This is a genomic window from Limnothrix redekei LRLZ20PSL1 (assembly GCF_043235035.1).
GTDB lineage: Bacteria > Cyanobacteriota > Cyanobacteriia > CACIAM-69d > CACIAM-69d > CACIAM-69d.
Genome location: NZ_JAZAQF010000012.1, coordinates 115,343 through 173,013, shown reverse-complemented (window position 1 = coordinate 173,013; position 57,671 = coordinate 115,343). Strand labels below are relative to the sequence as shown.

Sequence of the window (57,671 nt, the reverse complement as noted above, 5' to 3'; positions counted from 1 at the left end):
GGTGCGATCGGTCGCCTTTTCCACCTGTTCGCGGGTGGCTGGGTAGGGCGGACATTCATCAAACGCCATGATCACATCGGATCCGAGGGCGTTTTGAATTTGAATGGATTTTTCGGGGGTGAAATCAATAATGCTGCCGTCGTGGGGCGATCGAAACGTCACGCCCCGATCGCTAATTTGCCGCATTTCACTGAGGCTAAACACCTGAAACCCGCCCGAGTCCGTCAGAATCGGCCCCTGCCAGTTCATAAACTTGTGCAGTCCGCCCGCCGCCTGCACGATGCCTTCACCCGGTTGCAAATGCAGGTGATAGGTATTCGACAAAATCATCTGGGCCCCAGTGGCGGCCACTTGATCCGGCGACAGGGTTTTGACATTGGCCAATGTGCCCACGGGCATAAAGCGAGGGGTTTCCACAATGCCGTGGGGCGTGTGAAAAACACCAACGCGGGCCGATGTTTGGGAACATTCAGCCACTAACTCAAACCGAAAATCAGGGGCAATAGCACTCATGAACGGGGGCAAAATTTTTCGGACTGCTGAGCAAATTTCTGAAAACCCAAAACGAATTTTTGCTAACTCCAACGATCAATCCAGACAAGGGGCTTAAGCCCCTTGCTCCCCACGACGATTGGGACTTGATCAGGGCTTCAAGATACTTTTCAAATATCCTCCAAGCTCCTTATCTCGGCAATTTGGGTAAGTTCCCGAATTGCATGTTGAATTTAGCTTTGGATGAACGGTTGGATTGAGTTGAATTGAATTGAGTTGAGTTGAGTTGAGTTGAATTGAATTGAATTGAACTGGGGAATTTAGCGTGCCGCCCGCACCAGCAGCCCCGTCCCCAACGCCCCAACCACCAACAAAGGCAACCAAGCCGCCACCATCGGAGACAGAAACTCTGTTCGGGCCAAGGCATCCATCAGGAAAGCCAACAAATAATAGGCGAAAATGACCACCACGCTCACACCAAAACTGGTGGCACGGCCAAGGCGTTGATGGCGACGATTGGCCAGCGCTGAACCCACCAAACCAAAGCCTACGCAAATGAAGGGAAATGCGTATTTTTGCTGAATTCGTAGCTCTAGCTTGGTAATTTCTGCTCGCTCGCCACTCTGACGCAAAATGGCCAAACGCTCTTGAGCTTCGGCAATATTCAGTTCATTGGAGAAGCGATCGCGCACGGCCAAATCGAGGGGCGTTCGGGGGAGCTGCAACCGTTGTTGCTCAAAACGCAAAATGTCGCGGTAGGAACCATCGGGAGCCACCAAATAAATCGTGCCATCTCGGAAATCCCAGGCCCGCTCTTGGGAATTCCAAACGGCAGATTTGGCGGTCACAATTTGACTGATGCCCGCCTGGGAGCGATCGATAATCGTCAGGGAAAGCATCTGTTTGCCGTCATAGCGCTCGGCATAAAACACACGGCTGAGAATGCTTTTTTTCTCACCATCCGGTTGTTCAACTTCGCTGAATTCCCGATAGAAAATATTTTCTTCCCGAAAGGAGGGCTGGTTATCGTCGGTTCCTAGGGCCCGCTCCAAAATGGTGGTGGCTTGGTAGTTGGCGGCGGGTACTAATGCTTCGTTAAAAACAAAAGTTAGACCCGTGACAAACAGGCTGAGCACCAAGGCCGGTGCAACAATCCGATAAACCCCAATGCCGCAACTGCGGAGGGCCACCAATTCGCTGTCGTTGGACAGCCGCCCAAAGGCCATCATGGAGGCCAACAGGGTGGACATGGGGAAAGACAACACGATGAAGTAGGGCATTTGCAGCAACATCACCTGCATGGCCAGGTGAATGGGCAATCCTTCTTCTACGACTTTGCGCACGAGGTCAAAAACCGTGCCTACGGAGACCCCGATCGAGGAGAATGCACCAACCCCAAACAGAAAGGGCATGGCCAGTTCCTTGGCCAGGTAACGATCCATCACGCTGATTTGTGGCAGCCAGTTTTGCCAAGGGGGGGCGGAGGATGGCTGGGGTACGGTGTTGGAGGTCATAGGGTATCTGGTCGGGAATAGCGGCTGAGGGGCCTGCGAGAAGGCGAGGGTTGGAGTGGGGGCTGAGGCAGGGGCTGAACGTTAGGGCTGAAATTTGTCACCCAAGTAATATTGCCGCACCAAGGGGTTGCCATACAGCTCGGTGGCATTTCCAGAGGCGAGGATCTGGCCTTCCCGCAAAATGTAGGCGCGATCGACAATTTCCAGGGTTTCCCGCACGTTGTGATCGGTAATCAGAATCCCCATGCCTCGATCGCGCAGGCCGGCCACGATGCGTTGAATTTCGGCTACCGCGATCGGGTCAATGCCCGCAAAGGGTTCATCCAGCAACAGGAACTGGGGCCCCTCCAGTCCCACGGCTAAGGCGCGGGCGATTTCTGTGCGGCGGCGCTCACCCCCTGACACCTGAATTCCCGGCGTGTGGGCCACTTTCTCCAGCCCAAAATCTTGCACCAACTGCTGGAGACGGCGCTCCTGCATCTCTCGGGGGAGCTTGGCTTGCTGCAACACCAGGCGCAAGTTATCCACCACACTCAGGTGGCGAAACACGCTCGGTTCTTGGGCCAGGTAACCAATGCCGAGGCGGGCCCGTTGGTGAATGGGTTGCTCGGTAATGTCTTGGTCATCAAGCCACACATGGCCGCTGTCGGGCCGTTCCAATCCCGTGGCCATGTAAAAAACGGTGGTTTTGCCTGCGCCGTTTGGCCCCAGCAGCCCAACCACCTCCCCCCGTTCCACCGTGAGGCTAACGCGGTTGACAATTAGACGCTCACCGTAGGCTTTCTGGACGTTTTCAAGAACAATCTTCAACGGTGTACCCCCACGAAAGGATGCAAGCCGGCCAGCGGCGATCGAACAGCGGTAAATTTTAGGGCGCGGTGGGGGCAAACAGCGAAGGCACGGCCGGCGCGGCAGGCAGTCCCCCCGCCGGCCCCGAAGACGAAGGCAAGACCGTGGGTGTGGTGGTGTCCAACACTAAGTAGACCGATTCCACTTGGCGGTTGGGCAAGGGCAGCGCGATCGATCGCCCTTCATCGACATAGTAGGTGACCGTTTCGGCCCGCAGGCTATTGCCGTCTTGCAGCACAAACACATCACCCGACATCACCAGACGGCGTTCGTTGCTGAAATATTGTGCCTGGGCGGCGGTGGCTTTGAGCATACGAGCGGGATAGTCCACCTGAACGTTGCCCCGCGCTGTCACAATTCCTGCGATCGAGTTGGCCTCTTGCACGTCGGAGATGACCGTCATCGGCTGGCGCACCGGAACCGGCTGTGTGGGGGGCGCTGGCTGGGCGATCGCCTGGGACACCTGCCCAATTCCCATCGCCGCCGCCATCAAACTGGCTCCCATGGCCCGCCGGGCCCGCTTGGCTGCGGCCTTTTGGCTCGATCGAGTTGTGCCCACTGGTTGACCCACCATAGTCATTGGTTCAAAAACGAAGGTTTAAAGGCAAAGAAGAGACGACTAATGCTAAAGATGGCTAACTCAACGATCGCCCAGTAGCCCACTTAGCAACTGATGAGTTCGATCTCTGGATCGACGTTTCAGGGCACTTTAGGGGGCTGCTGCTTCAGTGGTCTATTGAATTTGGCAACACACCAGAGACAACCCACATTAACCCAAGAGGGGAGATCACCCGACAGCGATCGCGCACCATTGGGATTAATTAAGATCATAGGATCGCCCCAGATAGTTTAGCGAACGCTTGCAACGCCAACCGTTCGTCATTGCCCATTTGCCAAGCGGTGGTGGCGGCCCATGCCTCAAATGTCCGTGCTGTCGCTCATTTTGCCCCTACCTCTCTGCCTCAAAATTCTAAAGATTCAGAACCGATCACCCCGGTTCCCACTGGAGGCTGAATGCGTCCGGCGATTGTTGTCCGTAGTTTGTCTGTAGTTTATCTATAGTTGTTGCTGGTTCGTTGCTGGTGGTTTTTGGGAATTGGCTTTTGATGACCCTGGCAGATGGTCGATGAACTACCTAAAAATCATCTGTGCGTGATCTATGAATGGTTGCCTATGAATCGCGATCAATTAATTGCGATTTGTAAGTTGTTTTCTGACGATTATTCTTTAAATGCTCTAATTAATTGCTCTAATTAATTTTCCCAAGTCATAGATGATGCTTATTGATTTCGCTCCCGTCCCCGATCGATCCGAAATAACCAAACCATCAGCGCCACCACACCCGCTTGCAGTGCCAAATTAGGCAACACATCCATCGGGTTTTCGCCCGCTAGCAATTTTAGTAAAAAAATGAACCCACCCAGTGCTCCCGAAGCAGCAAAAGCACCATAGAACAAGCGCCGAAGACCTCGATAGGGAGCGGCGGCCTCTGCTCGCAGTCGAGCCATGGTTTCTGCATCTAGTTGGCGAGGACGATTGGCCATGTTGGGGGATTGCCTGATGAAATTGGTGTTGGTCTGGAACGTTTGGGCGGCTTTGGGCAACCGTTTGGTTATTTTATCACTAGGTCACTCGATCGCCTGATCTGGTAACTTAAAGGATTGCTCGCGCCTAAAATTCTTTGAATTACTGATTGTGCTTATTAAGGATAAATCAATAGCGGTTCATTCATCAAAGCATCTATTAATTAATCTTTTGGTTGATTTCTTTACTTGGTTCTTAAGATTAGTTCTTGAGACTAATTTTGCGGCTACTTTTGTCTTGAATAAATTGAAGCTGATTTTCGATGAATCCTAACAGGTTTTTGCAGTTCAATAAATTGATCTGGAGCATCCAATTCTGCTTCTTTATGCCTAATTAAGGCGATCGAGTTACCCCTGCTCTGATGAATTGTCTAGGGTGTCATGACTTGATGAATATTGATCGGTGGCTATGACTCCATGCAAATCACAGGGAACAGGAATGGGTTGATAGGTTCATCCAGCCAAGGACGAAAACGACTAGCTGCGATCGCGTTGTTGGGGTTTGGCGATCGGCTGGGGTTCAGATGATCCAAAACAGACAGTGCCCAAGATAGCCAGTGTCGTTCAACTCGAGGAATCGGCTATTGGTTGTGAGGGTATCTGAACAGCCTAAATTGCTACCTTTCGGGTCTTACCAACCCGACAAAGATAAGGAGCTTAAGCCCCTTGCTCTAACGACGATTAGCGCTCGATCTGTGTCAAAAAATACTGTTCAGACAGTCCTCTGAGAGAAATTTCAATCCTTTGGCGAAGCTACCTGGAAAAGGCTTTCAGAAAGCACCTCAGTAAGAATATGCTATGCTTACTGAAACTAATTCTCAAAGATTTAAATGCTCCTCAACCTTAAAGCGATTCGCTTGTTGAGAAATCTTTGAGTTAAAACAGTTTTGGAAATACTTTCACGACTTCAGGTTCGGGCATGGGGTTTGGCATCAGAGGGGCGATTGTGGGCGATCGCGCGGCAACGGGCAAGAGGGATCGCGCATTGGCGTGGGGACTTAGGGGCGCGATCGGGCGCGGAATGTTGCTCACGGTCTCGATCGCCCTTGGGTTGACCCTGAGCGGTTGCCCCACCCAGCCCACGGCCCAGCGATCGCCTGGAAACCCCAAAGACTGCCCGGGATGTGAGTTTGCGGGCAAGGATCTGAGCAATCAGGACTTTGCTGGGGCGAACCTGAATGGAGCCAACTTTCAAAAGGCCAATTTGACCGGGGCAAACCTGAGCCAGACCAAGTTGGACGGGGCCAATTTTCAGCAAGCGAATCTAACCGGGGCTGACCTGAGCCAGGCGGGCATGAACCAAGCCAAGCTGACGGGGGCAAACCTCAGCGAAGCCCGGCTCACCAAAACCTATCTTCGGGGGGCTGACTTGACCCAAGCCAAGCTGACGGGGGCCGACTTGAGCGGCGCAGATTTGCTGAACGCCAGCCCCTCCAAGCTTGATCTCAACGGGGTCAAAACCCTGGGCACAACCTTGCCAGATGGGAGCCAAGGAAAATGAGCAGTAACCTTCCGGTTTCCGATCAAGCCTTGGTGACTGTGCGTTCAGAAGAAGTTCCTAGGACTGCTCGATCGGTGACCGTGGAGAACCAGGGGCCTAACGCAGGGGCGATCGCTCCCACGGATGACTTGGCGGAGGCAAAAGGTGCTGCGCCCGCTTCGATCGCACAACCCGTGGGACAACCCGAAAGGACGATCGACCTGATCGACCCAATGGAAGAGTCCCCGTCTAGCCATTCCCCAGCCAGAAACCCATTACCCGGCAGCGCATCGCAACAAAGCGCATCGCAACAAAACGCACCCCTAGGGCGAGGGCCCGAGTTGGTGGACTGGTCTCCCAGTGCCAAAATCAGCCTTTGGGGGGCCATGGGCCTGGGCGTGGTGGTGTCCGTGGTGCTCCATGGGGCGGTGTTGTTGCTGCCGATGCCCAAGGAGTCGGACAAGGTAGCCCTGCCCCTGAGCGCCCAAGAGGCCCCCATTCGGGTCACCAATTTGCCGAAAACCACCCCGGCGCGATCAACCCCTTCTCCCAGCCCCGCGCGATCGACCCCGGCCCAACGCCGGGCCGATCGGGCCGCAACCCCAAAACCGAAGCCGAAAGTCAATCAGCCCAATCGGGTGGTGGTTCCCAAGCCCCAATCCGCCAAACCGGCCCCGGCTCCGTCGGCAGCACCCAGCCCAAGCCCCAATCCCACGCCCAGCCCCACGCCCAGCCCAAGTCCTAGCCCCGAACCTAGCCCAAGCCCCACGCCCCAAGGTTTACCGGCGTTGGCGGGGTTGAATGCTGGCGGGGCCGCTTGTGCTCCCGATCGCCCCGACGGGTGCTATTCCCTGCCGGAAAATCTCAGCATTCACAGCGTCACGCCAGAGGTGATCCAAAATTCCCTAGGCCCCGATGTGACGGTGGCCGAAATTCCCGCAATCTACGAAAACACGGAACAGGCTCGGGAATTTGTGGTGTCGGATCCCCGTCGTGATTCAGCCGATCAAGTGGTGGGTTATTACTATGTAATTTCCACTCAGGTGCGCGGTCAGGTGGGGGCCATCATTGTCGGTAGCCGCGATCGACTGCTATCCCTGGATGCTATCCAAGCGGCGGCGGGTGCGGAAATTAATTAATTAGTTAATTACAGCTCTTACCTCAATTACTAAGCATAGTCGCCCGTAGGGTGGGCACTGCCCACCAAACCGTTGCTTCATGGCATCTGCAATATGGCTTGCCAATAATTCTAGGTAAAGGCTGTAATTAAAAAAAAGAGTCTTGAAAAGAGATTGAGAGATTTTTAAAAAGAAATTCTCGAAAAGAGGTTTTTGGAAAGCAGCTTGCTAGAAAATCTCTGGGCAAAATTGCCATGGAAACGTTTCCACCAAGGCAAGGTTTCGATCAACAATTGCCATGAAAAACTCCCAAGCCGAGACATAGCCTCGCTTGGGATGGATGCTTGCTGAACATAGACAGTGGAACGCCGTGGGCCGATCGCGCAATCAGCCCCCGCTTGCCAATTGGCCCTAGCGCCAACCGGCCCGATCCATCAATCGGAGGGCGCGATCATTGTTGCCCCCAAACTCATTGGCACTGGCGCTAGAAGACTTGAACTGTCCAAAGCTGGACAAAGTGGGATCCAGGGCTACGCCGGACAACACCGGATATTCATAGCCACTGCGGGCAAAGAGTTCTTGGGCCTTTTGGGTTGCCAAAAAGTCAAGGAACTTCACGGCTGCTTCCGGGTTCTTGGCGGTTTTAATCACGCCGCCGCCGCTGATGTTAACGTGAGTGCCGCGTCCCTGTTGATTCGGGAAAAACACACCTACCTTGGCGGCAATCTCCCGCTCAGCGGCATCTTTGGAATTGACTAAACGGGGCAGGTAATAGGTGTTGGCGATCGCGATCGACCCTTGACCCGCTGCACAGGCCTTGATCTGAGCCGTATCGTTGCCTTCCGGGGGCCGAGCGAAGTTCGCCACCAGGCCGCGCACCCAGGTTTCCGTGGCGGGTTCGCCCAATGCGCCCACCAGCTCGCCGACTAGGGATTGGTTATACACATGGCTCGAAGTCCGCACCAAAATCTTGCCGCGCCAACGGCTATCGGCCAAGGCTTCGTAGGTGGAGAGGTCTGCGGGGTTCACCAGGTCTTTGTTGTACATGATCACGCGGGCCCGCTTGGACAGAGCAAACCAGTGACCATTGGGGTGACGCAGGTTGCTGGGAACCGCCCGATAAAGGTTGGGGGCAGCGCTTTGGGACACGGGACGGAACAGGCCGGCCTTGTCAGCTAACCAAAGGCGACCGGCATCCACAGTAATCAGTACATCGGCGGGACTGTTGACCCCTTCCGATTGGATGCGCTCGATTAGGGTATCGGCGCTGCCTTCCACCAGGTTGACTTTGATGCCGGTGGCTTGGGTAAAGGCTTCATACAGTTGGCGATCGCTGTCGTAGTGGCGACCGGAGTACAGGTTCACTTCCCCTGCACCTTGGGCGTTAGCCCGGTTCAGTCCGCTCAGGGCCACGGTGGCTAGGGCTGATCCCCCTGCCAAGAACACCCGCCGAGTCAGTTTACTCGTCATTTTTCGCTCTTAGGAATGCAGTAATTGAATTTTGGGTGGCGAAAGCAGTATATCAATATTGAGAAATCTTCTCAAAATTCTCTGGAATTTTTCCTAAGGACTCTCCCAACGACTCGATCAATTCCGAGGTGAGTTTTGGGGTTGTTCTCGGCAGCGGGCGCGGTGTCTGGGGTGAAGAGTCGGTGGGGAAGTGTCGGACGATCGAGCCGGGGCTGCACAAGGAAACGCCCGGCCATCCAGGGAATGGACCGGGCGTTTTTAAGGTTTCAAAAGGATCGATCGGAGTTTGGGGAATGGGTGGAAATGGGCGACTGTCTCTAGCCTTTGCCGGTTTGGGCCAAGACCCGATCGGCGAGTTTGTCGGGCACTTCCTGCAAGTGGTCATGCTGCCAAGAGAATGTTCCCACGCCCAAGGTGAGCGATCGCAATTCCAAAATCAGGCTCTGCATTTCCGCATGGGGCAGATAGGCCTGCATGGTGTCCCAGCCAGCCCAACCGTCCTTGGGCCCGTAGCCCATCAGTTGGCCGCGCCGCCCGGTCACTAGCTGCATGACCTTGGCGGTGAACTCACTGGGCATGGCAACTTCCACCAGATCGATCGGCTCCAGCAGCACCGGTTGGGCTGCCGGAATGCCCGTTTTCATGGCCACGTGGGCCGCCATCTTGAAGGCTTGCTCAGAGCTGTCAACGGAGTGGTAGGAACCATCGGTGAGGGTCACGGCCACATCGACGATCGGGAAGCCCAGGGGCCCGCGATCGAGCGCTTCTCTCACCCCTGATTCCACACCGGGGATATATTGCTTGGGCACAACACCGCCCACAATCCTTTGCTGGAAGTCGTAGCCTGCGCCGCGTGGTTGGGGCTGAATGTCCAAATACACATCCCCAAACTGACCATGGCCGCCGGTTTGGTGCTTATAGCGCCCATGGATCCGGGAAACGGGTTTGCGAATGGTTTCCTTGTAAGGCACTTGGGGCAGGTGGGGAGCCATGGGCAGGTTGTACTTGCGTCGCAGTCGATCGATGGCGATTTGTAGGTGAATTTCCCCTTGGCCCCAAAGGATGATTTCGTGGGTGTCGCCATGTTGTTCCCAGCGGACGGCGGGGTCTTCGTCCGTGAGCTTGGCCAGGGCGGCGGTGAGCTTCACTTCGTCGCTGCGGTTTTCGGGGACGATCGCCCAAGCAAAAACCGGCGGCGGTAATTCCGCTTTGGGCAACTCATCCCGCCCGATCGCCCGATCGAGCGCCAGCACCTCTCCGGTGGCCACCCCGTCCAGCCGCCCAAGGGCCACAATATCGCCCACTTCGGCCCGGCTCAGGGATTTGTGTTGGCTGCCCATCAGGCGATAGAGGCCACCAATGCGAACGCCATTGAGGCTCATGCCATCTTCGATCGCGCCATTCCAGACCCGGGCGATCGATAGCTTGCCCCCTTGGCTGGCATGCATGGTTTTCAGCACCTGCACGATCGGGCGATCGGCATCAGAGGCGATCGCGTCCACCCCGCGCTCAGTGGCCGTCACCGCCGCGTCGGGCGCTTCCCGCAGCAGGGCATCCAACAGTGGCCGCACGCCCAAGTGCTGTTCTGCCATGCCCACAAACACCGGCACGATCTGATCGGCTCCCAACTCCAGCCTCAGATCCACCAAAATTTCTTCTTCGCTGGGTTGAATATCCTCCAGCAATTTTTCCAGCAGCACATCGTCATGGTCGGCCAAGCTTTCCAGCATTTCGTGGCGAGCCGCCTGTTCTTCCGCCCGCAAATGTTCGGGCAGCGGCACGGGGTCATCGCCTTCCGCGTCGGGGTGATAGTGATAGGCCGTTTCGCTGACTAAATCGATGTAGCCGATCGGGCTGTTGCCTTGGCGGATCGGGTATTGGTGCAGCATGATCGGGCGGCTGGAAACGGGCCGCAACACCGACAAAATGTCGGCAATGGGACTCGATGCCCGATCCATCTTGTTAATGAACAACACATGGGGAATTTTCCAGGTGTCCAAAAACTGAAACAAAGGAGCCAACACAATGGCGCGATCGATCATTGGCTCGCAAACCACCACGGCCGCATCAACCCCGACCAAAGCGTTGTAGGTTTCTGCGGCCAACTCCACGGAACCTGGGCAGTCAATCCAATTAAATTGCACATCCTTATAAACGGCGCTGGCCACATTTAGCTCCAGCCCCATGCCCCGATCGCGCGCTTCCGGGGAACTGTCACCCACCGTATTGTTATCTTTAATGCTGCCCTTGCGCGTGGTTGCGCCCGACAAAAACAAAATACTTTCCAAAAGCGTCGTTTTGCCACTGGAGTAGGGACCCACAATGGCAATATTTCTGATGCGGGGGGTACGGTCACCTTTCATGAAAACCTCCATGGGAATGAAAATTCCCAGTAAAAAATTGATGTCAGCTCAATGCAAGCTGAAATGATTGCAGACGGAAAAAATAGAACTAGATAGAACTAGGGAAAATAGGACTAGGGATGAAGTGCAGAGTTGATCAGTGTGATGTCTGATCAATATCAAATTCAAAATCTTGCAAAATTTGACGAGAAATCAGATCAAGATCAAACTCATGCCTAATTCATGCCTAAAAGATTCCCGATTCCCAATGAGCGAGAACAAGAGAAAAATGCTCAGCTAATATTCGTCAAATACTCAGCCAATGTTCGTCAAATACTCAGCAAATATTCAATGAACGCCGTAATGGAGCGTTGCCAGGGGCGAGCGTCGTAGGCTCAGTGCTCAAAGCCACTGGATGAAATTTGCAAAATTGAGTTGACTAGATTGAATGGATCAGATGATTGGCGAGTAGAAAGAATTATGGTGCGATCGCCCGTTGACAGGGAAAAGGAGGAGCGATCGGGACTGTCTACAAGAAATCTGATTGGGTTCTGACTGGGTTCTGATTTGGCTCTGATTTGATTATGAGTGCTTGCAGAATTCTTTAGGTCAGTTACTCAATGGTTGTTTATAAATTCGCGCAGTTTATCAACTGTTTTTGGTTTTTTGTTAGGGATTGTGAATAAAAATTAACTCATATTTGAATCGCTGCCGATTCAAGCTAAGCCAATTCCTCTGGTTGAAGATTTACCGATCGATCGGGTGGCGCTTGGGGGTGGGATTTGGATCCAGCGATCGATCCGCCATCCGCGATCCTCAATTTTGGTGACCCAGAAGCCAGCGACTTGGCCGCTGGCTCCCGAAACCTAGGACATGGCTGGGGTTTCCGGTTCATGGGACTTGGCTTGCAAAACCGCCAACGCCCATTGCCGGAATTGCAGATAGGTCATCAGTTCGATCGTGCCGGAGAGCAACATTTGCGAGTAGCGATCTTCCAATTCCTGCAACCGCTGAACCGCCACCGATAGCGGCATATTCAGCAGGGCTTCGGAATCGTCCAGTAGGTTCACCGTTTCGCTGAGGGTTTGGCGATCTTCCTGTTCAATCAGCGCCTGGCAACTTTGGAGATAGAGCTGAACGGGGCGATCGATCTCCTCGTAGGTTTCCGGTGACAGATTGCCATCAATGAACATCAACCGATAGCGCTCTGCCAAATCTTGGGCCGCTGCCAGGGCTGCCTTGGTTTTGTTGCCATGAACTTCCTTAATTTCGGTCAAGGCTTGGCGACTGCTTTTCACCAACTGGCGCGATCGGCGCGATCGCAGCCAAGTGACCAACAACCCCGCCGCACTGCTCAAGCCCAAAACCAGCAAATATTCCTGAACAACCTGATTTTCTTCAATGAACCGCAGCCAAGCCGATCGGGGATCCCCTTTTTCATAGGTTTCTGTCGCGTCCGGAGCCATATAAACCCCACCCCGTTGCAACAAGCCAGCCGGATCACCATCGGCCAATTCTGGATAAAAGCTGGCATATTGACGCGCCGTGGCCAAAATCGACCAAGCCATTAGGCCCACTTGGTCGGCGGGGGCATCGCCTCGGGCCATCAAGCCAATTCCCGTGGACAAGACCGGCAAATCCTGGGGCGGCTCGGGGCGCAGAGGGTCATAGGTTCCGGCGGGAATCACCGAAGAGCGATAGGACTCAGGGAAGCGCACCGCCAGGTGATTGGTAATGGAGGGGGGAATTTCCAGCAAACGCAGGGGCGGATCGCTGGTAATGGCATTTTGAATAATGCTGCTGGATCCCAAGGGGCCCACGTAGGCCACCACGTCCAGCTCTCCGGCCTTCAACTTGGCCAGGCCTTCCTTCAGGGGAGGCGCACTGGTGATCACTCGCAAGCCGCTGCGGGTCAAGATTTGGGTGGTGGTGAAGTTGGTACCGCTGCCCTGAATCCCGATCGCCACCCGTTTGCCGTTGATGTCGGTCAGGGTTTTGAAGGGAGAGTCGGCCCGCACCAACAAATGCAGATATTCATGACCCAAAATGGCGACGGTTTCCACCTGGCCACTGCGCAGCAGATCGCGGGAAACGTCGAGTTGGGCGAGGGCAAAATCAACCCGACCTTGCACCAGGCGATCGAGGTTATCGCGGGAACCATTGGAGTTTTTGTCGTCGGTCAGCTTCAGGCTCACGATTCGATCGGTCGATCGCCCCAATTGCTCGCTAATTAGGTCATAGCCCACACCGGCCTTGCCCGCAGAAATCGAAACTGTGTTTTTGGACTGGCCACAACCGCCAACCCCAATTACTCCCACAATCACCAGCGACACCAAGCCCCAGCCCTGTTGTTTGAGTTTCACCATCAAAAATTCTCCGGAAAATTCCCAAAATACTAAACCATACGTCCAAAATTATGTGTCCAAGAAATGCGTCCAAGAAATGCGTCTAAGAAATGTGTTCAAGAAATATGCATTTAAACCATATATCTAAATAGTTCGATCTAAAAATATTCAACCTAAAAATATTGAACCTAAATACAGCCTTTACCTAAAATAATTGGCACACCATATCGCAGATGCCATGAAGCAACGATTCAGTGGGCAGTGTCCACACTGCGGGCCACTAAAAATATTCAATCAAAATATAAACAAAAAGCGGGGCTGCTCTGAGTCATGTCATGAATTAGAATCACGACTCCAGGTTGGCAACCCCATTTTTTGAGTGTTGTTTTTTTGAACATTTTGGAGGCTGGTATTTGAGCAACGTTTAATTAGGTGATTTTTAATCAAGTGATTAGTAAAAAACCAACCAAAATCAATCGTTGCTTGAATTCAGCAAATCCAGTTCAAACGCTAAATTTCAGCATAGGCGCGATCGATCAGGCGCTTGGCAACCGTTTGGACACCCGTGTGATAGTAATAATTGGTGCTCATGTCCAAAAATGCACCAACATAATCCAGCTTGTCATCGGCAATATCCACAAAACCTTGCAGGTGTTGCAGAACCGTTTGGGGGCTGAGACCGCGATCGCTCACAAAGTTCCCCATCCAGCTTGAAACTGAGTTGAACGCCTGGCCAACAAATGCCACCTTGTCAGTGCCCGGAATCATCTTTTGGATATTCCGGAAAGCCTCGTTTTCTTCCATGCTTGATTGGGTGGCGCTGCCGATCCAATCGCCGGCCGCTTTGATGAAGTTCGGGCCCAAGGGCACTAAGCCATCCAGGCAAACCATAGCGGCCATCCGCATTTTGGATTCCCCGCCGTAGTCGGCCAAGGAACCCAAAAAGTCGCCAATGCTGTCGCCCGGAATGCCATTAATTTGGCAATAGGCCAGCAATTCCACCACAATTTTCATTCCTAAATCGATCGCTTGGGCCTTTTCGGGTTTGGGGGTCAAATTTTGCAAAAAGCCCAAAAACGAAATATCTTGCCCCACCTTATTGGCCATGGCAGCCGCGCCCAAGGCACTTGCGGCCGTGTCCACGGTTTGATAGAGCCAAACGGCGCGTTGATAGCCCTCGCCTTCGTCGTTGTAAAGCTCGATCGCCCGATCTTTGATTTGGGAAATTAAGCCCGGATCGTCTTCGCCCGTGACGGTTTTGATCGTGCGATCGAACCCAATCAAGTTGTCCCACTCGCCGGGAACCACAAAATCCAACGCATTCAGAACCGTGATGGTCATGCCGCTGGTGGGCAATTCATCAACCAATTGCACAATGGATTTACCCATGAATTTTGATCCTCACTAAGACACAGGGTTTCCAAACAAAAAACAAACGACAAGCTCAACCGAAATTAGGCAAGGGCTAGACGCAAGCTAATAGCGTGACTGTTTTAGATCGTGGGGGCAAAGTTTCGGAATCAGTCGTCATAACAATGGACTTCAGCCCATTGCTGCCTAACGATTAGGCAACGGTGATAGCTGTTTGACCTGACCGATCAAAATAAGCTTGCTATGCTACTAAGTCCAAATTAAACGCTAATTCGGAAAATAGAAAAGCCAACTACTTCAAACGGGCCAAGCCTGAGAGATTAAATTTCTCAATCCAGTCTTCTCGATCGCTCGTCTTGAGCGTCGTAGACTGCACCTTCACCTGATAGCGATCGCCCACCAAGACAGCCGTTTGGTTTTTGCCCACTTGAACGGCAGGATAGCCGTCAATGTCATCATCGCTGTTTTGGAATTTGCTGAGGCCGCTCGCATTGTTCGCCAAGTCATTAATCGACAACTTGGCCACTTCTTCGCCTGATTTCTTCAGTTTGGCTTCCGCAAATCCTTTCTTTTCCTGTTGGAAAACTAGGCTGTAGCCATCGCTAGTTTTCGGGAAATACTTATTCAGCTTGCCGCCCGCCACTGGCTTTTTATCAATGGGCGAGGGGCTGACGCTGGGGCTGGGTTTGGGCGATTGACGATCGGAACTACGATCGGTGGACTGATCAACGGAGCGATCGACCACCGTGGTCGGCGTGGGACTGGGAGCCGGGCCGCGATCACTGCGATCGTTGAGGGCCACACAACCGCCCACCACCAGCAACAGGGTCAAAACAGTACCCGCCAGCCAACGACCGGCCTTAGACGGCGCATTCATGGGCGAATTTCCTTATCATGAGGGTTTGGTCACTTGTTTTCCAGTCTAGGCGGCGTTTTTCATAACCGGACAGACGTGCCCACCGCCCGAGAAGATGGGTTCACCACACTTGGCAGCGATCGGCGCAAGCAGGGGAACTGAATTCGGATCGGATTGGCCTCGGGATTCATCTAACTAGCCCAATTAGCCCAATTAGCCCAATTAGCCCAATTAGTTCAATCGATTACATTCGATCAATTCAGTAAATAATTTAAGAATTGGTTAATGATCGATGGGGACTTGATGGGCGATCGACCCGATCGCTCCAATGCGAGACGGTTGCTGGGAACAGCAAAACAGCAATCTTGAAGAATGATGGATTTTGCTTCATCGTCCCTGACTTTCTGGAAATTTCGGTGGTTTTTAAGGCTAAATTTAACCCGTTGCCTGGGATGAGTTCTAGAAAACCTGATCAAAGCATTTTCAATGCATTTCAAGGTATTTCAACATATTTCAACGTATTTCAAATCAATTGCTGATTGTCTTGAGGTTGGGCCCGTGATGCGTGCGATCGATCCAAACGATCTGAATGATCCCAATGATTTAAATGATTTATTAGATCCATCGATCGGTCAGTTAATTGATCGGTCGATCGGTCAGTTGGCTCGCCCGGCGGTGATGCCCGAGTCGATCGAGCAGTTAGCCGAGGTGATGGCGGCCTGCGCGGCCCAACGCCAGCCGATCGCCCCCTTCGGCAGTGGCAGCAAGTTGGCTTGGGGCAATGTTCCGAAAGGATCGGTGCTACCCGTGGGATTGGGTCGGCTCGATCGCCTGGTGATGCATGACGAGGCGGACTTGGTGGCCACCGTGGAAGCGGGCATGAAACTGCGGGATCTGCAAGCGGCCTTGGCTCCCTCGGGTCAGTGGTTGCCGATCGACCCGGCCTTTGCGGAAACGGCCACCCTGGGCGGCATTGTGGCCACGGCGGACACGGGTTCCCTGCGCCAACGCTACGGCGGTATTCGGGATTTGCTGTTGGGCCTGTCGATCGTCCGTTGGGATGGGCAAATCGCCAAAGCCGGCGGTCGCGTGGTCAAAAACGTGGCGGGCTATGACCTGATGAAGCTGTTTACCGGTTCCTTTGGCACGCTGGGCCTGTTGGCGACCCTGACCGTGCGGACTTACCCGATTCCCGAACAGTGCCAAACCCTGTTGCTGTGGGGTGATTGCCCGGCCCTGGCCCAGGCAGCCCAAGGCCTACGCAATTCCACCCTCACCCCGATCGCCCTGGATTGGGTTTGGGGCAACCCGGCCCTGCCGGAGCGGGCGGTGGGCTTGGCCCTGCGGTTTGGCAGCGTTGCGCCCAGTGTGGCGGAACAGGTGCGCCGCTCGATCGCCCTGGCCGAGCAGTTGGGCTTGCAATCCCGGGTGTTGAGCGCACTGGAGGAGGCAGATTTTTGGCAAGCCAGCCGCGCCGCCAGCACTACCCCCGCAGGTGATCGCCCGATCACGCTTAAGTTTGGTGCATTGCCCACGGCGGCCCCGGCCCTGCTCGATCGCCTGGCCAACGGCCCGATCAGCCAAGGGCAAATCCACGCCAGCAGCGGCCTCGGTTGGGCCAGCCTCGGGGCGATCGAGGGCGACTGGCTGCGCACTTCCCGTTGGATTCGGCAATTGCGGGCTGCCTGCGAAGCGGCGCAGGGATTTTTGACGCTGCTGCAAGTGCCCCCTGAACTGACCCATCAGTTTAAGCAATCGGATCGCTGGGGCGATCGCGGTTCTGCCCTGGCCCTAATGGGGAAAATAAAACAGCAGTTCGATCCGCACCAGCTCCTGAATCCTGGCCGATTCGTGGTTTAGCCCGCGCGATCGTTCCCACCCCCCAGACAAGGTGCTCAAGCCCCTTGCTCCCACGATTCGCGAACGGTGGAATCAGGGTGCTGGGAGGGGAGATCGAGCAGTACCAGCCGATCGAACGTCGCCAGATCATTGCCATCGCCTAATTGGTTTCACCCCACCGACCCATGCAAACGAGCGATCGCCCGATTCCCGCCAAAGAGAGCAACTTTCTGGCCCAAAACCCCCACTTGGGTGAACTGGCCGCCGGTGAGCGATCGGGCTTTGACCCCGACTCGCCGCCAAACCCCAAGCTGATCGATTCCTGTGTCCATTGCGGGTTTTGCCTTTCGACCTGTCCCAGCTACCGCGTGTTGGGTAAGGAAACCGACTCGCCCCGCGGCCGCATCTATCTGATGGATGCGATCAACGAAGGAACCGCCCAGCTCGATCGCACCACCGCCCAACACTTCGACACCTGCTTAGGTTGCCTGGCCTGCGTCACCACCTGCCCGTCCGGGGTGAAATATGACCAACTGATCAGCGCCACCCGACCGCAGGTGGAACGCAACGTGCCCCGATCGCTACCGGAACAGGCCCTGCGGACGCTGATTTTCCAGATTTTTCCCTATCCCGATCGCCTAAAACTGCTGATGCCGTTCCTGTTGCTCTATCAACAGTCGGGCTTGCAAACCCTGGTGCGATCGACCGGCCTGCTGAAAAAATGGCTGCCCAACCTGGCGGCCATGGAAGAAATTTTGCCGCGCCTGAGCTGGGACACCCTCAGCCGCGACTTTCCCGAAACCATTCCCGCCCAAGGAACCCAGCGCTATCGGGTGGGGATGATTCTTGGTTGCGTGCAGCGCGCCCTCTTTAGCGGGGTGAACGCCGCCACCCTGCGGGCGTTGACGGCCAACGGTTGCGAGGTGGTGATTCCGCCCAGCCAGGGTTGCTGCTCGGCCCTGCCCGCCCACCAGGGCCAAACCAACCAGGCCCAGGCGATCGCCCGCCAGATGATCGATGCCTTCGCGGACACCAACGTAGACTACATCATCATCAACGCCGCCGGTTGTGGGCACACGCTCAAGGAATACGGCCACATCCTGCAAGACGATCCGCAATACCGCGATCGGGCTGCTGCCTTTGTGGAAAAAGTGCGCGACATCCACGAATTTTTTGCGGAAGTGGGTTGGATTGCGCCGCTCCAGCCGATCGCCCCGGAGCCGGTGACGCTGGTTTATCACGACGCTTGCCACCTGTTGCACGGCCAAAAAATCAGCGCCCCACCGCGCGACCTGTTGCGGCAAATTCCCGGCGTGACCCTGCGCGAGCCGATCGATTCGCAACTCTGCTGCGGCAGCGCCGGGATCTATAACCTGCTGCAACCGGAAATCGCTGACGAGCTGGGCGAACTGAAGGTGCAAAACCTGACCAACACGGGAGCCGACGCGATCGCCTCACCGAATCCGGGTTGTTCCTTGCAAATTCAAAAACACCTAGGATTGCAAGATAAAACTGTGCCGGTTTTGCACCCGATCGAACTGCTCGATCGCGCCATGCGGGGTGAAGCATGGCCAAAGGGCGATCGCTAGACTGGGTTTAGGGACTGTCGTCAAATCGCCTGAAACCCTGATTCTGCTGTTAGCGGATCGTGGGGGGCAAGGGGCTTAAGCCCCTTGTTACGACGATTGAGGTACGGGAAATCAACTGTTTCAGCCTCGCATCGAGAGACATTCAGAAATGACGACACCCCCTAACCCCATCAATAATCCAGCCTGTCAGTCCGGCCATGATTGATGCAATGGATTCCCGCTATCTTTCTCCCGCAGAATTTCTCGCTTGGGAAGCACAACAACCATGGCGGCATGAATACCTCAATGGTCGAGTCTATGCCCGGGCTGATAGCACGCTGGATCACAATACGATCACCGGGAATTTTGTCATTGCGCTCAAGCGTCACCTCCGAGGTACATCCTGCTGAGCGTTCATCAGCGAAGTGCAGGTTTACGTTTCGGAAAAAGGGCCCTTTTTCTATCCTGATTTGGTGGTGAGTTGCGATCCTCGGGACTTGCGATCGCGCCAAGCCATTCAATATCCCTGCTTGATTGTGGAAGTGCTGTCGCCCGGAACCGCTGAGTTCGATCGCGACCAAAAGTTTCAACAATACGCGCGGATGGAATCCCTTAAGGAATATGTGTTGATTAGCAGCGATCGCCCGGCTCTCGATCGCTACTATCGGCCCGAGGGTGCTGCGCCGAATTGCTGGGAACTAACCCGTTACGGGGCGATCGACTTTGATCCCAAAACCCTGACCGCCGATGAGCAACAGCGCTCATTGTCGGAAGTATCATTTGCACTACAAAGCTTGGATTTTTCAGACACACTCGCCATGATCTATGAAGAGATTCGGTGGGGCGACGGTTGATTAATCGCCTGTTCTACAGTGTTGGTGGGTACGAAATTGGCAGATGCAAAATTCGCAGATGCAAACGGTGCTGTCTGACGGTTTCTTGGTTTGTGGGTTAGGCAATTTAGGACAACATTGTGTCGCGGCCTTGGCGAATTTTGGGGTGCGAGTCCGGGCGATCGAACGCACGATTCCAAGCGGGTGGGATGTGCCGGATTTGCCCGCCATGCTGGAACAGGTGATTGAGGGGGATTTTTGTCGATCGTGCATTTTGCAGCAGGCGGGGATTGCCGATTGTCGAGCCATTTTGCTGCTGGCTGGGGATGACCGAATTAACCTAAAGGCGGCTTTGGCGGCGCGGTTGCTGAATCCGGCGGTGCGGCTGGTGGTGCGCTCCAACCGTCCCCACTTGAATGACTTGCTGGCTCGGCAATTTGGCAACTTTGTGGCCTTCGAGCCTTCTCGGTTGTCTGCTATGGCCTTTGCCCTGGCCGCGTTGCAGGATCAGACGATCGGGGCCTTTGAAATCAACGGCGTGGCCTATCGGGTGCGCCAGCGCTCCCTCCAGGCGGATGATCCTTGGTTGGGGGACATTCCCGCGAATCTCAACAATCGATCGCGCCTGATTTTGGGTCACTGGACTGGCCCCTTGCCCCTGCCGCCGGATCCGCTGCTCTATGGGTCTGGCACCATGGAACCCTTGCGACCTGGTGATTGGGTGGCCTATGTGGAAATGCGGCGCGGGGGCCGTTGGCACGAGTGGGAAGCCACTGCTACCTTCCACCCGTCGCGGCCGATGCTGACGACGACCCCGCGATCGACACCGCGTTGGCAACTGTTGCAATCACTCCAGCAAGCTACGCGATCGCTCCTGCATCGCAGTCGGCTGTTGCAAATTGCCCTAATCTACGCCGGAGCCGTGCTGGGCTTGCTGCTGCTGGGAACCGTGATTTTGCGGCACTACTCGCCCTATCGCGATTGGTTTGATGCCTTTTGCAACACGGCTTTGTTGTTACTGGGGGGCTATGCCGATTTGTTTGGCGATCCTGCCCAGGCCAGTGCTGTGCCTCGCTGGTTGCGCTTGTTTGGGTTTAGTCTGACGGTGGTGGGCACGGGTCTGGTGGGCGTGCTCTATGCGCTGCTGACGGAGCGGCTGTTGTCGTTGCGGCTGCGGTTTTCCCCCAGTCGCCCCCGCCTGCCGGACAAGGATCATGTGCTGGTGGTGGGCATGGGGCAGGTGGGCCAGCAAATTGCCCGCCTGCTGTTGCAGTCTGGGCAGTCGGTGGCAGGGCTGACGCGCCAGGGCTTGGATGACAATACCTTGGGCGATTTGCCGCTGATGGTGGGTAAGTTGCCGGATACGCTGGATCGGGTGGAACTGGAGCGGGCTAAGTCGATCGTCTTTGCCACCGATGACGAAATTGCCAACTTGGAAATGGCGTTGATGGTGCGCCAAGCGTCGCTCTCGACGGGGTTGGTGATTCGCACGTTCGATCGCGCCTTTAGCGATACCTTGGTGGGGCTGTTGCCCGATGCGCAGGTGCTTTGCGCCTATGCCCTGGCGGCGGAAGCCTTTGCGGGGGCGGCCTTTGGCGAAAATATTCTCAGTCTCTATCGTTGGGGACGTACCACGATGCTGGTGGCGGAATATCGGATTGAGACGGGCGATACCCTAGTGGGTTTGCTGCTGGCGGAGTTTGCCTGTGGCTATGGCGCTGTGCCGCTGTTGCATGAGCGGGTGGGCCGCAAGGTGTTGGCAGATGGGGAATTGGACTTTCCGCGCCTCGATCGCCACTTGCGATCGGGCGATCGCCTGGTGGTGTTGGCTTCCATTGAAGGTTTGCGGCGGATTGAACGGGGCGAGCTGGCTCCTCGATCGTGGTGTGTGCGGTTGCATTCCGCCAGTCCCCAAGCGGATTTTGAAGGGGCCAACGCGATCGCCCGCATCACAGGGTGCAGCTTGGCCCATGCGCGATCGCTGTTTCAGCGGTTGCCCACCTTGGTGGAAGCGGGCGAGCCGCCCATGGTTTGCGCCATGTATGAATATCAGGCGCGATCGCTGGTGGCCAGTTTGCGACAGCGCTTAGTGGATGCAGAAGCCCTTTGCTGGGCGACCGATTTGGGGTAATCCTCGCGATCGCTTGGAGACTCTATGCAGGGTCTGGAGCCAGATGAGCTGCTTGCCAGATTTGCTCGATCGTAATCGCTGGCTGCTGATCGGTCGATGGCTGGCCCATGGTTGAAAGAATAGGCGACTGAATTAGCCCAGACTGATCTTGGGGAATTTCGTCATATAACCCTTCTCGTAATTGCAGAATCGTCAAGCGATTTTCGAGGGGATCCACAATCCAATATTCAGGAATTCCCGCAGCGGCATATTCCGATCGCTTGTAGCGATAATCTCGCCCGATCGAATCGAGGCTGACAATTTCCACAGCGAGCAAGGGCGGCGTTTCAAAAACTGCCGATCGCCCTGCTAATTCCTGCACCTGCTCCCGTTGCACAACGCATAAGTCCACCACACGCGATCGCCGAAATCCCGTTCTGACACCAATTTCGGCAAATACCATCCAAGGTAGGTTGTTTTGACCAATTACCTGGCGAAGATAGTCACTTAAAAACTGAGCAATCAAAAAGTGCTCGATTCTGGGTGGATTCATGGGAATTAGTTCACCATCCACTAATTCATAACGAACATCACTGGCTGAGTCATCGGCTTGATGATTCAGATAGTCCTCAAAGGTCAAGAGGCGATCGCGAGTTGTAATCATCGAGTTCTGTCCTGATGTTGGCTATTTTGGTTCTTGTTTGAAATCTTGATTCCATTAAAGTTCGAGATAGCTTGGGATTTTGTCTGATCGTGATTTGGGCTAGTGATTATTCTGATTTTAAGTAACTTGAATTGACAATTATTCAATTGCTAAATGCTGGAAAGTTAACGCGATCGGGCGGTTGCCAGCCGCAGGAATTTGATCGCGCAGAATGATGGATTGTTCATAAACCAAGCATAGCTGACTCTTGCCGGCCGGTAGGGCGATCGGTAAGTTCAAATCCAGGGCTTGGTTACGGGATAAAAGCTCACTGCGCCACAGGAGTTCATCATCTAAAAAGATGCTAAGTCGCTGATTGGCCACAGGAACCGTCGCTTGAATTTTGAGCTGTCGGGTTTGAAACCGATCGCTCTGCAAATCCAGGACGGTCATGGGGGCCAAACCCCAGCGTTGCCCTTGGCGATTGCGATCCAAGCCGCCGCGAATTTCCACACCACGCACGGTTCCGAACTGCACGAGGTCTAGCTCCGGTACGGCGGCTTTAAGGGGGACAGCTTCCGGATCCAGGCGATCGCGATTGGCAGGATCCGGGCTGACGGGGGCTGGGTCAAGGAAAGGTGAAAAACGCAACAGTCGCGCCTGATCCAAATCGACTAGGCTTTGCCAGGGGGCTGGCTTGGGAATAAACACCACACGCCCCATGCCCGGCACGGTGGTTTTGGCGATCGGGTGGCCCAATTGGTCATAAAACTCCCTCTCACATCCCCGCGCCAGGCGATCGACATAGAGATTAATGCCTGCAAAATCGCCTAATTGAAAGAATCGTCGAAAAAACTCCCACTCATCTCTGCGAAAACAGCGGCGCTGGCGTTGGGTTTGGTTTAAATCCGGATGATCGGGCAGGGCCAAATATTGCCAACCGGCTTCGAGGTAGGGGGTGAGCTGGCTGGGGTGCAATCGCCCCAAGTATTGCCCCACGGTGGCTTTGTGGTGAAACCGGCTGAGGGCGTGGGTACTGGGATTGTGAGCAAAAAAAGGGCAGGTGCCATCGCCACTGCCCACGCCGTTTCCCCCTGTTACGCAAAAGGGCCAGTCCAAAACAGCGGTGCCCGACTGCTGGGCCACCAGGGTCATGTAGGGCTGAAAGCTGGGGGCTAGGGGTTGTTCGCGAGGTTTGAGGCCATAACCGCCGATCAAATCCAGCAAACAGATGCCCGCCACGGCCAGGGCGGCCCAGCGGTTCCATTGCCGCGTTCGGGCCGATCGCCCCGCATCCGGCTGCCAACCCAGGCTGCATAGGGCCAGGGCGATCGGGAAGACCACCGTACCCCGTCCGGCCACGCGATTAAACGAAAACCAGGGAAACCACTGCAAAATCGGTAAATCCCAGGGGCGATAGGCGATTAAACAGCCCATCAGCAAGCCCAGGGGCACGAAAGCCGCCCACCAGCGCCGCCGTTGCCAGCAGCCGATCGCCCCCGCTAGCAACAACCCCCAGCCAACCACCCCATCAAAATCTGTTTCTAGGGGACTGGGCAGCACGGCTCGCCACCAGCCGGCCGCCGCGATCGGGTTGATTTGGGGCCAATAGGGGGCTAAAAGGCGCAGGGGATGGGCAAACCAAGCCCGATCAAAAGTGTTGCTCCAGTCCAACTCCTTGGCTAACTGCACAATGGGAATCACCGGCAGCAGATATAACCAAGCGGCCCAAACAATGAGGGCGATCAATCCCCACTCGATCGGGCGGAAGGGCGGCCAGCCATAAATCCAATAGCCAAGCCGGAGTTGCCAATCTGGGTTCTTTTCGTCCTGGTGGGCATCAGCCGCGACTAGCTCAATCGCTTGGGTTCGCCACCGCCACCACCTCACCGCCAACATCCATCCCCCAGACAGCACCAGCGACAGCAGCCCAAACCCCGCCACATAGCCCAAGTCCTGGCCCAAGCTAAGGAGCACCAACGCCCCGCGCCCCAGCCACCAAGCCCGCCCGATCGCCCGGCCCCGCACAAATCGCCACACCAACACAAAATCCGTGGCCAGGCTCAGACCCAGCCAATGGACGATCGCCATGTTGCTGTGGAACGGAAACTTACAAATCAGGGCGTAGATGTTCAAAAACACCGCCCCGATCGCCGTTAAAATTGCCCGCCGTTCCCCAAAGTCCGGCTGCAAAATCCGCGCGATGCCAAAGAGGGCGATCGCCACCGACATCAGAAAATATAGCTTGAGCCAAGGGCCCGCCCCGCCCAGGCTGAAGAGCAATGCATAGAACAAATCCCGCTCCAGACCCCAGGCCTGGAGAGCCACTTGACCCCCGTAGGGATAAAACGCCTGATCGCTGACTAAATCGATATGCGGCAGGGGCCACCAGTGCCAATGCTCCCGCACATAAAATCCCATCGCTTCCCAGAGATCCGTGTCCCCCGCTCCCACCACCGGGAGCCAGGGCTGGGGCCCCAAAATCAAAACCCCCAGCAGACCATACAACAGCGCCGCCAACCACCACTCCTGAGAGTGTCGTGTTCGGGCGCTGCGCCAGGCCGCTTCCAGGGCCTTGGTCTTAGTCTTGAATGTATTCCGCACCGGTGGCCAAAGCCTGTTCTGCACGCATGAACTCTCGGCCTAAATAAGCCGCATGATCCAGCATCGAAACCGGTATCGGCTGGGTTTGTTCGAGCAATTTCACACAGAGTTCCTTGGCGGTGCGTCCGGTATAGAGGGCCTCGGCCGTGCGCGGAACAGAACCCTTCGCCGGAATCACCTTGCCGGTGACCGGATCCGTGGCTAGGCCCTGATCGTTAATCACGGTGCTGTAGTGTTTGGCGCAAATTAAGGCCCGCTCCCGATCGAGGTAGATCACGAAATAGCCAGCCGGGTCAAGGTCTAAAGACCGTTTGGATAATTCATCGTCGATCGCCTGGCGTGTTTCCACAGAATTGAGGGTCATATCAACTGACATATTGACGGGTAGATGAATGGATCAATTATCAGATGAATTTGATGCCTAATCACGATTCACATTGCCAAGCTGCGACGAAATAAACCGATCCATCCAACCATTCAAGTAGGAACTATTAGCCGCTTGATGGGCCGGGTCAGCCGACTCCAGGGGATGGGGAGCCAAGCCCCGCAGAGCCGCCGTGGTGACACAATACATGGACTTTTGAAATGATTGGCAAATTTTCACCAATAAATCGTCTTCATGGCGCAGGCTATTTTCATAGAATTGATGCAAATAATCGGGCACAAAATGCCGCATGTCTTGCATCAGGAGAGTCGGCGGAATGCCTGCACCGCCCACGGGCAACGGGTCGGCATAGAGCGCACCATAGGCAAAATCTCCCTGTTCGGTGGGAATGCGGGCCGCTTGGGCATTGTAGGAAATCGTGCCGCTGAAGGGGGTTCCTCGGAAAAAGACCGCCTCCACGTAGGGCACAGCCGCATCCATCAGGAAGGTCATCTTGGCCGATCGGGGCACAATGTCATAGGTCACCCCACCCAATTCCACAGCATATTCAATGGGGAAATTGGCCCCCGCCACCAGACCATCTTGGATATGTTGAACCACTTGGGGAATGGTGGTGATTTTGCGGCGATCGTACTGATCTGAAAGGCTCATGAACATGTCGCTCATGATTCGCCAGAATTGCCCCAAAGCTCGGTAATAGGCTAATTGCCGCACTTGCTCTAGCAAAAACTCAGGAAATAGCTGATCCATTCCCAGGACGATCGGGTTTTTGGCAAAACGGGCCCGAATCGCTTTTTGGGCAAGGGCAATAAATTCTGGTGAATCTAGATAGTTATCGTATCGGCCACCCCCATGCCAGAACATGGCTTTCATGCAATATTCGGCATATTCAAAATTGATTCGATCGTGCTGCCAATGTTTCAGTAACTTTGGTAGCGAAGTTTCACCATTAAAGTATTTAAAAAATGGGAAAAATCGCAGAAACTGATGCAGGGCAATATAGTTTAGGTTATTAGAATAGGCATCTAAAACAATGCCATAGCTATGCAAAATGCCCACCACTTCCAGCACGTTGCTGGGGCTATCTTTCAGCAGTGCTTCCCCTTGCAAGAGCCGCTCGATCGTGCTGTTTAGGGGATGGATGGCAGTCATAGAGAGCATGGGTTGAAAACCTTAAGCTGGGACAATGGTGTTGACGTTCGCAGCTTGAATTCACAGTTTGAACTTGTGGTTTGAATTCACAGCTTGAATTTGCGGCTTGAATTCGTAATTTGAATCCGTAATTTGAATCTGTGGTTTGGGAGCTGGCAATTCTGATGATCTGATTATATGGGGATGCCAAAGGAGTAATCAGAACCGGCCTGATGTTGTGATGGGTCTTTTGCTGCTGGTGAGGTTGATGCCCGATCGCGGGGTGATGATGGGGCGATCGGGCAGTGCCAAGCCCTGAAGCGGGGCCTGAAGCGGTGATTATTTAGGGGCTGTGATGGGCCGCTAGGGCGATCGCGGTGGTGACCGGCTCGCTCCAGTAGGCCAGCCAACTGGGTTGCAGACCAAACAGGGCGATCGGGACAGCCAAGGCAATGGCCGGGGCCCGATCGAGCCAACTCACCGAGGGCAAATTGGCCACCCGCTCCGTCAGCCGCCCAAAAAATGACTGATTCAGCAAAATCAGGAAATAGACCGCCGTTAGCCCCGTGCCAACCATGCAGAGCAAGGTATAGATCGGATAGGTGGGGAAGCTACCTCGGAAGATCAAAAACTCCGCAATGAAGCCCGCCATTCCGGGAATGCCACTACTGGCCATCACCCCCAACACCATCAGCGACCCCACCACCGGCAACCCCCGTTGGGGATTAAACAGCCCGCTGAGAGCGCTCAGTTGGCGAGTGCCCACCTTTTTGTAAACAATCCCCACCAGCAGAAACAACAGGCCAGAAATCAAGCCATGGGCCACCATCTGAAATTCCGCACCCATGAGGCTGACGGGGGTGGCCGCTGCCGTCGCCAGCAAAATAAAGCCCATGTGCCCCACGGAACTGTAGGCGACCAGGCGTTTCATATCCCCATTGGCGATGCCTTCGGAAATGGCGGCAAAGGAACCATAGAGCACGCTCACCACGGCCCAGGCGGCCATCCAAGGTGCAATTTGGGTCCAGGCTTCGGGGAACATGCCCAACCCAAACCGGATTAAGCCATAGGTTCCCAACTTCAGCAGCACACCGGCTAGCAGGACGGAGATGGGCGTGGAGGCTTCCACGTGGGCATCGGGCAACCAGGTGTGCAGAGGAACCAGGGGAATTTTGATGCCAAAGCCCACCACGAGCATCGCCAACAGCAAGAGTTGGGACGCGGCCGGTAAGAGGGAGTCGGGGGCGGTGGCTTGGGCGATCGCAAATTCTCGCAGGGGTTCATAGCCAAAGGTGCTGAAACCGGCGGCGCTGGCTAATCCTAGGAAGGCGGCCAAGATCAAAATTCCAGAAACGGCCGTGTAGATCAAAAATTTGGTGGCTGCATAGCCGCGCCGGGCCCCGCCCCAAATGGCAATTAGGAAATAGAGCGGGATGAGTTCTAGTTCATAGAACAGGAAGAACAGCAGCAGGTCTTGGGCTAGGAAGGCTCCATAGACACCGCTGGTGAGCAACAACAGTAGGCTGTAGTAAAACCGGGGGCGGTTGATGGCTTCGTTGGTGCTGAAGATGGCGATGCCGACCAGCATGGTGTTGAGCACCACCAGCGGGAAGGACAGGCCATCAATGGCGAGGCTGTAGCTGAGGCCGAGTCGATCGATCCAGGGGAAGGACTCAACCAGGGACAGGCGATCGGTGCTGGGGTCAAACTGGGTCACGATCACCCCGGTAATGATCGTGAGGCCAATCCAGTTCAAGATGGCCGCCTGGCGGGCCTGGGTGGCGTTGACTTTGCCGGGCCAAAGGGCGATCGCGATCGCCCCGACAATGGGAATCCAAACCAACAAACTCAGCAACACAGTTTTTGCCTCTCTGTCTCAGCAATCAATCATCAGCAACCAATCATCTGTTTCAGCCATCAATCAGCCGTTTATTTGCCCGTGGCTCGCCCGTTACTCGTCTGCTATTCGCTCCTGATCTCCCGTTTCTTGCGCATTGGGTTCCTAGAACCACAGTTGCGCCAAAGACCACCCAGCCAAGACCACCATCATGCTGACGCTAATCAGCACCACCAAAACGTAGCCTTGGGATTGGCCAGAGGTGCTGTATTTCAAGCCCTCGCCACCAAATAGGGCTGCTACCCCGACCAAATTCACCAGGCCGTCAATGACGTAGCGATCGATCCAGGCCGTGAACCGGGCCGCCGCCCCCACCACGAGAGCAATGGTGACCCGATAGATTCGATCGATATAAAAGTCATAGGCCAATAGGTCTTGCAAGGCCGGAATCGGCAACTTCACCGGCCGCGCCACGGCCCCAAAGCTATAGATGGCAATCCCGATCGCCGCGCCCAGGGCCGCCGAAGCCACCAGGGCGATCGTTTCTGTGATCGGAAATTGCAGCATGCCCACCCGGGTTAACAGCAGTTGCCACCGCTCCAACATCAAGGGAACCAACAGGGTCAGGACGATCGAGGACACGATCGGTACGGCCATAGTCCAACCCACCTCCGGGGCCCGGCGGGTTTTGGGTTGTGTGGAGCCACCAAATACCAGCCCAAACACCCGGGCCAAATTCAGTGCTGTCAAGCCATTCACCAGCAAGACCACCGCGATCGACCAACTGGGCATGGCCGGCTCACTGAGCCACCGCTCCATGGCCCAAAAGGATCCCAAGGGCAACAGGGCCACCATCCCCATGGAGCCAGCCACAAAAGCCATAGTAGAAACAGGCATTTTTGACCACAAACCGCCCATTTGGGTCATATCTTGGGTGCTGGTGTTCAGAATGACACCGCCAATGCTGGTGAACAGGGCTGCCTTCGCGATCGCATGGGTCAGCAGCAACAGCAACGCCACATCCGTTTGTTGCAACCCCACCGCAATGAATACCAACCCCAGATAGGCGCTGGTGGTGTGGGACAGGGCCCGCTTCAGGTCAATTTGGGCAATTCCCACCAGCGAAGCCCCGATCGCCGTCATGGTTCCCAAGGCAATGGGAATCGCCGACCCCAAGGGCGACAGGGCCAACACCGGAGCCAGCTTAATCAGCACATAGGCCCCACAGGCCACCACGATCGAATTCCGCATCAGGGAAGCTGGATTGGGCCCTTCCATGGCTTCGTCCAGCCACAGGTGCAGCGGAAATTGGGCGCATTTGCCCGTGGGCCCCGCAATGAGGGCGATCGCCAGCAAACCCGCTTGCCAGTCCGTTAACTGGGCCGTTTGGGCCCAATCCGCCAAATCCGAAAAATTCAAACTGCCGCTGAGGGTCGAAAGGGCCAATGTCCCCATCAGCAGCAAAATATCCCCCACCCGCTTGGTCAGAAAAGCATCGCGGGCCCCCGTAACGGCCAAAGGCTGTGCGTACCAATAGCCCACGATCAGATAGGTGGAAAGGGTCAGCATCTCCAGTAGGCAATAGCTCAACAGCAAAGAATCGCTGATCGCTAAGCCGCTCATGGCCCCTTCAAAAAAGCCCATCATGGCGAAGAATCGCGCTAAGCCCCAGTCCTTTTCCAGGTAACCCAGAGAGTAGACCTGCGCCACCAAACTCAGCCCCGTGACCAGTTCCATGGCCCCCAAACTGACCGGAGAAACCTCCAAGACAAAGGAGAGCTTGAAATCCGCCACCTCCAGCCAATTGAAACTGAGGTATTGCGCCTCCTGACCCCAAAATTCCCGAAACAGCCAACCGCCATGGATGGCGGCCAAAATTGTCATCAATAGGTTGATGTAGGCGGCGGGCCGGGGCCCCGTGCGTCGGATGGTTCCCGTGGCCCAAGGCAGGGTCATCAACGCCCCAATCAAGCCATAGGCCGGCACAAGCCAGACGGTTTGCACCAGCCATTGAGTCAGAGGGGGTAAGGCGGTCATGGGCGATCGCGCTCAAGGTAAGGGTGAACAGGAAAATTTAAAAGGGCGCAAAAAGGCGCAATTAGGCGAAATAGCCAGCAATAGCCAGAAATAGAGCTAAAAACAATCAGACGCGAAACAGACGGCGAGTTGGCCGGCCATCGTTAAGCCTAGCAAGTGATTGGATCGGTTTTGATCCTCTGTGATCCTCAGTTTGGCATCCCCTGTAGCTGGGTTCGTGCCGCTGCCAAGGGAATTGCGCCCGGGGCGATCGGGTATTTTGACCGTTAAATGACGATGATCCAATGTTTTTGATCATTTCATGCAAAGGTCATGCAAAGGCGTTGATGGGATGCCTTGGGCAATCGAGATCAACTTTGCAATTCCTTTGCGGGGGGATTAACTTTTCTGATTTTCTGATAAGCGAACGGGGGCTTAACCGCAAGTTATCAAAACGATTGAGATTAAAAAAGCTGATTGGGGACGCTTTTCACTACACTAGGGAATAGGCAAACTAGTTAGTAAAGCGTTCATTCCTGCCCAGGTAGCAATCCGTAACGAATCGTTGCGGGGCGAATTGCCATAGATGCTTCTCCCTGTAGCCTAATGCGTAGGGAGCCGTAGCTAGGCTTGGGAAGTTCGTCAACGCTATTCTGCGGGGGAATCGCGGATTAAGTGGGTTTTTTTATGAAAACCCGCATTCTATCGTGCGTATTATTTCCAATACTTGAGAAATAATGGCTAGCGCCAGATCCCCAAGGGGGGTACGATAAATGCCGCGATCGCACTAGCGCAGGGACGATCGTCCTTGGAAACAACCAAGGCGTTCTACAACATTCGCGTTTACGACACAACATAAGGAGTTCGGCAATGCCTATTGCAGTCGGAATGATTGAAACCCGTGGTTTTCCCGCCGTTGTGGAAGCCGCTGATGCGATGGTGAAGGCCGCTCGGGTGACCTTGGTGGGCTACGAGAAAATTGGTAGCGCCCGCGTGACCGTGATCGTCCGTGGCGACGTGTCGGAAGTGCAAGCTTCCGTAGCCGCTGGCGTGGAATCTGTGCGCCGCGTGAACGGTGGTGAAGTGGTTTCGACCCACATCATTGCCCGCCCCCACGAAAACCTGGAGTATGTGCTGCCGATCCGCTACACCGAGGCAGTGCAACAGTTCTCGGAATAGTCATCCAAGCGCGAAGTTGGCTGCGTTAGGCTTTGACGTAATTTCAGCGGGCAGCAGTTTTTAAGCGATCGAGCATGAGAATCGGTCGTCTCCATCACAGTTCAAAGCCAGTTGGTTCAAGCCCGATCACGCGGTCTCTTGGGCGTTGCGAATTGGAAATTGACCCCTAGCCTTTGCGCTATTGATGTTGAGATCAGGATTCCGAGTGCGCTGGCATAACGCGATCGCCCTATCGAAATTGGTTAAGACCTAACTTCATCCAACAGGCTAAAATTTTTTGTTTAGGTCTGATAACGACTCGATCGCACTGTCGGTTAGTCAGTGCTTGTCCCGATATTCCGAAACAATGCAATTTATTGAATTGCAAAGCGTTTTTAGAACTTTCTGATCGAGGCGATCGCTTCGCTCAGGTCAGTGGCTAAAACGGATAGGAGTGTTGAGGGTGAGTCCTCGTAAAAAAGCTTCAAAGTGCCTGTTGTTTTCGCGATCGTTCACAGTGCTGATTTGAGTCAGTTGCTATGCAAATTGCACGGGTCTGCGGCACGGTGGTTAGCACCCAAAAGGAACCCAGCCTACGGGGTGTGAAGTTTCTGTTGGTGCAGTTGGTCGATGCGGCCGGTCAGCTCACGCCGAAATATGAGGTGGTGGCTGACGGGGTGGGGGCTGGCATGGATGAATGGGTGCTGGTGGCCCGAGGCAGCGCTGCTCGTCAAGTGGATGGGGGCGAAGGTCGTCCAATTGACGCGGCGGCCATTGCGATCATCGACACCGTGAGCGCTGAAAATATGCGCTTGTACAGCAAGAGTGATGAAGACCGGCTGTTGTTGCCCAATAATGCCCGGTTGCCGAATTAGGGTCACCAGCGCGAGGTTGTCAGGAATAGTCTAGGGATCTTCCGGGTTTGTTCCAGGCAGCTTCAACCAAGGGTGACTAATGGCAATGGCGACTAACGACGATTTGGGTGAATTGCAACTTGAGTGCGGCGATCTAGCGATCAGGTCAACTCAATGGAGTCACTTGATCATCTAAATCAACGATACGGAAGGCAGCCAGTTCGGCCCTGCCAGCCTGGGTTGCAAACGCAGCCACCTGCACCGCGATTGAGTAGAAAGCTTCCTGGTTGCAGCATTCGCTAGCGAATCGCGGCAATTGTTAGTGAAGTCGTGACGGAGGTTTTAAGCATGGGATCGCGAGGGGCAAATGGAACGGTTATTGATCGGAAGTCTGTGGCTTCCGACCAATCCGTGCGGCCCGCCATCCATCCCACGGCTCAAGTTCATCCGTTCGCCAATGTGGTTGGTCAAGTAACGATCGCCGCTGGGGCAAGGGTGGGGCCAGGCACATCGGTGCGAGCCGATCGGGGCGCAGCGTTCCACATCGGTGCGGGGGCATCGGTGGAAGACGGAGCGCTGATCCATGGGTTGGCCGACGGCTGTGTGTTGGGGGATGACGGTCAAGATTATGCGGTTTGGATTGGTGAATCGGCGACAGTATCACACCTGGCGCTGATTCATGGCCCCGCCTACATCGGCAGTGATTGCTTCATTGGCTTTCGATCGACCGTGTTTAATGCGCGGGTCGGCGATGGCTGTATTGTGATGATGCATGTGCTGATTCAAGACGTGGAAATTCCGTCGGGGCGTTATGTGCCGTCGGGTTCGACGATTCTGACGCAGGAACAGGCCGATGCGTTGCCGGTGGCTCGGGAGCGCGATCGGGAGTTTGTGCGCCAGTTGGCCGGGTTGGATCATTGGCCTGAGGGGGCGATCGCCAACCCGACGGGCAATTGGCCCGCCAACGGTTCTGCTGTTCAAGATTATCGTTCTGAAGGTTCTGGGGGTTCCGTGGTTACGACGACGTTGAGCGCCGAGTTGGTGCAACAGGTTCGCCAATTGCTGGCTCAGGGATACCAAGTCAGCGCTGAATATGCCGACGCACGCCGTTTCCGGGCCAATGCCTGGACAAGCTGCGCCCTGCCGCGATCGGCCTATGAAAGCGACGTGCTGACGGCCCTAGAAGGCTGCCTGCGTGATCACGCGGGTGAATATGTGCGGGTGATTGGGGTTGACCCTGCGGTTAAGAAGCGGGTTTATGAATCGGTCGTTCACCGCCCGGGCGACAAAGCGGGTCAAGGTACGGTCACCAGTGCCAAAGCCAGCCAACCTAGCAGCAACGGCAACGGTTTCAAAGCTCCGACCAGCAATGGTGCGGTTGGTGGCGATTTGGCAACCCAAGTGCGCCAACTGCTAGCCCAGGGCTACCAAATCGGTACAGAACATGCGGATCCGCGCCGCTTCCGGGCGAATGCTTGGACGAGCTGCAAGCCGATCGACTCCACCAGCGAGTCCCAGGTATTGAGCCTGCTCCAAGGCTGCTTGACCGACCATGCGGGTGAATATGTGCGCCTGATTGGGATTGATAAACGGGCTAAGAAGCGCGTTTTTGAATCGGTGATTCAACGGCCCGACGGTTCCGGAGCCAAGGCGGTGACCGGTGCTTCGGCGGCCGCTGCCAGCAACGGTGCAGCGGTGGCTCCGGGTGGTATTTCGGCGGAAGTGGCAGCTCAAATTCGGCAACTGGTGGCCCGGGGTTGCAAAATCACGGCGGAATTTGCCGATGTGCGTCGCTTCCGAGCCAATGCTTGGACGACTTGCGGTTCGGTGCAAGCCACTTCGGAACGGGAGGCGATTGCATCCTTGAGCGCCTGCATGGCCGATCATGCCGCCGCCTATGTGCGTTTGGTGGCTGTGGAACCCAGTAGCAAGCGCCGCGCCGCTGAAATCATCGTTCAGCGTCCTGGCGTACAAACGGCCAATAATGCAGTGAGCTTCAGCGCTCCTGCGGCGGCCAGCACCAATGGTTCTGCCCCGGTGAGTGCCGGAAACGTGCCTGCTGCCGTTGCCCAGCAAATCCAAAAGCTCCTGAGCCAAGGCTACCGAATTGGCGCTGAATATGCCGATGCGCGTCGGTTCCGGGCCAATGCTTGGACGAGCTGTGGCGGCCTGGAAGGTTCCTCGGCTAACCAAGTGCTGGCAGCCCTGACGGCTTGCTTGGCAAATAACCCCACGAGCTACGTGCGTGTGATTGGCATCGACCCGACGGCCAAGAAGCGCGTTTACGAAGAAGTGGTTCAGCGTCCCGGTCGCTAAGACCCGGAGGCCCCCATCCCCCTATTCGGCTGCCGCATGATGACCCTGCAACCGCTACATCCGGTGGACGATCGCCAGTCCTGGATTTCCGGCGAAGTGACGCTTGATCCAACGGCGACGATCGCCCCCGGGGTGCTGTTACAGGCGGATCCGGGCAGCCGAATTACGATTGGCCCCCACGTAACGATCGGGATGGGCGCAGTGGTTCACGCCTGTCAAGGGGGGCAAATTGTCCTGGAAGCCTCGGCCCATCTGGGGGCTGCTGTGCTGCTGGTTGGTGCGGTGCGGGTGGGACGATCGGCCTGCGTTGGCCCCAGCACAACTGTTTTGAACCAGTCGATCGCCCCTGGCCAGCGAATTGCGCCGGGTCAATACCTAGGAGATTCAGACCTAGGAGATTCAGGAACTCAAAATTCAAATACAGGAAATTCAGGGGCTGAAAATCCAAGGGCTAAAAATTTAAGCACGGGAGATTTGGGGGCTGAAGATTTACCGGCCGCCGCTCAGTTCAACAAAACCCCGATCGCCCCCAGCCCGCAACCAACCGCCCCGGTGACTGACGACCCGCCCGATCCGTTGCCCTCTCCTTGGGATGAGGATGACGAAGAACGCCAGGATCGGAGTGGCCGCTTCTATCGTCCGGGATTTTCCGGGAGTCCTTTTCCACCTGCACCGCCCGCCGCGCCGCCCTTGCCGGAACCCGTGCCCTACCAAGCACCGCCGGGCTTGGCTCCCGGTGTCAGCCCCATCCAGCCGCGCCCGATCGCCACGCCAGCCATTCTTCCCGGCACTCCAGCAACCTCAACCACTTCAGAGCCGCTGACCTCGACACCAACCGTGGCCGAGTCGCCGCCCACCCCGAGCGCGATCGTTACTCAAACCACTGAGCATCAAATTGTGGAGCAAAAGGTGGAAGTCTATGGACGCAGCCACGTGAATCGGTTGCTGTCCATGATGTTTCCCTATCAGCAATCCTTGAACGGAACCCATGGAGCCGGTCAACTGCCCTCCGCCAACTCGCCAGGCACGGATGATCGGGATGAACCCTGAGTCTTTGTTCACCCGATCGCGCCAATCTCTGTGGCGGGCCGAAGCTGTGGCAGGCCTAAGATAGAGGCAGCAATGTTCTGAATTGCCCCGATCGTTCCCCTTGCGTCCCTACCTTCTCCCCGATGACCGCTGCCACTCCCGCAAATCAATCTGCCCTCGGCATGGTCTCAACCCGCAGTTTTCCGGCAATTGTCGGCACTGCGGACATGATGCTGAAATCTTCGGGGGTGACCCTGGTGGGTTTCGAGAAAACCGGTAGTGGCCATTGCACCGCGATCGTGCGGGGCAACATTGCCGATGTGCGAATTGCCGTGGAAGCTGGCGCAGAAACTGCCGGACAATTTGGGCAACTGGTGGGCAAAACCGTGATTCCAAGACCACTGCCCAACTTGGATGCGGTGTTGCCGATTCGGCCACCCAGTTGGGAAGCTTTGGCGGAAATGCCCCGCAGTCCGTTTGCCAATCAAGCGGTGGGCTTATTAGAAACCGTCGGATTTCCGGCCATGGTGGGAGCCGCCGATGCCATGCTCAAGGGAGCCGATGTGCGGTTGGCTGCCTATGAAACGATCGGGGATGGCCTTTGCACCGCCATCATTCGCGGCTCCGTGGCTGATGTGGGCATGGCAATTCAAATTGGCATGGCTGAAGCAGAACGGATTGGTCAACTCCATGCGGTGATGGTGATTCCCCGAGCCTTGGAAGACTTGGAACGGGCCTTGCCCCTGGCGGAACATTGGCAAGCGACAGTGGAAACTCGCCGGGCGATCCCGATCGAGCTGCATCAAGTGGAGCGGCGGGTGATGCAACCGGTGGCGCTGCCGGAGCTGCAACGTTTAGAGCCGGTGGAGCTACCGATGCGCGAACCTCAGCAGTTGGAACGATTTGAGGAGCGCCTTTAGGATGCGCTTGGTTTGAGTGACGGTCGCCTGAAGCCAGTCAATCTGCATCCAGCCAAAACGTGCAAATTGAAAACGTGCAAACTGAATAGGCAGTCAATAACCCCTGAGCACGATGATTGCACCAGGGGTTGATGTTATCGACGGGCCGTTACCGTGCCCGTCAAACTGGCCATTAGGGTCTCCACCGCCGCATCGTATTGGGGATCGACCCGATCGGGAGCAGATCGATCCCCAATCGGTAGCGGGGGCGGGCCATCAATGGGACGATTCGGCTCAATGCCGGCTTGGTTGATATCCCGGTGGGATGGGGTTTCATATTTAGCGATGGTCACCGCTAATCCGGAGCCGTCGGCCAAATCAAACAGGGATTGAATTAACCCCTTGCCAAAGGTGCGTTCGCCCACCAATTGGGCCCGACCGCTATCTTGCAGCGCACCGGCCAAAATTTCGCTGGCGCTGGCGGTTCCCCGATTCACCAGTACCACCAACGGCGCATCGGTGAGGGCATTGCCGCTGGCTTCGAAAGAGTCGAACACCCCTTGGCGATTCACCGTATAAACGATCGGCCCGCTATCAATCCATTGTCGGGCGATCGCAATGCCCGCCTGCAGCAGCCCGCCGGGATTATTGCGCAGATCGAGCACAAACCCCTCAGCCCCTTGTCGCGACAGTTGCTTGATGGCGGTGGCCATTTCCGCCGCTGCGTTGCCATTGAACTGGCTGAGGCGCAGGTAGCCAATATTGCGCCCTTGATCGCGCCGCAACTCTGCCACCACTGGATTAATCGCAATGCGATCGCGCACCAAGTCGTAATCCTTAGGTTCCGGTTCCCCCGATCGCTGAACTTGCAACCGCACCTGACTGCCCGAGGGGCCGCGCATCCGCTCCGCCGCCTCATCCAAGCTCATGGCCTTGGTAGGGACTCCGTTAATGCTCAGAATTTGATCCTGGGGCAAAATTCCCGCTCGATCGGCCGGTGAACCCGCCAAAGGAGCCACCACCGTCAAAGCGCCCGTGTCTGCATCGAGCGCAATTTGTAATCCCACCCCGGTCAGTTCCCCGGAGGTGTTGGTTTGCAAACTGCGATATTGCTCCGGCGATAGGAATCGGGTGAAGGGATCCCCCAACACGGCCAACATTTCTTGAATCGCCCCATAGGTTTCCGTTCGATCGCGCAAGGGCTTCTTCAGCGCCTTTTCACGAATCCACCACCAGTTTTGATGATTAAACGTGTCGTCTATATAAGCGCGGTTAACAATTCGCCATGCTTCACTCAGCAGCTTTTGCTCCTGGGTCATAGCCCAAGCGCGATCGGTGGGCCCACCCAGCCACAGCAGCAGCACCCACAACCCTAGGAGGAGTCCAACCCTAAATGGTTTTTGAATCAGATTCTTAAGCATGAAACCGATCCTAACTGCTGAAAGGGGCTTCCTCAAACCCTACCCAAAATTGTTTAACTTGCGAGGTCGAGTGACAACCCGGCCCGGCTCGATCGCCCCCTTTGCCCTCCCCTTCCTGAGAATGGCTCAGCGGGCCCCAGGATTGGTCAGCGCCATGGCCGGGCACCCCTGAAGGCAAAGCAGATCCCCTCCTCCGCCCGATCGCACCACTGATCGAGTCTCCGCATCAGGTTGGGAGGATTTCCAGTGTGTTAAATTTTTTAAAAAGCGCCATGCATTTTTAAGTTTCAGCCTCATCCGTTTCCAGCAAGGGACTCCGCAGCTATGTCGAAACTGTACGAATGGTTCGACGAGCGTTTGGAAATCCAAGCACTCGCCGACGACGTGACGGACAAGTACGTTCCGCCCCACGTCAACATCTTCTACTGCCTGGGCGGTGTCACGCTGGTCTGTTTCCTGATCCAGTTTGCCACCGGCTTCGCCATGACCTTCTACTACAAGCCCACCGTGGCAGAAGCATTCTCGTCGGTTCAATACATCATGACCGACGTGAGCTTTGGCTGGCTGATCCGCTCCATCCACCGCTGGTCTGCCAGCATGATGGTGCTGATGATGATCCTGCACGTCTTCCGTGTGTACCTGACTGGTGGTTTCAAAAAGCCCCGCGAACTGACCTGGGTAACGGGTGTGGTGTTGGCCGTGTTGACCGTTTCCTTCGGTGTGACCGGCTACTCGCTGCCCTGGGACCAAGTGGGCTACTGGGCTGTGAAGATCGTGTCCGGCGTGCCTGAGGCGATCCCGGTCGTCGGTTCGACCATTGTTGAACTGCTGCGCGGTGGCGAAAGCGTTGGCCAAGGCACCCTCACTCGCTACTACAGCCTGCACACCTTCGTCCTGCCCTGGATGATCGCCGTGTTCATGCTGATGCACTTCCTGATGATCCGCAAGCAAGGGATCTCGGGCCCCCTCTAAAGATGCGCTACCGGGTGTGGCTGACTTGGTGCTCATGACCGGTTGTTGAATTGTGTGTCGCCGTCTTGAACTCCCTCGGGAGCTTTTTTAGGATTGGTCTTAAGGATCGTTCAGGATCGGAGTAAAGAACACAGGGAGCAACCGGCTCCACCCTTGTCCCACCTGCCGTTTTAAATTCCCTTCACGGAGAAGCGTTTAGCGATGTCCATCCTCAAAAAGCCGGATCTGAGCGATCCGAACTTGCGTCTGAAGCTGGCCAAGGGCATGGGTCACAACTACTACGGTGAACCCGCTTGGCCGAACGATTTGCTCTATGTGTTCCCGGTAGTGATCCTGGGAACCTTCGCCCTGACGGTGGGTCTGGCTGTGCTGGATCCGGCGATCGTGGGTGAACCGGCGGATCCGTTCGCCACGCCGCTGGAAATTCTGCCGGAGTGGTACCTGTACCCGGTGTTCCAAATCCTGCGAATTCTGCCGAACAAGCTGCTGGGAATCGCCTGCATGGGTGCTATTCCCCTGGGTCTGATGCTGGTTCCGTTCATTGAGAGCGTGAACAAGTTCCAAAACCCCTTCCGTCGTCCGTTGGCCATGGCTTCGTTCCTGTTTGGAACTGCCTTTGCCATCTGGTTGGGTATTGGCGCAATCATGCCGATCGACAAGTCCCTGACCTTGGGCCTGTTCTAGGTCTTAGATGGAGTGACCCGAAAAACGGGTACAAGCCCCGCCTGGTAGTGCCGTAATTCAGTAATGATGAGCCGGTGAAAGTCTTGCGGCGTAAGCGACCAGTTACCGGAGATCGTCACCTCACAGGCACTATCAAGAATCTTTCCAACAAATCAGGAGCGAGACTGGCAAATGAGCTGGTCTCGCTCTTCTGTGCTTAATGGCCAACCCAAATGACTTCGGGGCCGTCTTCGTCGTCTTCCCAGTCTTCGTCGTCTTCCCAGTCTTCATCATCACCAAATTCAATCCCATCACCGCGCAAGGGGCGATCGAGCAGGGTAGGCAACTCCAAAACGACGGGGCCCAACTGATCCAGCCAATCCCAAACCCGCTGCAATAGCCCATCCAAGTTATGGCGGGTGGCAGCGGACACCTTCAGGATCGGTTCCGGATGGTGGGGTTGCAGTTCTTCGATCAGGGTATCTACCCAATCGGGATCCACCGCATCTACCTTGTTAATGGCTAGGATTTGCGGGCGATCGGTCAGGCCGCGTCCATAGGCCTGTAGCTCGTTTTGAATCGTGTGATAGGCCGCGATCGGGTCTTCTCCTGTCGCATCCACCAAGTGCAACAGCAGCCGCGTTCGCTCAATGTGCCGCAGGAACTCGTGACCTAGGCCCAACCCCTCGTGGGCCCCTTCAATCAAACCGGGAATATCTGCAAATACCGTGCCATCGCCCGTGGGTCGGCGCACCACGCCCAAATTGGGTACGAGGGTTGTAAAGGGGTAGTCGGCAATTTTCGGCTTGGCCGCCGAGAGCGCGGAGATCATCGTGGACTTGCCCGCATTCGGCAGCCCCACGATCCCCACCTCCGCCAGCAGCTTTAGTTCCAAATACAGCCGAAATTCTTCGCCGGGTAACCCAGGCAGGGCCAGTTCCGGTGCGCGGTTCCGGTTGCTCAAAAAATGGGCATTCCCGAGGCCGCCCTTGCCCCCTTTGGCGATGCAAATCCGCTGGCCGGGTTGCACCAAATCGGCCACCAAAACCCGGGTGTTGGCATCATAAACCGCTGTTCCGCAGGGCACTTCCACCACCAAATCTTCGCCGCTGCGGCCGGTGCAATTGTTGGGGCCGCCGCGCATTCCGTCTTGGGCCTTGAAGCGGGCGTTGTAGCGAAAGTCCAATAGGGTTTGCAGGCGATCGGTGGCGACGAAGTAGACGGAGCCGCCCCGGCCCCCGTTACCGCCGGCGGGGCCCCCGGCGGGCACATATTTTTCCCGACGAAAGGCAACGATGCCGTCGCCCCCGTTGCCAGCTTGGACGACGATTTCTGAATGATCAATAAATTGCATGAAATAGTGGCGCGAAATGACGGGAAAGCAGTGTTGGGGAAGTCCAGCAACCCTGGCCGGGGATCGCAGATGATCCGGGAGATGAAGGCTCGCGATCGCGCTAGAGGTGGCTTTGGGTTGGGCGGAGATCCCCGATCGCCCCCAAAACCCACCTAGCAGTAGGGGGTGATGTCTTCACCACAGTCGTCTGCCAAGTAGGAGAGAGCACGGAATCGCAACCCCATGAGCTGGTCGTAGAGTGGGTTGAGCTTGCACATGGGGGGAATGTGGGCCAGCTTGCGCCCAAAAACGATCACATCCCGCTCGAAGGGGCATTGGGCGGGGATCATTTTACAGAGAAAGTGCGCAACTTTGGGATTGTGAATTTCCAAACCATCGAGCCAATGGCGCACGGGGTTGAGCACGTCGCCCCGGTGTGGGTCGGGGTGGGGCTGAATCGGCTCGGCGCAGTTGAGGGTTTGTTGCAGGGCTTCGAAGGCGGGGATGTTGCGGCCGAGGGCGGCGCTGAACTGCCGAATGAGCTGATCTTCGGAGTCGGAGTAAATGCCGTCAGCGATCGCCACCATTACGGCGGTGCGCAGGAAGTTGTCTGCGTGGTGAGGGTCGCCTCCGAGTTCGGCGGCCAGCTCTTCGGGGGTGAGGGGTTCGAGGATGGCTTCGGGGTCGAGGGTTTCGTGGGTGAGGGAAGTGATGATTTCCCGTTCTTCATCATCAAGGTGACCATCGGCCCAAGCAACGGTGGTCAGGCCTCGCAACCACAGCAGGGTACGAACGCGATCGGATGGTTCTGCCACAAGAGTCATAAAAACTGACACCTAATCGCAACTTTGTGTCTCAATCCCTTTGCGTCTTGATCAATATCCTAAGAGGGGCGATCGCGCCGTGGCCCGCAGTACCCACTTCTCTTAACAACTGATCTTTGAACAACGGATCACAACTGTTTTAACAATTGAATCTTGCCGATGAATCCTGCTCATGAATCTTGTTGATGAACCCGGCTGATCGATTGAAACTATTGGGGAACTGGCGAGGGTGGCTCCGGCTCGGTGCGCAAGCCTGAGTGAATTTCTGAAACTTTACTGACCAGGAATACGAGTCGGAACGGTTGACCCATGGCTTTTTCAAGAAATTCTTCAAGCAATTGGGCTTGAAAGGGCGAAATGCTCTCGGCCGATTGAACGGTGAGGCGAACTTCTGGCGGGTTGGCCAGCCAGTTAACGCTGCTGTCAATGAGCTTCACGCGCCGGAAAGTCAGGGTGCGATCGAGCAGGGCTTGGCGCAAGCTGGCTTCTAGTCGGGCCTGGCGCACCAGTTCGGAAAAGCTGTAGGTCAACGGCACAGCCAATAGTAGGGTCATGCCGACGATCGCGGTCATGCCGTGGCGACCGGTCTTCAAGGGTAGTTCCCCCAGAATCCAGAAGGTCAGCGCCGCCGCCAAGGCAATGCCACAGAGGTTTGTCAGCAGCAGCAGGGCGGCTCCTTGGGCCAACAAACCATAGCCCTGGGAAACGGCGAGACCAACGGTACAGGCGGGCGGCATCAGGGCCACGGCGATCGCGGTTCCTGCTACGGTTCCCGAAACCTTGGGCTGCACCATGGCATAGGCGCTGACCGCTCCGGCCACTAGGGCCACGCCTAAATCCAACAGGTTGGGATTTCCCCGGGCCAGCACTTCACTGCCAAAGGCGGGAATGCCTGCCAACCAGCCAACCAAGGCAGACAGCCCGATCGCCGGCAACACGCCACAACTGAGCGACCCAACACCCCGCCGAAACAGAGACCAATCGCCTGCCACAACGCTCCAGGCGATCGCCCGAATGGGCAACATCAGGGGAGCGATGATCATGGCCCCAATGATGACGGCAACGCTGTTGGCCAACAGTCCAAAAGAGGCAATGAGACAGGCCGCGAGGACCTGGGTGAGGTAAGGGCGATCGATTCGAGCATCTTCCCAGAGCATGTGATTGAGCTGGGCCGATCGCTCCGGTGACAGGCGCTGCCACTGAATCAGCCGCTGACTGGCGGCCCTGCCCCTTTGCCAAAGGTCAGATTGGCTAGCCCGCCACCCCCCTTGCCTGATCCACCCTGACTTGCGCTGTTTTTGCGCCATGAACTGGCTCCTGATTGCTGGATTGCTGTGGGATTGGGCAGGCTCCATTATCGATCGCGCCCGCAGGAGGTTGATGGCGTGATCGGCGCAGCGCGATCGGGAAGGACTTTAATGCCCAGTCCTCGCCGGCTGTCGATTGGCAGCGATTGGGGGCATGGAGGGGCGATCGGAACTGCCAATCGATCCCAAGCTCAGGGCATGGTTGGGGTAATCTTTAAAGAGGATGCAAAAAAATTTCATGTTTCTTTAGCTTCCAGGGATCACGATTCAGGTCTGAATTCCTTACCCTGTGGAATTGACCCGATGGAATTGACCCTGTGACGTTGGGCGAACAGACCGACCGCCCAGCGCCATCACCGCCAGTTGCCTCTCACTTGCCACCCGCCTGGGGTTAAACCATGGCCCTCGACTTGCCCGATCGCACCACAACGGACGCTTCACCCGCACCCATGCCACCGACCCCGATCGATGACGAGATCCTTGATCTGGATGACGAAGCCCTTGACCCTGGAGATGACCTGTGGCTCCCGGGAACTGCTTGGCTGAGCGGCCCCCGAGGGTTGTTGGTGGGCTTGGGGGTGGGGGTGTTGGTCAGTTTGGGGGTGAGCTTTGCCCTGGGGGGCCGCAATCCCCAGGCACAACCCGCCGTGGCCCAACAACCCGCGACGGCCACCGCGCCCACCGCGACCGGCAGCGAACAGCCGGTTACCATTGCCACCGTGGAATCGGCCCAAGTGAGCCGGACGATCGAAGCCAGCGGCACGATCGAGGCCCGTGAGCTAGTGCCCGTGCAACCGCCGGGTACTGGGCTAAAGGTGCTGCAAATTTTGGCCGATGAGGGGCAAGTGGTGCAACAGGGGCAAACCCTGGCCATCGTGGATGATTCCTTGTTGCGCACCCAGTTGGGTCAAGCCCGCGCCCAGGCCTTGGAAGAGGAAGCGGCCCTGGCAAAGTTGCGCAGTGGGTTCCGGCCTGAGGAAATTGCCCAGGCCCGCGAGGCGGCCCGCCAGGCTGCGGCGGGGGTCGATCGCGCCAGAGCTGACCTGGCCCTTTCAAAGTTGCGAGTCGATCGCAACCAGTCCTTGGCCAATGAGGGGGCAATCTCGCGCGATCGCCTGGATGAAGTGATTACCCGGGCCCGGGGCGACGAGGCGGCCCTTGAACAGGCCCAAGCCCGCTTTGCGGAAACCCAGCAGCGTTACCGCCAGTTAGCCACCGGTAACCGCCGAGAAGACATTACCCAAGCAGAAGCCCGCTTTTTGCAGGCGCGTGGCCGGGTGCGCCAAATCATGGAGCAGCTCAAAAATTCGCGAGTGTTGGCTCCCGCGCCGGGGGTGATTGTGAAGCGGGAAACCACCGTGGGCAATGTGACGGCCAATACGCCGCTCTTCCAAATTGCAGCGGTGGGCAAGCTGGAACTGTATTTGAAAGTTCCGGAAACCCAACTACGGGGTATTCAGCCGGGGCAACCGGTGCAGGCGATCGTGGATGCCACCCGGCAGGTGATTAATGGTCGGGTGCGCGAAATTGACCCCACGATCGACCCCCAATCCCGCCTGGCCACGGTCAAGGTGGAACTGCAACCCTCGCCGGGACTGCGCACGGGGATGTTTTTGCGGGCCGCCGTGGGGGTTTCTATGGGTCGCGGCTTGGCAATTCCGGCCAAAGCGGTGTTGCCACAGCCGGATGGCACGGCGATCGCCTATCGCTTGAACCCCGATAACACGGTTAGTGCCCAGCGCGTTGAAGTGGGCAAGGTGCTCCCCGATGGGCGGGTGGAAGTGCGCAGCGGCTTGCAAGCGGGCCAAGGAGTAGTGGTCAAGGGTGGGCCCTACCTGAAAGATGGCGATCGGGTGCGTGTGATGCCCAATTAAATGCCCCGATTAATGCCCGCCGATTAATGGCTCAAACGCCTGTTGATCAAGTACCTGTTGATCAAGTACCTGTTGACCAAAGTGCCCATTGATCAAAGTACCTGTCGATCAAATGCCCGTTGTATCGATATTTCCAGATGCCTAATGCCGTCACTTCGGACGAACGGATTTTTGACCGATGAGTAACTTCAACCTGTCCGCTGGTTCGATTCGGAAACCGATCCCCACGATTTTGGCCTGCTTGGTGGCGGCCATCTTGGGGGTTGCCTCCTTTTTGAATTTGGGCATCGACCAAAGCCCAAATATCGATGTACCGGCGGTATCCGTCACGGTGATTCAACCCGGCGCGGGGCCCGTGGAGCTGGAAACCGAGGTGACCAAAAAGGTGGAGGACGCGATCGCCGCCTTGGGCAACATTGACCAGATGATCTCCACGGTGACCGATGGGCGATCGTTCACGCTGGTCAACTTTGTGCTGGGAACCGATGCCAACCAGGCCACCAATGATGTGCGCAATGCCATCTCCCAGATTCGATCGAGCCTGCCCGCTTCGGTGGATGAGCCGTTGGTCGATCGGGTGGAATTCAGCGGCGGGGCGATCATGACCTACGCCTTGTCGGGTGAGGGAAAATCCGTTGAAGAATTGAGCGATTTGGTCGATCGCACCATTGCCCGGGAATTGCTGTCCGTGTCCGGTGTGGCCCAGGTGGAGCGATTAGGGGGCGTGAGTCGGGCAATTCGGATTGATTTGGATCCGGGGCGACTGTCGGCCTATGGGATTACGGCCACCCAGGTGAATGACCAGGTGCGATCGCTCAATGCCAACTTCCCCGGCGGCCAGGTGGATGTGGGCGGCAGCCAGCAAACGATTCGTACCTTGGGCAGCGCCCGCACCCTCAGCCAACTGCAAAACTACCGAGTTACCCTGCCCAATGGCGGCACGATTCCCCTCGCGAGCCTGGGCCGTGTCAGCGACAGTTTCACGGAACCCAAGGAAGCGGCCTTTTTGAACGGGGAACCGGCCGTGGCCTTTTCCGTGCTCCGCAGCACCGGCAGCACCCTGGTGACCGTGGAAGAAAGCGTCACCAAAGCGGTGGCGGAACTGCAAAAGCGCTTGCCTAATCTCAAATTTGATTTGATTTTTAGCGACGCGGATCCGATTCGGATGACCTATCGATCGACCGTTGAGGAGCTAATTTCTTCCTGCATCCTCACCACGATCGTGGTGGGAATCTTTCTACGCAATGTTCGCTACACGCTGATTGCGGGGGCGGCCCTGCCGTTGTCGATCATCCCAACCTTTGCGGTGATGCAAATGCTGGGCTACACGCTCAACAGCATGACCCTGCTGGCCTTGGCCCTGGCGATCGGGAACTTGATCGATGACGCGGTGTGCGTGGTGGAGGATGTCGATCGGCACTTGAACATGGGCAAATCGCCCCGACAGGCGGCCTTGGATGCATCGTCGGAATTGGGCTTTTCCCTGCTGGCCACCGCCGGAACCCTGATCGGTGTGTTCTTGCCGGTGGCCTTCATGGGCGGCATTCCGGGGCAATTTTTCCAGCCCTTTGGGGTCACGGTGGCCGTGTCCACGGTCTTTTCCACCACCGTTGCCTGCACCGTCACCCCCATGATGAGCGCCTACCTGCTGAAACCCAAGGCCAATCTGGAACTGGTGGCAGAGGCGCAATCGACCGAAAGCCAACCGGGCCCCTATCGCCGGGTGCTGGTTTGGGCCCTGCGGCATCGGGTCGCCACCTTGATGATCGCGGTCGCCTTTTTCATTGCCAGTTTGCAGTTAGTGCCCTTCATTCCCAAAGGCCTGTTTAGCAGTGGTGATACGGGCCTCAGCACCGTGGAAATTGAACTGCCACCGGGCACGCCCCTCGAAGAAACCGTGGAAGTCATGAGCCGTACCTACGGCCTGCTGAAGGCAAATCCAGCGGTCGATCGGGTGTTGTTTGCCGCTCGCCAAAACAACCTGGCCACGGGGTATGTGAACCTGAAACCCGAAGACCAACGCAGCGTTACCCAGCGGCAGTTTGAGCAACAGATGCGGGAACAGTTCAAGTCGATCGCCGGGGCCCGGGTCACCTTCCAAAGCTTGCAAAGCCGAGGGGGCACCAGCAAAGATCTGCGGATTGTGCTCAAGAGCGAAAACCCGGAACTGCTGACCAAAACCGCCGCTGACTTGGAGCGACAAATGCGCGGCCTGTCCGGTTTGGTGGAAGTCACCTCCAGCGCCAGCCTGGTGAAGCCAGAAGTGGCCATCATTCCCGATGTGCAACGGGCAACGGACTTGGGCGTTTCGGTTCAGGCCATTTCCCGCACCGCCACCCTGGCCACGATCGGGGATAACGAATCGAGCTTGGCTAAGTTCAACCTGAGCGATCGGCAAATCCCAATTTGGGTAAAAATTGCCCCTCAATTCCGCAGTAACATCGAAACCCTCGAAAATCTGCGGGTTCCCGGTCGCAACGGAGCCATGATTCCCCTCACCAGCGTGGCGGATATTCAGCTCATCAGCGGGCCCGCTCAAATTAATCGCTACAACCGATCGCGCCAAGTCACCCTAGATGCCAACCTGCAAGGCATCTCCCTGGGCACGGCCCTGGAACAAATTCGCGCCCTGCCGGCCATGAACCCCTTGCCTCCCGGCATTGAAGAAGAACCGGCCGGCGATGCCAAAATCATGCGCGATATTTTCAGCCGGTTTTTGTCTGCGTTGGGGTTGGGGGTGCTCTCGATCTACGGGGTGTTGGTGCTGCTCTATAACAGTTTCCTTTACCCGATCGGAATTCTGGCGGCCCTGCCGTTGGCCACGGGAGGCACTTTCCTGGGCCTGTTGGTGATGCAAAAGGAACTGGGCCTCTTCGCCCTGATCGGGATTGTGCTACTGATGGGGCTGGTCACCAAGAACGCGATTCTGCTGGTGGACTTTGCCCTCGAAGCAGAACGCCACGGACTCCCCCAATCGAAAGCCGTCATTGAATCCGGCGTGGCCCGCCTGCGCCCCATTTTGATGACCTCCGTGTCAACGGTGGTGGGGCTGCTTCCCCTGGCCTTGGGTTTGGGAGCCGGAGCCGAAGAGCGCAGCCCCATGGCCGTGGCCGTGATTGGCGGATTCACCACTTCAACCCTGCTGACACTGCTGGTGGTGCCTGTGCTGTTTACCTATGTGGACAACATCCAGCATTGGTTCAAGCAATTGGTGGGGATTGAGCCGCGTCGCCGCCGTCGATCGACCGTTCGCAAAGTTCTGGAGTCGTAATCTTCGCCACAGGAACGCCCCCTAAGAACGGCATACAATCAGAGCAGAACCGGCGAATCTAAGTCTGGGGGTGTCCTGATGTTGGTCATGCTCCTGAACAGTGGCTTGTTGACCCCTAAAGATGTTTGCCAAGGTTGCCTGTGGGCCGATCGCACGGGTAACCCGCGTTGGCAGAATGGTCATCTCTCCTGTGCCCATGCGGTGCGGCCTGCCGCCGACAACCAACCCGCTTGCTATGAGTGTGAGATGGGTTTTCTCCTAGCGGATGTTTGCAGCCACTCGGGTTAAGTCTTTAGCTGCGCGATTTTCAGTGACCTGTGGATGGCAGGTGTGTCAACTAGGTTGCCCATGCCTGCCTCTTGTTATTAAATTTCCTATCAAACTTCCTATCAAACTTCCTATCAAACTTCCTATCAAACTTCCAAAGCAATTTCACCAATAGCCCAATCCTGTAGCTAAATCGATCGACCAAATTGGGTAACTGCATGAGGTGGCTGAACTGAGATCAAAAGCTCCATTAAACTAGAATATTTTGGTTGAGTGAGGTTTCCATTCGCCTTGATGGGAATGATGTGACTTGCTGGCGAATTCTCTGGCGAATTCCGTTCAGATATTTCGTCAAGATAGGTTAAGAAACCATGATTTAAACTTGGGTTAAACTTCAGATCTCGATCGAGTCCAATCGGCTGGTTGCTCAGTTTCATGGATGATTTCTCAATTAGCCGGTAATTAGCCGGAGGGTGTGCTGGTTGCCCCACGAAGCCACAATCAAAATGGGAAGAAACCGATTAAGAATCGATCGATGCAAGAAATTAAGTAATTTTTGATCGCTTTTTGTTGTTTTAATGGCTTCTTCAAAAATGCAGCAATCGACACTTTTCATCGGAAATTTTTGCTGATTTGGGAAAAATCGGCCGCTAAACAACCCAAGAAAATTTGTTTAGACTTTCACCACCCAAGCAAGTATTTACAAACTTTACAAAAATCGCACTATTTTGCTCTGCATTCCTTAAGAAAACCGATCGCTCCCTCAATTCATCTAGGAACTGACGCTAGGCTAGATTTGTGATTCGATCTTGCCCCTGCTGTGGCCACCCATGCTCGACCCCCACGGGCGATCGCGGATGGAGATCACGGAATGGTGATCGTGTCATTATTTTCCCTTCTCTTTTGGCATGAATTTCCCGAAGGATTGGTGCTTTTGGCTAACCCTTTCGTGGGTTCTGCGACGAATCTAGCGCTACCAGCTCACGACCTGATTGCTTTCCTTTGCCTTGACCAACCCATTAGCCGCATCAAGCTAGCCTAATCAAATTCAACCGCGCCCAATGAAGTTGGCTGTTTTGAATTGGCTGCCCTGAATTTATTCCTTTGAATTGGCTGTCCTGAATCGATCCGAATCAGCTCAACGCTTCTGAGGTTCAGTCTTTGCCAAAGGAAGCTCGCCTGATCCAGTTTTTTGAACATTTGAGATAACCAATCACCCGCTTGATCGCTGCAAGGTTGTTGCCATGGCAGCGTTGTAAGGGGTTGCTTTGTGCTGCCTTGGCACAACGGCACAACATTGGTTGAGAGTCATGAAAGTGAGTGGAACTATGGCTATTGCAACTAAGCCTGATCAAGATCAGCCGGTCAGTCAACCCTCTGGTGCTGTCTCTGCGAATGCCCCAATGAGTCAATCTGGATCGGCTGGGTCGGCTGGATCAAAGGCTTCTGGATCGAAGGGTTCTAAAACTGCAAAGGCAACTGATTCCTCGGCGGTTGATAAACGGTTCAAGGCGTTGGATTTGGTGATAAAACGCCAACAATATCGCCAAGATGCCTTGATTGAAGTTCTGCATCGGGCCCAAGAAATTTTTGGTTATTTAGAGGAAAAAACGCTGTTGCATGTGGCTCGATCGCTCCAATTACCTGCGAGCCATGTGTTGGGTGTCGCCACGTTTTATCACCTCTTTTCCCTCAAGCCCAGCGGTGAACATACCTGCGTGGTTTGTTTGGGAACCGCTTGCTATGTCAAGGGGAGCGGCGATGTGCTGAATGCTTTGGAAAAACACACCGGTATTCAGTCGGGAGCCACCACCAGCGACGGCAAAGTTTCGCTGGTGACGGCCCGTTGCATTGGAGCCTGCGGCATTGCGCCAGCGGTGGTGTTTGACGGGCAAGTGGCGGCGCAGGTGACCACAGAACAGGCGATCGCCCGCATTGATCAGTGGCGTGGTGATGCATGAACCGTGGGGTTGCGATTCGTGATTGCTTGCGGCCTGCCCATGACTCGACATGAATTACCCGCCCAAAGTGACGTGCATTACCCGTTAATTTGCCGCCCCGTTTGCCGCCCCATTTGCCCCCAATCTGCTGACCAAGCTGCCTGAGGAGTCCGAATCCATGGATGGTCATGAACTGCTCGATCTCGCGGAACAATGTGCCCAGGCGAAAAAGCCCATTCGTGTACATTGCTGCACTTCCACGGGCTGCCAAGCGGCTCGATCGCTCGAAGTTAAAAAAGCCCTTGAAAAACGGGTTCAGGATTGCCAACTAGCCGATCGCGTGGAAGTAGTTGGCGTGGGTTGCATGGGGTTTTGTGGTCAGGGGCCGATGGTGGAATTGGACTCCACCGATCCCCAGGTAACAACCACCCATTACGAAAAGGTGACCCCAGAACAGGCCCCCTCAATTATTGACACCATTCAAGGGGGCCAAACCGATGCCCTACAGGGCAATTCGCAACACCCATTTTTTGCGAAGCAGTTGCTAATTGTGCGGAACCACAGCGGCAAAGTTGACCCGGAGCGCATTGAAGAATCGATCGCCCTTGGTGCTTATCAAGCCCTCCACCATGCCCTGTTTGAACTCACCCCAGAAGCGGTCGTTCAAGAAATTTCGAAATCGGGCCTGCGGGGCCGAGGTGGTGCGGGCTATCCCACAGGGTTGAAGTGGGCCACGGTGGCCAAAATGCCCCCCGGTCAAAAGTATGTGATCTGTAATGGAGATGAAGGGGATCCGGGCGCATTCATGGATCGCAGCGTTCTGGAGAGCGATCCCCACCGGATCCTAGAAGGCATGGCGATCGCGGGCTATGCCGTGGGAGCTGACCAAGGATTTATCTATGTGCGAGCGGAATATCCCCTCGCGATTCATCGCCTGCAAAAGGCCATTCAACAGGCCAAGCAAAAGGGATTTTTAGGGAGCCAAATTTTTGGCTCGGGTTTTGATTTCAAGGTGGATATTCGGGTGGGGGCTGGGGCCTTTGTTTGTGGCGAAGAAACGGCCCTGATTGCTTCCGTGGAAGGCAAGCGCGGCACTCCCCGCCCCCGGCCGCCCTACCCGGCCATTTCGGGCCTCTGGCAAGCGCCCACCCTGATCAACAACGTGGAAACCTTCGCCAACATTGCCCCGATCATTCGCAAGGGCGCGGATTGGTTTGCGGGCATTGGCACGGAAACCAGCAAGGGCACCAAAATCTTTTCCTTGACCGGCAAGGTTTGCAACACCGGCCTAATTGAAGTGCCGATGGGCATTAGCCTGCGAACGATCGTGGAAGAAATGGGCGGCGGTGTTTCCGAAGGGCAGGTGAAAGCAGTCCAGACGGGCGGCCCCTCAGGCGGCTGCATCCCTAGCAGCTATCTGGACACGCCTGTGGATTACGAGTCCTTGGCGGCATTGGGGTCAATGATGGGATCCGGCGGCATGGTGGTGATGGATGACAAAACCAGCATGGTGGAGGTGGCGCGGTTCTATATGGAATTTTGCCGCAGTGAGTCTTGTGGGCGCTGTGTGCCTTGCCGGACGGGCACGGTACAACTCCATGATTTGCTGACCAAGCTGGTGGAAGGTCGGGGCACGGCCTTTGATCTGGCGCAAATGGAAAGCCTTTGTCAGGTGGTGCGCCACACCAGCCTTTGCGGGTTGGGCATGTCGGCTCCGAATCCGATCGTGAGCACGTTGCGCTATTTCCCGGAGGAATATCAAGCTCTGTTGCAGCCCGATCGCTGGCGAATTCCGGCGACGGTTTCTTGAGGGAAATGCATCAGGTTGAACCTAATCATTAAACCCAATGGTTGAACCTAATGATTGAACCCAATGGTTGAACCTAATTACTGATCTTTTGCTGATCTTCTTTTGCTGATTGAAGCAAGCAATTTCACGGGACTGAAGGGATTTAACGTATGGCTGTCGTAACGCTGACAATTGATGGGGTGGCGATCGCCGCTGAAGCAAAAGCCAGTATTTTGCAGGCGGCGCGATCGGCCGGCATTGCCATTCCCACCCTGTGCCATTTGGAAGGGGTTTCGGATGTGGGAGGCTGTCGTCTTTGTGTGGTGGAAGTGGCGGGAATTAACAAACTATTGCCCGCCTGTGTGACCCAAGTGGCCGAGGGCATGGCGGTGCAAACTAACACGCCCACGTTGCAGTCCTACCGCCGAACCTTGGTGGAATTGCTCTTTGCAGAAGGCAACCACGTTTGTTCCGTTTGTGTGGCCAATAATCACTGTGAATTGCAGGATATGGCCACCACGGTGGGAATGGATCATAGCCATTTTGCCTACCAATTTCCCAAGCGGGATGTGGATGTTTCCCATGAAAAATTCGGACTCGATCGCAACCGTTGCATCTACTGCACCCGCTGCATTCGAGTTTGCGACGAAATTGAAGGAGCCAGGGTTTGGGATATTGCGTTCCGGGGCGAACGGGTCAAATTAATTGCCGGTTTGGATCAGCCCTGGGGTGATGTGGAGGCTTGCACATCCTGTGGCAAATGCGTGGATGCTTGCCCCACGGGTGCTTTGTTTAAGAAAGGATCAACGGTTGCGGAAATGACGCGCGATCGCGATCGCCTGCAATTTTTGCAATCCGCCAGGGAGGAACACCAATGGACACGCTAACCAATCCCGCTCAAGGGGCTGCGGTGGCCACGGAAGGAGCCGATCGCCCCAAATTGCGCTTTGCAACCGTTTGGTTAGGGGGCTGTTCCGGTTGCCACATGTCCTTTTTGGACTTAGATGAATGGCTGTTTGAGCTGGCGAAATATGCGGAGGTAGTGTTTAGCCCCGTGGGGAGTGATGCCAAGATTTTTCCCGATCAGGTGGATATTTGCCTGGCAGAAGGAGCCGTTGCCAATGAAGAAAACTTGGAATTTATCCAAAAGGTGCGATCGCGCAGCAAGTTGTTAATTTCCTTTGGCGATTGTGCGGTGAATGGCAATGTAACAGCCATGCGTAATCCGAGCGCCACCGTTGAAGAAATTCTCGATCGTTGCTATCTGGAATTGGCGGATTTATCGCCGCAATATCCTCGAGAGCCGGGCATTGTGCCGCCCTTGATTAAACAGGCCTTGCCCGTTCACCAAGTGGTTCCTGTGGATGTGTTTTTGCCCGGTTGTCCGCCCTCGGCTGCTCAAATTCAAAGCGCCCTGGAGTCACTTTTTACCGGCGAAGCCCAAGCAGCCCAGCTGAAATTCGGTTAGGAACAGGGGGCAGCAATGGCAGGTGATCGACGGCGGCAACCATGGCGACTTTGGCTGTCGAGGGGACTCTTGATCGGGGCGATCGGGCTGATCTTATCCCTCTGGAGCTTAGGGGCTAGGGCAAATTCCCCCAGCACCTGTCAATACAAAGAGCGCCCCCTATTTGGCAAGGTGCAAATTGTTGAATCCTTTCCTGATTTTACGGTGCAGGTTGTTGAAGCATTCCCCGATTTGAAAGTGCAAATTGTCAACGCATTTCCCGATCGGTGTGGTGAATGGCAATTTGTCAATGCTTTCCCCGACTTCAAAATCAAATTTGTGACGGCATTTCCTGACCTCAAAATTCAGTTTGTCACCAGCTTTCCTGGCTTAACTTAAGCGCAACCCCAGTGAACCCCAGTGAAGTAGGGCTAGCGTTGACAGAAATTAGCCATGGAAAATGGGCAAATTGGACTGCGGTAATCCTCTGAAATCATGCGAGCATTATGAGTTCTAAACTGGTTATTGATCCGGTCACCCGCATTGAAGGTCATGCCAAAATCTCCCTGTTTTTGGATGATGCGGGAAAAGTTGAAGATGCCCACTTTCATGTGGTTGAATTTCGCGGATTTGAAAAATTCTGTGAAGGACGACCCATGTGGGAAATGGCGGGAATTACCTCCCGCATCTGTGGCATTTGCCCCGTGAGCCACTTGTTGGCCTCTGCAAAGACCGGCGACAAAATTTTGGCCGTACGTGTCCCGATCGCGGGTGAAAAGTTGCGGCGGATGATGAACCTGGGGCAAATTTTGCAATCCCATGCCCTCAGCTTTTTCCATCTCAGCAGTCCAGATTTTCTGTTGGGTTGGGACAGTGACCCAGGCCAACGCAATGTTTTTGGATTAATGGCAGCGAATCCGGACTTAGCGCGGGCGGGGATTCGGTTGCGGCAGTTTGGCCAAACGGTGATTGAGCTGTTGGGAGCGCGCAAAATCCATGCGGCTTGGCCGGTTCCTGGCGGGGTTCGCTATCCCTTGTCCGATGAAGGAAAGGCTTGGATTCAAGACCGATTGCCGGAATCACGAGCCACGATTTTAAGTGCGATCGAACTATTTGAATCGTGGCTTGATGCCCATCCGGTGGAAGTCGATGTGTTTGGTAAATTTCCATCGCTCTTCATGAGCTTGGTGGGTGATGATGGACGTTGGGAGCATTACGGCGGTCATCTGCGCATCATTGACAGTGAAGGGCAAATTGTCGCCGATCGCCTTTCGGAAGATGACTATCAATCCTTCATTGGCGAAGCCGTTGAACCCTGGTCTTATCTGAAGTTTCCCTACTACAAACCCTTGGGCTATCCCGATGGTGTGTATCGCGTGGGGCCCCTGGCTCGGTTGAATATTTGTGACTTCATTGGCACGCCAGAAGCCGATCGGGCCCTGGAGCGATTTAGACAGCGGGCCGGTGGGCGAGTGGCCACTTCTTCGTTTTTCTATCACTACGCTCGATTGATTGAAATTTTGGCCTGTGTTGAGGCGATCGAACAGTTAGTGAATGATCCTGATGTGCAGTCGCCTCGAGTGCGGGCGGAAGCCGGCATTAATGAACTGAATGGTGTTGGTGTGAGCGAAGCACCTCGGGGCACGTTGTTTCACCATTACCAAGTGGATGAAAACGGCTTAATTCAATCGGTGAATCTGATCATTGCCACGGGTCAAAATAACTTGGCGATGAATCGCACCATCAAACAAATTGCTCAACATTATGTTGAAGGCAGTAGCGATGGATCGATTCCAGAGGGAATTTTGAATCGGGTTGAAGCGGGGATTCGAGCCTTTGATCCTTGCTTGAGTTGTTCAACCCATGCGGTGGGGCAAATGCCGCTGAAACTAGATGTGTTCAATGCTGATCGGGTACTGATTCAGACCCTGGAGCGGTCTTCCTAGGAATTGCAAATAAAAAATTGAGTTCTGACTGACGGCATCAACTCCCGGACAGGATCAACTCTCGATCGCTGGGTGATCAATCTCTTGAACTCAATGACCAAAGGATTCAGTTGAAACAGCTCAGTGGCATTGACCAGAATTTTGCTAGTTTTTGAGGTGCGATCGCCCTATGGTTACCCATCTTCCATCCCCGATCTTGGTGATTGGTTATGGCAATACCCTCCGCAGTGACGACGGTGTGGGGCCAGCGGTCGTCCAAGCCATTTCCCAATGGCAAAATTCACAACTTCAAACCCTCATTTGCCATCAATTAACTCCAGAGCTAGCTGACACGATCGCGGGAGTTGGCTTGGTAATTTTTGTTGATGCCTTAGACTGCAATGCCCTGAAAATGTCTGCTCCCAAAACCCAACTGCGATCGCTGGATTTGGAAATTCGCCCCCCCACCTCGGTTTCCGCAGCGGTCACCGCTGAAAATCTAGAAACTCCAAGTCTTTTGGGCCATTTCTATCAACCTGAAAGTCTGTTGCACATGACGAAATGGCTCTACGGCCACGTGCCCCCAGCTTGGTTAATTGCAGTGCCTGCGGTGTCCTTTGAGTTGGGCTGCGAATTTTCTGAAATTGCCATCCAAGGAATGCAGCGGGCGCTGGTTGTCATTCAAACCCTGATTGACGAGGTACAAGGCATGACGACTAATTTTCCCTCGCTTCATATGCCCAGTGAGTCGCTGAAATTACCCGTCCGAATCTAAATCAATTACCCGCTGTTTTTCTCTGTGCTTTTTGCTGGAGTGATGACCATGAAACGCCACCAAACAATGACCCTCGATGGTAACGAAGCCGTTGCCAAAATTGCCTACAGTCTCAGTGAACTAATTGTTATTTACCCCATTACGCCCGCTTCGCCCATGGGGGAATGGTCTGATGCTTGGGCAGCCCAAAACAAGCCTAATCTTTGGGGATCTGTGCCGAGCGTGGTGGAAATGCAGAGCGAAGCCGGAGCGGCGGGCACGCTGCATGGGGCGCTCCAGGCGGGATCCTTGGCCACAACATTCACGGCTTCCCAAGGGTTGCTGTTGATGATTCCCAACATGTACAAAATCGCTGGAGAATTGACCGGTGCGACCTTGCATGTGGCTGCCCGATCGCTCGCGGCCCAAGGGTTGTCAATTTTTGGGGATCACAGCGATGTGATGGCCACGCGGGGCACGGGTTGGGCGCTGTTGTGTTCTGCTTCGGTGCAAGAAGCCCATGATTTTGCTGCGATTTCCCACATTGCGGCCTTGAAATCTCGAGTGCCATTTCTGCACTTTTTTGATGGCTTTCGGACTTCCCACGAAATTCAAAAAATTGTTCCCGTGGATGAAGATCATTTGCGAGCCATGATCCCCGAAGCGGCGATTTTGGAGCACCGCGATCGCGCCCTCACTCCCGATCGCCCGGTGATGCGTGGCACGGCTCAAAATCCCGATGTTTATTTCCAAGGTCGGGAAAGCGTCAACCCGTTTTATCTTGCCTGTTCGGAAATTGTGAAATCCGTGATGGCGGAATTTGGCAACCTGACGGGACGGGTTTATCAGCCCTTTGAATACGTGGGTGATCCGGAAGCGGAATCCGTGGTGATTCTGATGGGTTCCGGTTGCGAAACCGTTGAAGAAACGGTGCAAGCCCTGAATCAACAGGGACAGAAATGGGGAGTTTTAAAAGTTCGTTTATATCGTCCTTGGAGCGCGGCGGATTTCTTCACCGTATTACCCACCAGCACCAAACGAATTGCTGTGCTTGATCGCACCAAAGAACCCGGCGCATTGGGTGAACCGCTTTATTTGGATGTGGTGGCAACGGTTCAACAATCGGCGCAACACCAGGCGGTCAAAACCATGATCGGCGGGCGCTATGGATTGTCTTCCAAAGAATTCACACCGGCTATGGTGAAGGCGGTGTTTGAAAATCTGCAATCGCCGGAACCTAAG

The 57,671-nt window shown here is 55.5% G+C and carries 45 protein-coding genes (2 of these 45 running past the window's edge); 24 read left to right on the top strand and 21 right to left on the bottom strand.

What is annotated here, in order from left to right; genetic code table 11:
• The 5 genes from tgt to VPK24_RS02640 all read right to left on the bottom strand — a co-directional run.
• Positions 1 to 513, bottom strand: the beginning of a protein-coding gene (gene tgt, locus VPK24_RS02660) for a tRNA guanosine(34) transglycosylase Tgt (RefSeq protein ID WP_199291584.1). 639 nt of this gene lie to the left of the window's left edge; 513 of the gene's 1,152 nt are visible here — the first part of the coding sequence; its start codon is at positions 511 to 513; its stop codon lies beyond the left edge, outside the window.
• Between the two features lie 299 nt (positions 514 to 812).
• A complete protein-coding gene (locus tag VPK24_RS02655) occupies positions 813 to 1,934 on the bottom strand; it encodes an LptF/LptG family permease (protein ID WP_393010504.1) in 1,122 nt (373 codons plus the stop codon).
• 153 nt (positions 1,935 to 2,087) lie between these two features.
• Complete coding sequence (lptB, locus tag VPK24_RS02650) at positions 2,088 to 2,816, bottom strand: LPS export ABC transporter ATP-binding protein (RefSeq protein ID WP_393010464.1); 729 nt, start codon at positions 2,814 to 2,816, stop codon at positions 2,088 to 2,090.
• Between the two features lie 58 nt (positions 2,817 to 2,874).
• Positions 2,875 to 3,429, bottom strand: a complete 555-nt coding sequence (locus tag VPK24_RS02645) for an LptA/OstA family protein (protein ID WP_393010462.1) — start codon at positions 3,427 to 3,429, stop codon at positions 2,875 to 2,877.
• 706 nt (positions 3,430 to 4,135) lie between these two features.
• Positions 4,136 to 4,399, bottom strand: coding sequence for a DUF3493 domain-containing protein (locus tag VPK24_RS02640; protein WP_393010460.1), 264 nt, complete (start codon positions 4,397 to 4,399; stop codon positions 4,136 to 4,138).
• 1,024 nt (positions 4,400 to 5,423) lie between these two features.
• On the opposite strand from VPK24_RS02640, the gene VPK24_RS02635 reads away from it, so the two are divergent.
• On the top strand, positions 5,424 to 5,939 hold the full coding sequence (locus VPK24_RS02635) for a pentapeptide repeat-containing protein (RefSeq protein WP_393010458.1): 516 nt from the start codon (positions 5,424 to 5,426) through the stop codon (positions 5,937 to 5,939).
• Positions 5,936 to 7,057: a hypothetical protein gene (locus VPK24_RS02630; protein ID WP_393010456.1), complete on the top strand. Its 1,122-nt coding sequence runs from the start codon at positions 5,936 to 5,938 to the stop codon at positions 7,055 to 7,057. Before VPK24_RS02635 ends, VPK24_RS02630 begins: the two co-directional genes overlap by 4 nt.
• A gap of 390 nt (positions 7,058 to 7,447) precedes the next feature.
• Here VPK24_RS02630 and VPK24_RS02625 read toward each other — a convergent pair whose 3' ends face one another.
• The 5 genes from VPK24_RS02625 to VPK24_RS02605 all read right to left on the bottom strand — a co-directional run bounded on the left by VPK24_RS02625 (position 7,448) and on the right by VPK24_RS02605 (position 15,441).
• Positions 7,448 to 8,506, bottom strand: a complete 1,059-nt coding sequence (locus VPK24_RS02625) for a Fe(3+) ABC transporter substrate-binding protein (protein WP_393010454.1) — start codon at positions 8,504 to 8,506, stop codon at positions 7,448 to 7,450.
• 317 nt (positions 8,507 to 8,823) lie between these two features.
• On the bottom strand, positions 8,824 to 10,869 hold the full coding sequence (locus VPK24_RS02620) for an elongation factor G (protein WP_393010452.1): 2,046 nt from the start codon (positions 10,867 to 10,869) through the stop codon (positions 8,824 to 8,826).
• Between the two features lie 845 nt (positions 10,870 to 11,714).
• The gene (locus VPK24_RS02615) at positions 11,715 to 13,214 is read right to left on the bottom strand and encodes a TAXI family TRAP transporter solute-binding subunit (protein ID WP_393010450.1); all 1,500 of its coding nucleotides are present in this window, start codon (positions 13,212 to 13,214) and stop codon (positions 11,715 to 11,717) included.
• Positions 13,215 to 13,703: 489 nt separating this feature from the next.
• Positions 13,704 to 14,582 carry a hypothetical protein gene (locus VPK24_RS02610; protein ID WP_393010448.1) on the bottom strand — a complete coding sequence of 293 codons (879 nt, stop codon included), beginning with the start codon at positions 14,580 to 14,582 and terminating at the stop codon, positions 13,704 to 13,706.
• 274 nt (positions 14,583 to 14,856) lie between these two features.
• Positions 14,857 to 15,441 (bottom strand): hypothetical protein, encoded by a 585-nt coding sequence (locus tag VPK24_RS02605; RefSeq protein WP_393010446.1) that lies wholly within the window; start codon positions 15,439 to 15,441, stop codon positions 14,857 to 14,859.
• Positions 15,442 to 15,981: 540 nt separating this feature from the next.
• Here VPK24_RS02605 and VPK24_RS02600 point away from each other — a divergent pair.
• The 4 genes from VPK24_RS02600 to VPK24_RS02585 all read left to right on the top strand — a co-directional run bounded on the left by VPK24_RS02600 (position 15,982) and on the right by VPK24_RS02585 (position 21,791).
• Positions 15,982 to 17,280 carry an FAD-binding oxidoreductase gene (locus tag VPK24_RS02600; protein ID WP_393010502.1) on the top strand — a complete coding sequence of 433 codons (1,299 nt, stop codon included), beginning with the start codon at positions 15,982 to 15,984 and terminating at the stop codon, positions 17,278 to 17,280.
• A gap of 164 nt (positions 17,281 to 17,444) precedes the next feature.
• Complete coding sequence (locus VPK24_RS02595) at positions 17,445 to 18,848, top strand: (Fe-S)-binding protein (RefSeq protein WP_393010444.1); 1,404 nt, start codon at positions 17,445 to 17,447, stop codon at positions 18,846 to 18,848.
• Between the two features lie 395 nt (positions 18,849 to 19,243).
• Positions 19,244 to 19,681 (top strand): Uma2 family endonuclease, encoded by a 438-nt coding sequence (locus tag VPK24_RS02590; RefSeq protein ID WP_393010500.1) that lies wholly within the window; start codon positions 19,244 to 19,246, stop codon positions 19,679 to 19,681.
• Between the two features lie 43 nt (positions 19,682 to 19,724).
• Entirely contained in the window at positions 19,725 to 21,791 is a 2,067-nt protein-coding gene (locus VPK24_RS02585; RefSeq protein ID WP_393010442.1) for an NAD-binding protein, read from the top strand.
• A gap of 22 nt (positions 21,792 to 21,813) precedes the next feature.
• Here the strand turns inward: VPK24_RS02585 and VPK24_RS02580 are convergent, their stop codons facing one another.
• The 6 genes from VPK24_RS02580 to VPK24_RS02555 all read right to left on the bottom strand — a co-directional run bounded on the left by VPK24_RS02580 (position 21,814) and on the right by VPK24_RS02555 (position 30,389).
• The gene (locus VPK24_RS02580; protein ID WP_393010440.1) at positions 21,814 to 22,434 is read right to left on the bottom strand and encodes a Uma2 family endonuclease; all 621 of its coding nucleotides are present in this window, start codon (positions 22,432 to 22,434) and stop codon (positions 21,814 to 21,816) included.
• A 138-nt stretch (positions 22,435 to 22,572) separates the two neighbouring features.
• A complete protein-coding gene (locus VPK24_RS02575) occupies positions 22,573 to 25,041 on the bottom strand; it encodes a hypothetical protein (RefSeq protein ID WP_393010438.1) in 2,469 nt (822 codons plus the stop codon).
• On the bottom strand, positions 24,995 to 25,381 hold the full coding sequence (locus tag VPK24_RS02570) for a DUF4346 domain-containing protein (RefSeq protein WP_393010436.1): 387 nt from the start codon (positions 25,379 to 25,381) through the stop codon (positions 24,995 to 24,997). The genes VPK24_RS02575 and VPK24_RS02570 overlap by 47 nt, the downstream gene beginning before the upstream one ends.
• Positions 25,382 to 25,438: 57 nt before the next feature.
• Positions 25,439 to 26,563, bottom strand: a complete 1,125-nt coding sequence (locus VPK24_RS02565; RefSeq protein WP_393010434.1) for a CO2 hydration protein — start codon at positions 26,561 to 26,563, stop codon at positions 25,439 to 25,441.
• 313 nt (positions 26,564 to 26,876) lie between these two features.
• Positions 26,877 to 28,388 (bottom strand): NADH-quinone oxidoreductase subunit M, encoded by a 1,512-nt coding sequence (locus VPK24_RS02560; protein ID WP_393010498.1) that lies wholly within the window; start codon positions 28,386 to 28,388, stop codon positions 26,877 to 26,879.
• Positions 28,389 to 28,535: 147 nt separating this feature from the next.
• A complete protein-coding gene (locus VPK24_RS02555; protein ID WP_393010496.1) occupies positions 28,536 to 30,389 on the bottom strand; it encodes an NAD(P)H-quinone oxidoreductase subunit F in 1,854 nt (617 codons plus the stop codon).
• Between the two features lie 867 nt (positions 30,390 to 31,256).
• Here VPK24_RS02555 and VPK24_RS02550 point away from each other — a divergent pair.
• The 5 genes from VPK24_RS02550 to VPK24_RS02530 all read left to right on the top strand — a co-directional run bounded on the left by VPK24_RS02550 (position 31,257) and on the right by VPK24_RS02530 (position 36,663).
• The gene (locus tag VPK24_RS02550) at positions 31,257 to 31,565 is read left to right on the top strand and encodes a carbon dioxide-concentrating mechanism protein CcmK (RefSeq protein ID WP_099533298.1); all 309 of its coding nucleotides are present in this window, start codon (positions 31,257 to 31,259) and stop codon (positions 31,563 to 31,565) included.
• 518 nt (positions 31,566 to 32,083) lie between these two features.
• Positions 32,084 to 32,419 (top strand): EutN/CcmL family microcompartment protein, encoded by a 336-nt coding sequence (locus VPK24_RS02545; protein ID WP_393010432.1) that lies wholly within the window; start codon positions 32,084 to 32,086, stop codon positions 32,417 to 32,419.
• A gap of 372 nt (positions 32,420 to 32,791) precedes the next feature.
• A complete protein-coding gene (locus VPK24_RS02540) occupies positions 32,792 to 34,714 on the top strand; it encodes a ribulose bisphosphate carboxylase small subunit (RefSeq protein WP_393010430.1) in 1,923 nt (640 codons plus the stop codon).
• Positions 34,715 to 34,750: 36 nt separating this feature from the next.
• Positions 34,751 to 35,764: a hypothetical protein gene (locus tag VPK24_RS02535; protein WP_393010428.1), complete on the top strand. Its 1,014-nt coding sequence runs from the start codon at positions 34,751 to 34,753 to the stop codon at positions 35,762 to 35,764.
• A gap of 122 nt (positions 35,765 to 35,886) precedes the next feature.
• The gene (locus tag VPK24_RS02530; protein WP_393010426.1) at positions 35,887 to 36,663 is read left to right on the top strand and encodes a BMC domain-containing protein; all 777 of its coding nucleotides are present in this window, start codon (positions 35,887 to 35,889) and stop codon (positions 36,661 to 36,663) included.
• A gap of 134 nt (positions 36,664 to 36,797) precedes the next feature.
• Here the strand turns inward: VPK24_RS02530 and ctpA are convergent, their stop codons facing one another.
• The gene (ctpA, locus tag VPK24_RS02525; RefSeq protein ID WP_393010424.1) at positions 36,798 to 38,063 is read right to left on the bottom strand and encodes a carboxyl-terminal processing protease CtpA; all 1,266 of its coding nucleotides are present in this window, start codon (positions 38,061 to 38,063) and stop codon (positions 36,798 to 36,800) included.
• A gap of 324 nt (positions 38,064 to 38,387) precedes the next feature.
• Between ctpA and petB the strand changes: the two genes are divergently transcribed.
• Together petB and petD are read left to right on the top strand one after the other, a co-directional pair.
• A complete protein-coding gene (gene petB / locus VPK24_RS02520; protein ID WP_393010422.1) occupies positions 38,388 to 39,035 on the top strand; it encodes a cytochrome b6 in 648 nt (215 codons plus the stop codon).
• Between the two features lie 201 nt (positions 39,036 to 39,236).
• A complete protein-coding gene (gene petD / locus VPK24_RS02515) occupies positions 39,237 to 39,719 on the top strand; it encodes a cytochrome b6-f complex subunit IV (protein WP_393010420.1) in 483 nt (160 codons plus the stop codon).
• Positions 39,720 to 39,915: 196 nt separating this feature from the next.
• On the opposite strand, the gene obgE is transcribed toward petD, so the two are convergent.
• From obgE to VPK24_RS02500, 3 genes are all read right to left on the bottom strand, one after another.
• A complete protein-coding gene (gene obgE / locus VPK24_RS02510; RefSeq protein WP_393010418.1) occupies positions 39,916 to 41,052 on the bottom strand; it encodes a GTPase ObgE in 1,137 nt (378 codons plus the stop codon).
• Positions 41,053 to 41,204: 152 nt separating this feature from the next.
• Positions 41,205 to 41,855: a Mo-dependent nitrogenase C-terminal domain-containing protein gene (locus VPK24_RS02505; protein WP_393010416.1), complete on the bottom strand. Its 651-nt coding sequence runs from the start codon at positions 41,853 to 41,855 to the stop codon at positions 41,205 to 41,207.
• A gap of 209 nt (positions 41,856 to 42,064) precedes the next feature.
• The gene (locus VPK24_RS02500; protein WP_393010415.1) at positions 42,065 to 43,162 is read right to left on the bottom strand and encodes a DUF389 domain-containing protein; all 1,098 of its coding nucleotides are present in this window, start codon (positions 43,160 to 43,162) and stop codon (positions 42,065 to 42,067) included.
• Between the two features lie 398 nt (positions 43,163 to 43,560).
• Here VPK24_RS02500 and VPK24_RS02495 point away from each other — a divergent pair, with 398 nt between their 5' ends.
• From VPK24_RS02495 to VPK24_RS02485, 3 genes are all read left to right on the top strand, one after another.
• A complete protein-coding gene (locus VPK24_RS02495) occupies positions 43,561 to 45,036 on the top strand; it encodes an efflux RND transporter periplasmic adaptor subunit (RefSeq protein ID WP_393010413.1) in 1,476 nt (491 codons plus the stop codon).
• A gap of 178 nt (positions 45,037 to 45,214) precedes the next feature.
• Complete coding sequence (locus tag VPK24_RS02490) at positions 45,215 to 48,307, top strand: efflux RND transporter permease subunit (protein ID WP_393010411.1); 3,093 nt, start codon at positions 45,215 to 45,217, stop codon at positions 48,305 to 48,307.
• A 78-nt stretch (positions 48,308 to 48,385) separates the two neighbouring features.
• Entirely contained in the window at positions 48,386 to 48,595 is a 210-nt protein-coding gene (locus VPK24_RS02485; RefSeq protein WP_099535036.1) for a hypothetical protein, read from the top strand.
• Positions 48,596 to 48,762: 167 nt separating this feature from the next.
• Here VPK24_RS02485 and VPK24_RS02480 read toward each other — a convergent pair whose 3' ends face one another.
• Complete coding sequence (locus VPK24_RS02480; RefSeq protein WP_393010409.1) at positions 48,763 to 49,011, bottom strand: hypothetical protein; 249 nt, start codon at positions 49,009 to 49,011, stop codon at positions 48,763 to 48,765.
• Positions 49,012 to 49,977: 966 nt separating this feature from the next.
• On the opposite strand from VPK24_RS02480, the gene hoxE reads away from it, so the two are divergent.
• From hoxE to nifJ, 8 genes are all read left to right on the top strand, one after another.
• The gene (gene hoxE, locus VPK24_RS02475) at positions 49,978 to 50,535 is read left to right on the top strand and encodes a bidirectional hydrogenase complex protein HoxE (protein ID WP_393010407.1); all 558 of its coding nucleotides are present in this window, start codon (positions 49,978 to 49,980) and stop codon (positions 50,533 to 50,535) included.
• A gap of 157 nt (positions 50,536 to 50,692) precedes the next feature.
• Positions 50,693 to 52,324: a NuoF family protein gene (locus VPK24_RS02470; RefSeq protein WP_099535038.1), complete on the top strand. Its 1,632-nt coding sequence runs from the start codon at positions 50,693 to 50,695 to the stop codon at positions 52,322 to 52,324.
• A gap of 149 nt (positions 52,325 to 52,473) precedes the next feature.
• On the top strand, positions 52,474 to 53,190 hold the full coding sequence (gene hoxU, locus VPK24_RS02465) for a bidirectional hydrogenase complex protein HoxU (protein ID WP_393010405.1): 717 nt from the start codon (positions 52,474 to 52,476) through the stop codon (positions 53,188 to 53,190).
• Positions 53,178 to 53,771, top strand: a complete 594-nt coding sequence (locus tag VPK24_RS02460) for an NADH-quinone oxidoreductase subunit B family protein (RefSeq protein WP_393010403.1) — start codon at positions 53,178 to 53,180, stop codon at positions 53,769 to 53,771. The genes hoxU and VPK24_RS02460 overlap by 13 nt, the downstream gene beginning before the upstream one ends.
• Positions 53,772 to 53,786: 15 nt before the next feature.
• Entirely contained in the window at positions 53,787 to 54,149 is a 363-nt protein-coding gene (locus VPK24_RS02455) for a hypothetical protein (protein ID WP_393010401.1), read from the top strand.
• 107 nt (positions 54,150 to 54,256) lie between these two features.
• The gene (locus tag VPK24_RS02450; RefSeq protein WP_099535042.1) at positions 54,257 to 55,696 is read left to right on the top strand and encodes a Ni/Fe hydrogenase subunit alpha; all 1,440 of its coding nucleotides are present in this window, start codon (positions 54,257 to 54,259) and stop codon (positions 55,694 to 55,696) included.
• 169 nt (positions 55,697 to 55,865) lie between these two features.
• On the top strand, positions 55,866 to 56,450 hold the full coding sequence (locus tag VPK24_RS02445) for a hydrogenase maturation protease (protein ID WP_393010399.1): 585 nt from the start codon (positions 55,866 to 55,868) through the stop codon (positions 56,448 to 56,450).
• A 48-nt stretch (positions 56,451 to 56,498) separates the two neighbouring features.
• Positions 56,499 to 57,671 carry the start of a pyruvate:ferredoxin (flavodoxin) oxidoreductase gene (gene nifJ / locus VPK24_RS02440; RefSeq protein WP_393010397.1) on the top strand. Its footprint extends 2,445 nt past the window's final position, so 1,173 of the gene's 3,618 nt are visible here — the first part of the coding sequence; its start codon is at positions 56,499 to 56,501; its stop codon lies off the right edge, out of view.

What these genes read in the sequence shown, in the direction of transcription:
- VPK24_RS02595 (WP_393010444.1), top strand. Translation starts at nt 17,445, where the DNA reads ATGCAAACGAGCGATCGCCCGATTCCCGCCAAAGAGAGCAACTTTCTG.
- obgE (WP_393010418.1), bottom strand. Translation starts at nt 41,052, where the DNA reads ATGCAATTTATTGATCATTCAGAAATCGTCGTCCAAGCTGGCAACGGG.
- VPK24_RS02535 (WP_393010428.1), top strand. Translation starts at nt 34,751, where the DNA reads ATGATGACCCTGCAACCGCTACATCCGGTGGACGATCGCCAGTCCTGG.
- VPK24_RS02580 (WP_393010440.1), bottom strand. Translation starts at nt 22,434, where the DNA reads ATGATTACAACTCGCGATCGCCTCTTGACCTTTGAGGACTATCTGAAT.
- VPK24_RS02625 (WP_393010454.1), bottom strand. Translation starts at nt 8,506, where the DNA reads ATGACGAGTAAACTGACTCGGCGGGTGTTCTTGGCAGGGGGATCAGCC.
- VPK24_RS02570 (WP_393010436.1), bottom strand. Translation starts at nt 25,381, where the DNA reads ATGACCCTCAATTCTGTGGAAACACGCCAGGCGATCGACGATGAATTA.
- VPK24_RS02485 (WP_099535036.1), top strand. Translation starts at nt 48,386, where the DNA reads ATGTTGGTCATGCTCCTGAACAGTGGCTTGTTGACCCCTAAAGATGTT.
- VPK24_RS02610 (WP_393010448.1), bottom strand. Translation starts at nt 14,582, where the DNA reads ATGGGTAAATCCATTGTGCAATTGGTTGATGAATTGCCCACCAGCGGC.
- VPK24_RS02620 (WP_393010452.1), bottom strand. Translation starts at nt 10,869, where the DNA reads ATGAAAGGTGACCGTACCCCCCGCATCAGAAATATTGCCATTGTGGGT.
- VPK24_RS02565 (WP_393010434.1), bottom strand. Translation starts at nt 26,563, where the DNA reads ATGCTCTCTATGACTGCCATCCATCCCCTAAACAGCACGATCGAGCGG.
- VPK24_RS02615 (WP_393010450.1), bottom strand. Translation starts at nt 13,214, where the DNA reads ATGGTGAAACTCAAACAACAGGGCTGGGGCTTGGTGTCGCTGGTGATT.
- petB (WP_393010422.1), top strand. Translation starts at nt 38,388, where the DNA reads ATGTCGAAACTGTACGAATGGTTCGACGAGCGTTTGGAAATCCAAGCA.
- VPK24_RS02445 (WP_393010399.1), top strand. Translation starts at nt 55,866, where the DNA reads ATGGTTACCCATCTTCCATCCCCGATCTTGGTGATTGGTTATGGCAAT.
- VPK24_RS02545 (WP_393010432.1), top strand. Translation starts at nt 32,084, where the DNA reads ATGCAAATTGCACGGGTCTGCGGCACGGTGGTTAGCACCCAAAAGGAA.
- VPK24_RS02640 (WP_393010460.1), bottom strand. Translation starts at nt 4,399, where the DNA reads ATGGCCAATCGTCCTCGCCAACTAGATGCAGAAACCATGGCTCGACTG.
- VPK24_RS02585 (WP_393010442.1), top strand. Translation starts at nt 19,725, where the DNA reads ATGCAAAATTCGCAGATGCAAACGGTGCTGTCTGACGGTTTCTTGGTT.
- VPK24_RS02655 (WP_393010504.1), bottom strand. Translation starts at nt 1,934, where the DNA reads ATGGATCGTTACCTGGCCAAGGAACTGGCCATGCCCTTTCTGTTTGGG.
- VPK24_RS02630 (WP_393010456.1), top strand. Translation starts at nt 5,936, where the DNA reads ATGAGCAGTAACCTTCCGGTTTCCGATCAAGCCTTGGTGACTGTGCGT.
- ctpA (WP_393010424.1), bottom strand. Translation starts at nt 38,063, where the DNA reads ATGCTTAAGAATCTGATTCAAAAACCATTTAGGGTTGGACTCCTCCTA.
- VPK24_RS02460 (WP_393010403.1), top strand. Translation starts at nt 53,178, where the DNA reads ATGGACACGCTAACCAATCCCGCTCAAGGGGCTGCGGTGGCCACGGAA.
- VPK24_RS02600 (WP_393010502.1), top strand. Translation starts at nt 15,982, where the DNA reads ATGCGTGCGATCGATCCAAACGATCTGAATGATCCCAATGATTTAAAT.
- petD (WP_393010420.1), top strand. Translation starts at nt 39,237, where the DNA reads ATGTCCATCCTCAAAAAGCCGGATCTGAGCGATCCGAACTTGCGTCTG.
- VPK24_RS02470 (WP_099535038.1), top strand. Translation starts at nt 50,693, where the DNA reads ATGGATGGTCATGAACTGCTCGATCTCGCGGAACAATGTGCCCAGGCG.
- VPK24_RS02455 (WP_393010401.1), top strand. Translation starts at nt 53,787, where the DNA reads ATGGCAGGTGATCGACGGCGGCAACCATGGCGACTTTGGCTGTCGAGG.
- VPK24_RS02550 (WP_099533298.1), top strand. Translation starts at nt 31,257, where the DNA reads ATGCCTATTGCAGTCGGAATGATTGAAACCCGTGGTTTTCCCGCCGTT.
- VPK24_RS02645 (WP_393010462.1), bottom strand. Translation starts at nt 3,429, where the DNA reads ATGGTGGGTCAACCAGTGGGCACAACTCGATCGAGCCAAAAGGCCGCA.
- VPK24_RS02450 (WP_099535042.1), top strand. Translation starts at nt 54,257, where the DNA reads ATGAGTTCTAAACTGGTTATTGATCCGGTCACCCGCATTGAAGGTCAT.
- VPK24_RS02490 (WP_393010411.1), top strand. Translation starts at nt 45,215, where the DNA reads ATGAGTAACTTCAACCTGTCCGCTGGTTCGATTCGGAAACCGATCCCC.
- hoxE (WP_393010407.1), top strand. Translation starts at nt 49,978, where the DNA reads ATGAGTCAATCTGGATCGGCTGGGTCGGCTGGATCAAAGGCTTCTGGA.
- VPK24_RS02480 (WP_393010409.1), bottom strand. Translation starts at nt 49,011, where the DNA reads ATGAAACTGAGCAACCAGCCGATTGGACTCGATCGAGATCTGAAGTTT.
- VPK24_RS02505 (WP_393010416.1), bottom strand. Translation starts at nt 41,855, where the DNA reads ATGACTCTTGTGGCAGAACCATCCGATCGCGTTCGTACCCTGCTGTGG.
- VPK24_RS02605 (WP_393010446.1), bottom strand. Translation starts at nt 15,441, where the DNA reads ATGAATGCGCCGTCTAAGGCCGGTCGTTGGCTGGCGGGTACTGTTTTG.
- hoxU (WP_393010405.1), top strand. Translation starts at nt 52,474, where the DNA reads ATGGCTGTCGTAACGCTGACAATTGATGGGGTGGCGATCGCCGCTGAA.
- VPK24_RS02495 (WP_393010413.1), top strand. Translation starts at nt 43,561, where the DNA reads ATGGCCCTCGACTTGCCCGATCGCACCACAACGGACGCTTCACCCGCA.
- VPK24_RS02530 (WP_393010426.1), top strand. Translation starts at nt 35,887, where the DNA reads ATGACCGCTGCCACTCCCGCAAATCAATCTGCCCTCGGCATGGTCTCA.
- VPK24_RS02500 (WP_393010415.1), bottom strand. Translation starts at nt 43,162, where the DNA reads ATGGCGCAAAAACAGCGCAAGTCAGGGTGGATCAGGCAAGGGGGGTGG.